This is a genomic window from Streptomyces sp. NPDC002138, from assembly GCF_040296485.1.
Lineage (GTDB): Bacteria > Actinomycetota > Actinomycetes > Streptomycetales > Streptomycetaceae > Streptomyces.
The window spans coordinates 1-55,296 of record NZ_JBEOXE010000005.1 but is presented as its reverse complement, the minus strand read 5'-3'; the positions used below and the strand labels follow the sequence as shown (position 1 = coordinate 55,296).

Sequence of the window (55,296 nt, the reverse complement as noted above, 5' to 3'; positions counted from 1 at the left end):
CAGCCCGCGCGGCTCGTTGCCGGTGAGCGCGCAGAACTCGATGTGCTTGCCGATCGAGCGCAGCAGGCTGTCGTTGCCCCGGGCCATCCGGTACCCGCGCAGGTGGTTCGAGCGGGCCTCGTCGAGCCGCCCGAGGCGCAGCAGCGGCAGCAGGGACTGGGCCAGCACCCGGTGCGGCTCCTCCGCGCAGGTCAGCTTGCCCGCCAGGACCGGCTGCCAGACCTCGACGGCCTTGGCGTCCTCGCCCTTGTGCGCCCAGAACCAGCCCTGGGTGTTGATTTCGCAGGCGTGACAGTCGCTCATGCTGTCCCGCCCGGCGGTCATCCAGCGGGAGACGGCCGACTCGGCGCGCGCGTCGTCGGCGAGGGCGTCCGCGAGGAACAGCTCGGCCTCCCGCACGGGCCGCTCGGTGTAACCCGCGAGCCGGTAGCGGCGTTCCATTTCGGCGAGCCAGCCGGTGGCCGACTCGATGGATATCTCCGGCGAGGCGGTGAGGGCCGAGGCGACCCACTTGAACTGCCAGAACAGGGCGCTGACCTCCCACTGCGCGAACGCGCCGGGATCGCGGTCGTACTCCTGGAGCAGCCGGGCGAAGGGCACCAGCATGCGCGGCCGCTCGGCGGAGTACTCGTACGCGTTGATCTGGTTGTCGAGGGCCGACCGGAAGAGCGCCGGGTCGCCGCTCGCCTCGGCGGCGGCGCTCAGCTCCTCCGCGAGCGCGTTGCGCGCGGCGCCGTTGGGCAGGTGCGGGTTGTCCTCGAGACCCTGGCGGATCTGCTCGGGGGTCATCGCGCTCACTTCTGGGTCCCTTCGGTTCCGGCGGAGTGGGTCGCCCATTCGAGCAGCCCGAGGAAGGCCCGGTTGAGCAGGCTGGAATCGGCCGGGCGCAGCGGGCGCTGTGCCATCAGCAGGGCCTGTCCGTACAGCGACTCGACCGCGGTACCGGCCAGTTCCCCGTCCGGGATCGAGGCGATCCGGCGGACCAGCGGGTTGTTGTGGTTGAGCACGAGGCGGGCCCGCGGGGCGGAGCCGCGCAGGGAGCCCAGGATCCCGCTCCACAGGGAATCGGCGCTCTCCTGCGCGCTCACCCGGTCGCGCTCCTGGCGGGCCTGGCGGTCGTCGAGGTGGAGGGCGGGCACGCCGACGGGCTGGAAGGCGCGCAGTACGACGTCACAGCTCTGCGCCTCCAGCCGGATCCGCGCGGTGGAGAGGAAACCGGTGAGGGCCAGCTCGGCTTCGGCGGGGACGGGATCGAGCCGGTCCGTGACGGCGCCGGCGTCCAGCTCGGTGACCTTGATGCCGGGGCGTACGGCGGGCAGCAGGGCCAGCAGGTCGGCGTCGTAGGTGTATCCGGCGTTGATCACGCCCAGCCCGTGGGCGGCCGCGATCGGGGCGATCTGGCGGAACTCCTCGACCGTGCGCGTGAAGTGGATGTCGGTGTGCGCGGCGGCGAACTCCTCCAGGCTCATGGAGCCGTCGCTCGTCTCGAACGGCAGCCACGGCAGCATCAGCCCGAGCAGCTCGGCGTCGTGCCGGGCGAGGGACTTCACGCCGAGGTGGTGGACGCGCAGGAAGGCCGCGAGCCGCTCGGGCTCACTGGCGGCGAGTTCGGCCAGCCAGGTGCGGATGCGGGCGCCGAGGGCTTCGCGCACGGCGGCGAGGGTCTCGTCGTCGTAGAGGTTCTCGCGGGAGGCGGTGGGCCGCAGGGTGTCCGTGTCGAGGACGGCGCGGACGAAGAAGGCCCAGTCCGGGAGCAGATTGTCGGCCTGGTCGGTGAGCAGCATGCCCTTGAGGTGGACGCGGTGTCCGGACCGGTGGGCGGGGCTGGTGGGTTCGGGGAGCACGTACGCCACGCCGCGCACGCCCGCGACCGGCAGGTCGAGGTCGATGCTGTCGAGGGGGCTGAAGCCGAAGAGGCGCGCGCAGTGTCCGGCGAGGGCGGTCCGGCGGGCGGCGGGGGTGGGGTACGGGCGGTCCCAGACGGCGGGCCGGTCGGTGATCGGGCGCGGGGCGGCGGCCGCGTCGTCCGGGGCGCCGTCCGACGTGTCCCGGAAGGTGATGTCGTAGGGCAGCAGGGAGCCGTAGTCACGGGCCAGCTGCTCGACCTGCGCGGGCACGGTCCATTCCTCGGCGCCGGGCCGCGCCTCCAGGTGGACGGTGGTGCCGGGCTCGGGGCGGGCCTCGTGGGGGAGTTCGCGCACGGTGTACGAGCCGTCGTCGGTGGCGAGCCACTCGACGGGCGCGGCCTGCGGGTCGCGGGCGGACCGGGTGACGACGCGGATCCGGCGGGCGATGACGAAGCAGGCGAGCAGGCCTATGCCGAACTGGCCCAGGAACTCCTGGCGGGTGGTCTCCAGCCCGTGCTCGCCGCCGCGCTTGGAGCTGCGGCCGATGGTGGCGAGCAGCGAATGCGCCTCGGCGGCGGTCAGGCCGATGCCGGTGTCCTCGATGGAGACCCGTCCGGCTCCGGCGGACAGCCGGATACGGACCACCGCGCCCGGGTCGTGGGCCTGGCGGGCGGTGATGGCGTCCACCGCGTTCTGGAGCAGCTCGCGGACGTACACGCGCGGGCTGGAGTAGAGGTGGTGGGAGAGCAGGTCGACGAGTCCGCGCAGGTCGACCTGGAAGGAGCTGGCCACCGGCTCGGGCAGACCTGCGCCGCCGGGGCTCTCCGGCGTCTCGGCTGCCTCGGCCGGCGGGATGGTGGAGGACATGGAAGGTCACCTCGCGTGTGCAGGGGTTGTCCGGCGATCGCGAGGTACCCCCCCTCACCGACCGTGCGCACCAGGTTAGGGGGCGGCTCTGACAATCACTCAGGGAATTCCGGGCCGTTCTCGCGGGTGTTTCCGGCGGGGGGCATTCCGCCCCGGGTGCGCCGGGCGGGCTACGGCAGGCGCAGGAATTCCGGAGGGACGGATTCCACCAGCCACACCCCGTTCGCGCTGACCCGGAACACGTGCCCGGCCGTCCGCATCGCGCCCGCGTCCACGCTGAGCACCACCGGCCGGCCGCGCCGCGCGCCCACGCGGGTGGCGGTTTCGCGGTCGGAGGAGAGGTGGACGTGGTGGCGCCGCATCGGGCGCAGGCCCTCGGCGCGGATCGGGCCGAGGGCGGCGGCGACGGTGCCGTGGTAGAGGTACGCGGGCGGTTCGGCCTCGGGGAGGCCGAGGTCGACGTCGACGGTGTGGCCCTGGCTGGCCCGGATGCGGGTGCCCGCCACGGCGAAGCGCTGTTTGTCATTGGTGGCGACGACGTGGTCGAGCTCGGCCCGGGTGAAGGGGAAGCGGTGGTCCGCGGCCGCGCGCAGGAGGTCGTCGATCTCCACCCAGCCCTGGGCGTCGAGCACCAGTCCGATCCGTTCCGGCTGATGCCGCAGGTGTTTCGAGACGTATTTGGACACCTTCACGGTGCGTTTCTCGTCCATGGAGGCCAGGGTGCCCGGTGGAGGGCGGCAGGCCAAAGGGTTTGTGTCCCCTCGGCTGCGGGCGGATTCCGCCGACGCGGTCCCCTGTTCGGTCCCCTGTGCCCGCTAGGCCCCCCTATCGCGCTTTCGGTATACGGAATATGTTTTCCGTTGCACCTGACCCCGGGGGAGGAACCATGACCACACCGGCTTCGACCACACCGGCCCTGGCCGCACCGGCTTCGACCACACCGGCCCTGACCACACCGGCGGCCCTGGCCGCACCGGCCGCGGCCGTCGCCACGGCCTCTCTGCCGCGCCGCGCCGCCGCCGAACTCGTCGGCACCTGCGGGCTCCTCGTCGTCGTGATCGGATCCGGCATCCAGGCCGCCGCCCTGAGCCGGGACACCGGCGTGGCCCTGGTCGCCAACTCGCTGGCCTCGGCGATCGGACTCGGTCTGATCATCACTCTGCTGGGCCCCCTGTCCGGGGCGCACCTGAACCCCGTGGTCAGCCTCACCTCCTGGTGGGCCGGGCGCGGCGGCGGCGAGGGTCTGGGCGGGCGCGAGGCCCTCGTCTACACCGCGGCCCAGACCGCGGGGGCCATCGGCGGCGCGGTGCTCGCCGAGACCATGTTCGGGCGGGTACCGGGCACCTTCGCCACCCAGGTCCGGGGCGGCGGGCACCTGCTGATCGGCGAGGTCGTCGCCACCGCAGGGCTGGTCCTCGTCATCCAGGGGCTCGGGCGGATCGGGCGGGCGAGGCTCATCCCGGCCGCGGTGGCCGGGTACATCGCCGCCGCGATCTGGTTCACCTCGTCGGGGTCCTTCGCCAACCCGGCCGGCACCGTGGGGCGCGCCTTCAGTGACTCCTTCACCGGGATCGCGCCGCAGTCGCTGCCCGGGTTCGTCGCGGCGCAGCTGGTCGGCGGGATCCTGGGCCTCGCCCTCGCGGCCCTCCTCTACGGGAACCGCCCCGCGGGGGCTGCCGGTGGTGCGGGCGACGGCGCGGGCGTGGGTGCGGGCGACGGTGCGGGCGCGGGCGTCGGCCCGGGTGACGCCTCCGGTTACGTACGCGCCGGATGACCTGTCCACAGGCCGGACCCACTTGTCCACAGCTGTTTCGGTGGGTTTTGTCGGCAAACGGGTGACCGCCCTGTGGAAACTAACCGCCGCGCCGCGCCAGCGCGTTCATCGTCCGGGCCTGCAACTCCCGCTCCGTCGCGGCCCGGACGAAGTCCGCGACGTGGTCGGCCCCGACCAGCTCCTGCACCGCCCGTACGGTCTCGGTCGGCAGCGCCACCGGAGAGGGGCCCGGCGGCTGCGGCGGCCCGACCGCCCCCAGGTGCCGCTGGAGGTGCCGGGTCGCGAGCGTCTGCATGGCCCGGGCCAGCTCGGCGTCCACCGTCTGCTGGGCCAGCGGACGCAGTCTGCGCACCATGGCGGCCGCGGCGGTCGCCGCGGCGTCCGTCAGGGTCAGCTCCACCGCGCACGCGGGGTCGATGGCGGCGGTCGCGTCGGTGTGGTGGCCGAGGTAGCGGGCGAAGACGTGCTCGGTGGTGAACTCCAGGAAGCGCGAGGCGATGTGTTCCACCTGGCCGCGCAGTTCCCGCAGGTGGCCCGTGATGGCCGACAGCGGCACCCCGGCCGCATACAGCTCCGCGGCCACCGCCAGCTCCTGGGGCGAGGGGACCAGGAACTCGTCCTCCCGCCCCGGGATCCGCTCCAGGACGCCCAGTTCGCAGGCCTCGTCCACCGCCGTGTCGTCCGGCGTGCCGCCGAACCGCTCGTTCAGCTCGGCCCGGCTGATCCGGGCCGCCTCCTCGTCCGTCCACGGCCCGTGCACCTCGGCGACCAGCCCGAGTACGCCGCCCAGCCCGCGCCCGGCGTCCCAGGCCTCCAGCAGCTCCTTGATGGAGGCCAGGGTGTAGCCGCGGTCCAGCAGGTCGGCGATCTGGCGCAGCCGCGCCAGGTGCGTGTCCCGGTACACGTTGGACCGGCCGCGCCGCTCCGGCTTCGGCAGCAGGCCGCGGTCCTGGTACGCCCGGATCGTGCGCACCGTCGCTCCGCTGTGGTGCGCCAGATCCTCGATCCGGTACTCGGCTACCGCCTGATCGGACAATCCCACTCCCTACGACAGGCCCACGAGGGGCCCACGACAGGCCCTACGACATGGCGGCTCGGCCGACCGCTCCCGCCGCGGCGCGGGCGGCAGGCGAAGTCGTCAGGTACTCGACCGCCCTGCGCAGCGAGCCCTCCTGCGAGGGATGGTACGACCGCCGGAAGTAGCGGGGTATGGCCGCGCCCAGCTCTCTCCAGGTCGGCAGCAGTCCCTTGGCGACGGCCTGGTTGTGGGCGCGCAGCGAATACCGCAGCCGTCCGGCCAGTTCGGGGTCGTTGCGTATGAGGTACGCCGTCCCCCACACCCACAGCCAGGCCAGCACCGGGGCCACCACGGCCATTCCCTCGATCCGGCGCGCGTAGCGGGCCGCGCCGCTGCCCCCGCAGTGCTGGTACATGTCGAAGGCGACGGAGCGGTGCTCCACCTCCTCCGCGCCGTGCCAGCGCAGCAGGTCCAGCATGACCTCGTCCGCGCCGGCCCGGTCGAGCCCCTCGGCGCGCAGCACCCAGTCGCCGAGGACGGCCGTGAACTGCTCGATCGCGGCGACCAGCGAGAGCCGGAAGCGCAGCCACTCCCGCGCGGGCAGCAGCAGGTGCAGCACATTGATCACATGGGTGGCCGTGGGCTCGTCCGGTATCCAGTGCAGCGGGGTGGTCCGCCAGTCGAAGGCCACCCGGCGCGGGACGATCCGATAGGCCCCGCTCACAGCCGGGGCTCCAGCTTCGCGAAGGCCCGCAGCGCTCCGGGGGCGAAGCGGGACAACCAGAGGGCGCTCTTGGACTCGGGCGTCACGGGCACGACCGCCTGGTTCTTGACCACGGCCAGCAGGATCGCGTCGGCGACCTTCTCCGGCGGGAAGTTGCGCAGCCCGTACAGCCGCGAGGACCTCTGCTGGCGGCGCTTCTCCTCGGCGGCGTCCACCCCGGTGAACCGGGAGGTGGCGGTGATGTTGGTGTTGACGATGCCGGGGCAGATCGCCGAGACCCCGATCGACCGGTCCGCCAGTTCGGCGCGCAGACACTCCGAGAGCATCAGCACCGCCGCCTTCGAGGTGCTGTAGGCGGGCAGGCTCCTGGTGGGCAGGTAGGCCGCGGCGGACGCGGTGTTGACGATGTGGCCGCCCTGCCCGCGGTCGGCCATCTGCTTCCCGAAGATCCGGCAGCCGTGGATGACGCCCCACAGGTTGACGTCGAGGACCTTCTTCCAGTCCTCCGAGCTGGTCTCCAGGAACGGTCCGGAGAGCCCGATCCCGGCGTTGTTGACCAGGACGTCGACGATTCCGTACTCGGCGGCGACCTTCACCGCGAGCTTCTCCATCGCCTGCTCGTCGCTCACGTCGACGCATTCGCCCCAGGCCGCCGGTGCGCCCACGAGGCGGGCCATCTCGGCCGTCCGGGAGGCCCCTTCGCCGTCGCGGTCCACGGCCACCACCCGGGCGCCCGCCTCGGCGAACGCGAAGGCCGTGGCCCGCCCGATGCCGCTGGCGGCGCCGGTGACCAGGACGAGCTGTCCGCCGAACCGGTCGGCGTACCTCCCCGGGGCCTTGCGCTCCGGCGCCCGGGTCGCGGGCTCCTCCCGGGAGGTGACGAACTCACCGATCCACGCGGCCAGCTGGTCCGGCCGGGTCCGCGGCACCCAGTGCTTGGCCGCCAGGGTCCGGCGCAGCAGATCGGGCGCCCACAGCTCCAGGTCGTCGTAGAGCCGCTCCGACAGGAACGCGTCCCCGGTCGGGGTGATCAGCTGCACCGGTACGTGCGCGTACGCGTCGGCGCGCGGGCGGCGCAGCCGCGGCCGGATGTTGTCCCGGTAGAGCCAGGCGCCGTTCGCCGCGTCCGAGGGCAGCGACCCCGTCGGGTAGTCGCCGGCGGGGATGTTCTCCAGCCGCTCCAGCATCGCGGGCCACCGCTTGCCGAGCGGCCCGCGCCAGGCCAGCTCCGGGAGCACCGGGGTGTGCAGCATGTACACGTACCAGGACTTGGCACCCTGCCCCAGCAGCTGCGCGGCCCGGCGCGGGGTCGGCCTGGCCATCCGCTTCTTGATCCAGTGCCCGAAGTGGTCGAGCGAGGGACCGGACATCGAGGTGAAGGAGGCGATCCGCCCCTCCGTGCGCCGCACGGTTGCGAATTCCCAGCCCTGTACGGATCCCCAGTCGTGCCCGACCAGGTGCACCGGCCGGTCCGGGCTCACGGCGTCCGCCACCGCCAGGAAGTCGTCCGTCAGCTTCTCCAGGGTGAAACCGCCGCGCAGCGGCACGGGCGCCGTGGACCTGCCGTGCCCGCGCACGTCGTAGAGCACCACATGGAAGCGCTCCGCCAGGCGCTCGGCGACCTCCGACCAGACCTCCTTGCTGTCCGGGTACCCGTGCACCAGCACCACGGTCGGCCGCTCGGCGTCGCCCAGCTCCACCACGCACAGCTCGACCCCGCCGGTGCTCACCCGGCGCTCCCGCGCTCCCGCCAGTCGCATCTCGCTCACGCCGCCTTCTCCTCCGCCCAACGCCGCACGTGCGGCAGATCGTCATCAAGCCAGAACGCGCTCTCCTGGGGATCCCGGGAGTCGGTGACGACCAGGATCTCCTCGAACTTCGCGCCGGTGCCCCGGAACCCCAGGTGCGGCTCCACCGCCCACAGGCCGGGCTGCGGCGGGTGGTCGGAGAAGGAGTACGGGCTCCACAGCGGGGACCATCCTTCACGGTGCCCGTGCAGGACGTCACCGGCCAGCCCCTTCAGGGCCTGGGTGCCGAAGCCGAAGACGGTCGGCGACCAGCGCCGCTCGGCGACCCGGTCCACCTTGTGCGCGATCACCCCGAAGGGATAGGCGCGGTGCCGGTTGGCGTACCCCTGCCGGACCATCAGCCGCTCGACGTCCTCGTAGATGTCGCGCAGCGAACGCCGCTCGCGCACCTGCTCCAGGATCAGCTCGCGGTGCGCCCCGAGGTCGGAGAGCAGCCGGTCGTGCACGGGGTTGAGCCCGAGGCAGCCGGAGTAGCCGACGTCGGCCGTGTACCCCTTGTGGACGGGCGCCATGTCGAGGATGAACGGCATCCCCGGCTCCAGCTTCCGGTTCGTGGGGAAGAACTGGAGCGGGATCCGGAAACCCACGAAGGCGGTGCGGTCCCCGAACCAGGCGAAGGGCAGGTGGAACCAGTCCCGCACCCCGCGCTCGCGCAGCCAGTCGCGCTGCATCCGCGCCGCCTCGCGCTCGGTCACGCCGGGCCTGAGCTGCGCCGCGACCGCCTCGGCGCAGGCGTAGGCCAGGCGCTGGACTTCCCTGAATCCGTCGAGATCCGCGGCCCGCACCCCGGCCGCCCGCCCGGTGCCCCGTTGCTTGGTGTCCCCTGCCATGCCAGCCGTCCGTCCGTGTAGCCGTACGCGTCCGTAACTTGACACTGATGAATGTGACAATGGTTGGAGATCACGTCAAGGGCCGTGCACGGACCTGTGGAAAAGTCCCGCGGTGTGGACAACCGCATCAGTCTTCCGGCAGGCCCCGTACTCCTGAAGGGGGATACGGAATCCCGCTCCAGGTCTGACGATCCGCGCGGGCCCGCGCACTAACGTCGGTTCCGTGACTGTCATCGCGACCGAAAGCCTGAGCAAGCGGTACCCCCGAGTGACCGCCCTCGACCGGCTCTCCCTGGACATCGGGGCCGGCGTAACCGGCCTCGTGGGTGCCAACGGAGCCGGCAAGTCCACGCTGATCAAGATCCTGCTGGGACTGTCCCCCGCCACCGAGGGCCGCGCCGCCGTGCTCGGGCTCGATGTCGCCACGCATGGCAGTGCCATCCGTGAACGCGTCGGCTACATGCCCGAGCACGACTGCCTGCCACCCGACGTCTCGGCCACCGAGTTCGTCGTGCACATGGCCCGCATGTCGGGTCTGCCGCCGACCGCCGCCCGCGAGCGGACCGCCGACACCCTGCGCCACGTCGGCCTCTACGAAGAGCGCTACCGCCCCATCGGCGGCTACTCCACCGGCATGAAGCAGCGCGTCAAGCTGGCCCAGGCGCTCGTCCACGACCCGCAGCTGGTCCTCCTCGACGAGCCCACCAACGGCCTCGACCCGGTCGGCCGTGACGAGATGCTCGACCTGATCCGCCGCGTCCACACCGACTTCGGCATCTCGGTCCTGGTCACCTCCCACCTCCTCGGAGAGCTGGAGCGGACCTGCGACCACGTGGTCGTCGTCGACGGCGGCAAGCTGCTGCGCTCCAGCTCCACCAGCGACTTCACCCAGACCACCGCGACCCTCGCGGTCGAGGTCACCGACACCGACTCCCACCCCGACGGGACCGCCGCGCTGCGCAAGGCGCTCACCGAGGCGGGCCTCACCCTGCACGCGGCCGAGGAGCAGGGCCTGCCCGGCGCGGGCCACATCCTGCTCGTCGAGGCCACCGGCGAGGACACCAACGACACCATCCGCGACACCGTGGCCGGTCTCGGCCTCGGCCTGGTCCGCATGGAGCAGCGCCGCCACCACATCGCGGAGGTCTTCCGCGACCACGACCAGCAGAAGGGAGCCGGTTCCGATGGCGCCTGACACCTCGACCCAGATCCACAACATCGGCTACCGGTCCTACGAGGGCTCCCGGCTCGGCCGCGCGTACGCGCGCACCTCGCTGTACTCGCAGTCCCTGCGGGGCTCCTACGGGCTCGGCCGCTCCGCCAAGTCCAAGGTCCTCCCGATGATCCTCTTCGGGGTGATGTGCGTCCCCGCGCTGATCATGGTCGCGGTCGCGATCGCGGTCCCCGGCAATACCGACCTGCCGATCAAGTACACGACGTACGCCCTGACCACCCAGGTGATCATCGGGCTGTACCTCGCCTCCCAGGCACCGCAGTCGGTCTCCCGGGACCTGCGTTTCAAGACGGTCCCGCTGTACTTCTCGCGGCCCATCGAGCGCGTCGACTACGTCCTCGCCAAGTTCGCGGCGATGGCCTCCGCGCTCTTCATCCTCACCGCCGTACCGCTGCTGATCATGTTCATCGGCGCGCTACTGGCCAAGTTCGACTTCGCCCACCAGGCGAAGGGATTCGGGCAGGGACTGGTGTCGGTACTTCTGCTTTCGCTGCTCTTCGCCGGCCTCGGGCTGGTCATGGCCGCGCTCACCCCGCGCCGCGGCTTCGGCGTCGCCGCCGTCATCGGGATGCTGATCATCCCCTTCGGCGCCGTCACCACGGTGCAGGCCGTCGCCTACAACACCGGGTCCACCGACGCGATCCAGTGGATGGGCCTGTTCTCCCCGATCACCCTGATCGACGGCGTCCAGACCGCCTTCCTCGGCGGCGCCTCCGCCTTCCCCGGCGGCGAAGGACCCACGGCCGGCATCGGTTTCGTCTATCTGCTGGTCGTACTCGGCCTCATCGCCGGCTCCTACGCCGCGCTGATGGCCCGCTACCGGAAGGCCGGGCTGTGAGCATCATCGACATCGACCACACCTCCCGTTGGTTCGGGAACGTCGTCGCCGTGAACGACGTGACCATGCGGATCGGCCCCGGAGTGACCGGGCTGCTCGGCCCCAACGGCGCCGGGAAGTCCACCCTCATCAACATGATGGGCGGCTTCCTCGCCCCCTCCACCGGCACCGTCACCCTCGACGGCGCACCGATCTGGCAGAACGAGCAGATCTACAAGAGCGTGGGCGTCGTGCCCGAGCGCGAGGCCATGTACGACTTCCTGACCGGCCGCGAGTTCGTCGTCGCCAACGCCGAGCTGCACGGCCTGGACGACGCGGCCGCCCAGCGGGCGCTGGCCACCGTCGAGATGGAGTCCGCCCAGGACCGCAAGATCTCGACGTACTCCAAGGGCATGCGCCAGCGCGTGAAGATGGCCTCGGCCCTCGTCCACGACCCGTCGGTGCTGCTCCTCGACGAGCCCTTCAACGGCATGGACCCCCGCCAGCGCATGCAGCTCATGGAACTGCTGCGGCGGATGGGCGCGGAGGGCCGCACCGTCCTGTTCTCCTCCCACATCCTGGAGGAGGTCGAACAGCTCGCCTCGCACATCGAGGTGGTCGTCGCCGGTCGCCACGCGGCCTCCGGAGACTTCCGCAAGATCCGCCGCCTGATGACGGACCGCCCGCACCGCTACCTGGTCCGCTCCTCCGACGACCGGGCGCTCGCCGCGGCCCTGATCGCCGACCCGTCCACCGCCGGGATCGAGGTCGACCTCAAGGAGGGCGCCCTGCGGATCCAGGCCGTCGACTTCGGGCGGTTCACCGAGCTGCTCCCGCGGGTCGCCCGCGAGCACGGCATCCGACTGACGACGGTCTCGCCCTCCGACGAGTCCCTCGAATCGGTCTTCTCCTACCTCGTCGCGGCCTGAAAGGAGCTGGCACCCGATGTACAACCCCACCGTTGCCCGGCTCACCTACCGAGCCCTGCTCGGCCGCCGCCGCGCGCTGATCCTCTTCGCGCTGCCCGCCCTGCTGATCATCATCTCGATCGCCGTCCGTGCCTTCACCGGTGTGGACGACAAGGTCGCCGCCGATCTGCTCGGCGGTTTCGCCCTCGCCACGATGGTGCCGCTGATCGGTGTCATCGCCGGTACCGGTGCCATCGGCCCGGAGATCGACGACGGCTCGATCGTCTACCTGCTCGCCAAGCCGGTGAAGCGGCCCACGATCATCATGACCAAGCTGATCATCGCGATCGCCGTCACGATGGCCTTCTCCGCGATTCCCACCCTGATCGCCGGGTTCATCCTCAACGGCAACGGCCAGCAGATCGCCGTCGCCTACACGATCGCCGCGCTCGTCGCCTCGATCGCCTACAGCGCCCTGTTCCTGCTGCTGGGCACCGTCAGCCGGCACGCGGTCGTCTTCGGCCTCGTCTACGCCCTGATCTGGGAGTCGCTCTTCGGCAGCCTGGTCTCCGGTGCCAAGACCCTGAGCGTCCAGCAGTGGGCGCTCGCGCTGGCCGAGAAGGTGAGCGGCCCCGGGTACGTCGACTCCTCCGTCAGCCTGACCACCGCGGCCGTCCTGCTCGCCGCCGTCACCGTGGGCGCCACCGTCTACGCAGGTCAGAAGCTGCGCCGACTGACCCTGGCGGGCGAGGAGTAGGAGCCCGCCCCACCGCTCCACGCGACCTGTGCCCCGCCCGGCCCACATGCCGGGCGGGGCACAGCTTTGCGCGTCATGATCGGGGCATGCTGCCGCACACCGAGCCCGAGCCCTCCAGGCCCGTGTGGTCCTGGATCCGGGCCTCGCCCGGTACGCACACCTGGCTGCTGATCATCGCCATCACCAGCATCGTCGTGGCCGTCTCCCCGGACGGGGTCGACCACTTCCTGTTCCACCGCAACAGCAGCAACATCCAGCAGCTCGTCAAGCACCCCGTCCAGGCGCTGATCGGCAGTGCTTTCTGGATCGAGAATCCGGCCTCACTGGCCCTCTACGCCGTGCTCTTCGAGGTGTTCCACGCCTCGGTGGAACGCTGGCTCGGGACGCTGCGCTGGCTGGTGATCGTCGCCAGCGCCCATGTCGTCGCCACCCTGATCAGCCAGCAGCTCGTCCTCACCGCGATCCAGCACCACCGGGCTCCGCGCAGCATGGCCCATGTCGTCGACATCGGGGTGAGCTACGGCCTGGCCGCGGCCATCGGGGTCCTCACCTACCGGCTTCCGAACCCCTGGAGATGGTTCTACCTGGCCGGGGCCGTCGCCTTCTTCGGGATCCCCCTCGTCACCGGTGGGACCTTCACCGACGCCGGGCACGCCATCGCCCTCTCCATCGGCCTGCTCGCCTGGCCCCTCACCCGGCACCCCCACCCGCACTCCCTTTCCCACGCGCACGGACACGGGCGCGCGCACTCCGACCGGCAGCGTGTTTCACGTGAAACATGACGGGGCCGGACGGTGCCCGACCAGCGGTTAATTCGCTGGTAAGGGACACGGAGCGGGGGCAGAGTGAGGAGTGCGGGGAGCACCAAAAAGGTCCGGGGCAGCCACTTCGAGCGCGCCTCGCGGCGCGGGCCGTCCCGGACCTTCCCTGCGGTCGTCGCGCTCAGGCGGCGCCGAGCAGACGCTCCAGCACCACCGCGATACCGTCGGCCTGGTTCGACGTGGTCACCTCGTCGGCCACCGCCTTCAGCTCCGCGTGCGCGTTGGCCATCGCCACGCCGTGCGCGGCCCATCCGAACATGGGGATGTCGTTGGGCATGTCACCGAAGGCGATCGTCTGCGCCGCCTTCACCCCCAGCCGGCGCGCGGCCAGCGACAGACCGGTGGCCTTGCTCAGGCCCAGCGGGAGGATCTCCACTATCCCCGGTCCGGCCATCACCACATCCACGAGGCTGCCCACGGTCGCGCGTGCCACCTGGACCAGCTCGTCGTCGTCGAGCCCGGGGTGCTGGATGTACAGCTTGTTCAGCGGAGCCGTCCAGACCTCCGTGGTGTCCTTCAGGTAGACCGCGGGGAGGCCTTCCTGCACCTGGTAGCCGGGACCGAACAGCACCTCGCCGTCCACCCCGTCGCGGCTCGCCGCGAGGGCCAGCGGCCCCACCTCGGCCTCGAGCTTGGCGAGCGCCAGACCGGCGAGCTGCCGGTCCAGCGTCACCGAGGTGAGGAGCCTGTGCGCTCCGGCGTCGTACACCTGGGCACCCTGCCCGCACACCGCGATCCCCTGGTAGCCGAGATCGTCCAGCACGTGCCGGGTCCAGGGCACGGCCCGGCCGGTGACGATGATGTGCACCGCACCCGCCGCCGTGGCCGCGGCCAGCGCCTCGCGGGTGCGTTCCGAGACCGTGTCGTCGTCACGCAGCAGCGTGCCGTCGAGATCGGTCGCGACGAGCTTGTACGGGAAGGGTGCCGGGCTCGGGCTCACTTGGAGATCGGCTCCAGGACCTCGCGGCCGCCGAGGTACGGACGGAGCACCGGAGGCACCCGCACCGAACCGTCGGCCTGCTGGTGGTTCTCCAGGATCGCCACGATGGTGCGGGGCACGGCGCACAGGGTGCCGTTCAGCGTGGACAGCGGCCGCATGACCTTCTTGCCGTCCTTGTTCTCCCGCATGCGCACGGACAGGCGGCGGGCCTGGAAGCCGTCACAGTTCGAGGCGGAGGTCAGCTCGCGGTACTTGCCCTGCGTCGGGATCCACGCCTCGCAGTCGAACTTGCGGGAGGCGGAGGAGCCCAGGTCGCCCGTGGCGACGTCGATCACCTGGAAGGGCAGCTCGAGGGCGGTGAGCCACTGCTTCTCCCAGCCCAGGAGACGCTGGTGCTCGGCCTCGGCGTCCTCCGGCGCGACGTACGAGAACATCTCGACCTTGTCGAACTGGTGGACGCGGAAGATGCCCCGGGTGTCCTTGCCGTACGTACCGGCCTCGCGGCGGAAGCACGGCGAGAAGCCGGCGTATCGCAGCGGCAGCTGGTCCGCCTCGAGGATCTCGTCCATGTGGTACGCGGCGAGCGGGACCTCGGAGGTGCCGACGAGGTAGTAGTCGTCCTTCTCCAGGTGGTACACGTTCTCCGCGGCCTGGCCGAGGAAGCCGGTGCCCTCCATGGCGCGCGGGCGGACCAGCGCGGGGGTGAGCATCGGGATGAAGCCGGCCTCGCCCGCCTGTGCGATCGCCGCGTTCACCAGGGCGAGTTCCAGCAGGGCGCCGACGCCGGTGAGGTAGTAGAAGCGCGAGCCGGAGACCTTCGCGCCGCGCTCGACGTCGATGGCACCGAGGGACTCGCCGAGCTCCAAGTGGTCCTTGGGCTCGAAGCCCTCGGCACCGAAGTCGCGGATCGTGCCGTGGGTCTCCAGGACGGTGAAGTCCTCTTCCCCGCCGACGGGGACGTCCGGGTGCACGATGTTGCCGAGCTGGAGGAGCAGCCGCTTCGCGGTCTCGTCCGCCTCCTTCTGCTCGGCCTCGGCGGTCTTGACGTCGGTCTTGAGCTGTTCGGCCTTCTTCAGCAGCTCGGCCCGCTCCTCGGCGGAGGCCTTCGGGATGAGCTTGCCCAACGACCTCTGCTCGTTGCGCAGCTCGTCGAAGCGGGAGCCGGACGACCTGCGGCGCTCGTCGGCGGAGAGCAGTGCGTCGACGAGGTCGACGTCCTCTCCACGGGCGCGCTGCGAGGCGCGGACACGGTCAGGGTCTTCACGGAGCAGCCGGAGGTCAATCACCCCACCAGGCTACCGGGCTGACTTCGGGGCCCCGCACCGATATAACGCTGCGTGTCGCTATGTCCCAATTGCCGTGAATGCAAAACTCCTGCCGCGTGGCCGGAAGTGGACCTCCCCGCCGGGCTGATCCGCGGGCAATCCCAGGCCCATAAAACTGCCCGAATCCCTGAAAAGGGGCACTCCACCCGCGCTCGGGCGGGCGGCTGAGCAGCGGTGGAGCGCCCTCTTGTCCACAGGAATTGCGATCCCGACAGGCTTATCCACAGGCTGTGTGCCGCATCTGTGGACACGAAAGGAGATCATTCCCAAGCGGCGCGGAGGCGGGGTGAATCAGGGCCCAAACCCCCCTCACACACTCATTCGGGTGGGAATGACTCGCCCCAAAGAGTTGATCAGTGATGCGGAGGTGACGCCGTTCACCCTCCGCTCTCCAGCGCGAAACCTGAGGCCCCGACCGATTTGTCGACCTTGTCGCGCCGCCCTGTCGACTTGTCCCCAGGTCTCCACCGTCTCCTGTGGATAACTCTGTGGATAAGGTGCGCCGCCCTGTGCGTGGAGCTAGGCCCGGCCGTCGAGGCAACGAGTCAGCCAGTCGGAGGCGGCCGTGAAATCGCCATCCGAGGTGCCGGGCCGAGCCTGCCGCACCTCACTCAGAGCGACGCCCGCCCGCGGGTAGGAACCGAGGAAGCGGACCTGGGGGCAGGTGCGCTTGAGTCCCATGAGGGCCTCGCTGACCCGGCGGTCGGAGATGTGGCCCTCGGCGTCGACGGCGAAGCAGTAGTTGCCGATCCCCTCGCCGGTGGGCCGCGACTGGATCAGCATCAGGTTGACCCCGCGGACGGCGAACTCCTGGAGGAGTTCGAGGAGCGCACCGGGGTGGTCCTCGCCGAGCCACAGCACGACGGAGGTCTTGTCCGCTCCGGTCGGCGCCGCCGGCCGGGCCGGTCGGCCGACCAGGACGAAGCGGGTCTCCGCGTTCTCCGCGTCGTGGATCTCGGTGACGAGGGCTTCCAGCCCGTAGGTGGCGGCCGCGAACTCGCCCGCGAAGGCGGCGTCGAAGCGGCCCTCCTGGACGAGCCGGGCGCCGTCCGCGTTGGAGGCGGCGGATTCCCACAGGGCGTCCGGCAGGTTGGCGCGCAGCCAGTTGCGGACCTGCGGCTGGGCGACCGGGTGTCCGGTGACGGTCTTGACGTCCGAGAGCTTGGTCCCGGGACGCACCAGCAGCGCGAAGGCGATGGGCAGCAGCACCTCGCGGTAGATCATCAGGGGTTCGCCGGAGGACAGCTCGTCGAGGGTGGCGGTGACACCGCCCTCGACCGAGTTCTCGATCGGGACCAGTGCCGCTGCCGCCTCCCCGTTCCGTACGGCGTCGAGCGCCGCCGGGACCGACACCATGGGAACGAGTTCCCTGGTCGCGGCTTCCGGCAGTGTGCGCAGGGCGGCTTCGGTGAAAGTGCCCTCGGGACCGAGATACGTGAAGCGGGTGGCCGACATGTGATCAGCCTAATGCCGCGTCCCCGGGCCCCGAGGTGCGGTTCACCCTTCGAGCAGCGGCTGTCCCACGTACTCCTCGCTGCGGGGCCCGCGCGGGACGGCGTACAGCCCGCTCGCCTCGTGACGGATGAACGCGGACAGGGCGTCGCCCCGGTCGAGCTTGCGCTGGACGGGGACGAAGCCGCGCAGCGGGTCGGCCTGCCAGCAGATGAAGAGGAGACCGGCGTCCGGAGTGCCGTCGGCGCCGATGCCGTCGTGGAAGGAGAAGGGGCGCCGGAGCATGGCGGCCCCGCCGTTCTGCGCGGGGGCGGAGATCCGGGCGTGGGCGTTGGAGGGGATCACCGGCTTCCCGTCGCTCCCGAAGGCGTCCAGGTCCAGCTTCGTGGTCTCGGTGCCACCCGTCAGGGGAGCTCCATCGGCCTTCTTCCGGCCGATCACCTGCTCCTGCTGGGCGAGGGACTGCTTGTCCCAGTCGTCGAGGAGCATCCGGATGCGCCGGACGACGGCGTACGAACCCCCGGCCATCCACGCGTGCTCGGCGGGCCCGGGGCCGGCGCCGGGCACGAAGATCCGCTTGTCGAAGTCGGCCTCGGACGGCTTGGGGTTCCCTGTGCCGTCGATCTGGCCCATGAGGTTCCGGGCGGTCATGGGCTTGGCCGTGGCCCCCGGAGTGCGGTTGAAGCCGTTCATCTGCCAGCGGACGCGGGCCGCCTCCCCGGCGTCCTTCTGCAGGGTGCGCAGCGCGTGGAAGGCGACGAGCCCGTCATTGGCACCGATCTGGATCCACAGGTCGCCGTTGCCGCGCTGGGGGTCGAGCCGGTCCGCGGAGAACTCCGGAAGCGGGTCGAGCGCGGCGGGCCGCCGGGCGGTGAGACCGGTGCGCTCGAAGAAGGAGTGGCCGAAGCCGAAGGTGATGGTGAGCGAGCACGGTCCGGCGTCCAGGGCGATCCCGGAGTCGGCCGCCCCCGCCGCCTCACCGGCCATCAGCCGACGGGCGCTGTCCGACCAGCGGCGCATCAGGGCCACGGCCTCCTTGCGGCCCGCTCCGGGAGCGAGGTCGAAAGCCATGACATGGCCCTTGGCCTGGAGCGGGGTGGTGATGCCCGCCTGGTGCTCGCCGTTGAAGTCGACCTCGGTGGAGCCGAGGGCGGCCGACGAGCCGGGCGCGCCACTGCCGCCGCTCCCGTCGGAGCCGGCGATCGCGGAATGCGCGAGGGCGCCGCCGGCGGCGCCGAGTGCGAGCCCGGCGGCGCCCGCGGCGCCTACGGTGCCCAGCAGTCGGCGCCGGGAGATCTCGATGTCGGGGTTGCTGTCGGTCACGCTGTTCAGCCGATCTTCACGGTCTTCTGGACGGTCGTCTGGTCGATGTCGGAGGTACGGACGCTCACGTCGATGCGCCATTCACCTGCCAGCGGCAGCTGGACGCCGGAGGCGCTCCAGTGTCCCGGGGCGGCGTGATCGGGGGCGAGCGGCAGCGGGCCGATGTCCTTGGCGGGGAGGGTGAAGGCGACCTTCACCTCGGGGATGTCGTAGGGCTTGCCGTCCGGGGAGTCCACCCAGACGTGCAGGGTGTTGGCGCCGACCCGGCCCGGGTCCAGCTGGATGCGGACGCTGCCCTTGCCGTTCTCGCCGCCCGTGTCGAAGGGCAGGGTGATCTTGACGGCCCGGTTGGGCACGGCGGTCACGGCCCGGGCGCCCTCCAGCTCGGCGGCCCGGCCGGGTTCCGTACCGGTCAGCAGGGTGGCCACCGCCAGCAGGACGACGGCGACGCCCGCCTCGGCGAGGACGGAGCGGCGCAGCCCCGCGCGGTCGGGATCGGCGTCCCGCAGCTGCTTGTCCCGCGCGTTCTGCCGGGCGGCCCGCTGCCGGGCCAGCTGTGCGGCGCGCTTGGCGCTCGGCGGGACGGTGACCGTCGCCTCTGTTTCACGTGAAACATCGCGCGGTGCGACGACCGCCGGGGTCCGCCCGCCCGTGTCCTGCGCCAGTCGGCCGGTCCACTTGCGGGACACCGAGGCGATGGCGACCAGTACGGCGACCAGGCCCACCTTGATGAGGAGGTACCGGCCGTACTCGGTCCCGGTCAGCGCGGACCAGCTGCCGAGCTGACGCCAGGACTGGTAGATGCCGGTGGCGGTGAGGGCGAGGACGCTGATGAAGGCGACCCGGGAGAAGCGCCGGATGGCCGCTCGCTCGATCTGCGGCGTCTTGTGCAACGCGATCAGCAGGGCGGCCAGCCCGCCGAGCCAGGTGGCGACGGCCAGCAGGTGGACGATGTCGACCGGCATGGCGATGCCCGGCTGGATGCCGGTGGAGGCGTGTTCGGGCAGGGACCACGTGGCGGCGATGCCACCGGCCACCACGGTCCCGCCGATGGCGAGGCCGAAGGTGAGGTCGCTGGTGTCCTTGGCGTCCGCTTCGCTCTCGTCGCTGCTCTGCACCTTGCGGGCGAAGGTGCCGAAGAGCACGGCCATGAAGAGGGCCACGGCACCCAGCAGCAGCAGCCGGGAGACCAGGGACGCTCCGGTCTTGGTCTCCAGGACGGCCTTGAGCCCGTCGAGGTCGAAGACGTCGGAGAAGTTGCCCGAGCCGGTGTAGGAGTTGCGCAGCACCAGCATGACGAGCGTGGCGGCGGTCAGGGTGACCCACCCGCGCAGGACGAGTTTCTGCAGCGGCCGCTCGGCGGCACCCCGACGCCAGCACAGCAGGATGAAGGCCGCGCCGCCGACGAGCACGGCGAAACCGCCGTACGCGGCGTAGCGCGCGACGTTGTAGGCGATGCCCACGGGCCCGCCGCCCGCCACCTGCGAGGGCAGCGAGACGTTCGTGGCGGAGGGGGCACCGATGGAGAAGGTGAAGGCGCCGGAAACCGGGTGGCTGTCGGCGGAGACCGCCTGCCAGGCCACCGTGTACGTGCCGTCGGGCAGCCCGGTGTGCAGCGCGGTGCCGTAACGGATGGTGGAGCCGCTGCACATGTCGCGCAGCTCGCCCGTGTCGACCCGCTTGCCCTGGGGGTCCATGACGCGGATGGAGTCGCCGTTCATGGCGACGGCTTCGGAGAAGGAGAGGGTGACCTGGGCGGGCGCCGTGGCGACCACCGCCCCGTCCTTGGGGTCGCTCGCGGTGAGCGCGGCATGTGCCGAGGCCGGTCCGGCCGCGGTGAACAGGGCCGCGGCCAGGGCCACGAGGACCAGCAGAAGCCGCGGCAGGTGTGCCGCCGCGGCCGTGCGGGCCGTGGAGGGGGCGGGGGCGGTGGCCGTCATGGCGTGTCAGTCCCTCGGTCCGTCAGTTGGCGTTCTGCGGCTTGTACGTGCGTTCCTTCACGTCCAGCTCGACCTTGACCGGGTCGGCCTTCTCGAAGCGCAGTTCGACGGTGACCTTGTCGCCGACCTTGGGCTGGTTCTTCAGACCCATGAACATGACGTGGTCGCCGCCGCGGGCCAGCTTCAGCTCGCCCTTGGCCGGCACGTCCAGAGACTGGACCTGCTGCATCTTCTGGTCCTTGGTCTCATGGATCGTCACGTCGCCGGAGAGCGCGCTCGTGACGGCGGTGAGCTTGTCCGCCGTCGCGGAGTCGTTCTTGATGACCATGAACGCGCCGGCCATCTTGTCGTTGACCGGTTCGGGCATGTAGCCGCCGCTGACGGACAGGCTGGGCTTGCCGTCGCCCGAGCCGGAGTCGGAGCCGGAGTCGGAGGAGCAGCCGGATATGGCGAGCGCTGCCGACAGGGAGAGGGCGGCGGCGAGGGTGCGGGTGGTGCGGCGGTTCACGGGTTCTCTCCCTTGATGATCTTCGGCAGATCCTTGGTGTAGTCCTCGGCGGTGGCCGACTCCCCGTAGAGGACGTAGCCCTCGTCGGTCTTCGGGGAGAAGGCGATGACCTGCGCGCCGTGCATGGAGACGACGCTGCCGTCGGCCTCCTTCGTGGCGGCCTCGATGCCGATGCCGAGGCTGCGCGCGCCGGCCTGGATCGTGGCGAAGTCCCCGGTGAGCCCGATGAAGGCCGGGTCCTGGGCCTTGAGCCACTTGCCGAGGGACTCGGGAGTGTCCCGGTCGGGGTCGGTCGTGACGAAGACGACCCGGAGGTTGTCCTGGTCGGCCTGGGGCAGCGCCTTCTTGGCGACGGCGATGTTGCTCATCGTCAGCGGGCAGACGTCCGGGCAGTTGGTGTAACCGAAGTAGATGAGGGTCGGCCTGCCCTTGGTCTGCTCGCGCAGGCTCCACGGCTTGCCGTTGGTGTCGGTGAGCACCAGGTCCGGCTTGTCGAAGGGGCGGTCGAGGACCGTGCCGGGCTTGCTCTTGGCGGGGGCGTTGACCTCCGCGAGCGACTTGCTCTTGCCGGTGTCACTGCCACAGGCGGTGAGGGCGAGTGCGGTCGCCGCCACGAGGGCGGCGACCGTCACACGTGCGGTGCGCATGGGAATGTCCCTGGGATCGGGGGTGGTTCGGATGGCTGGGGACGTCGGTCAGGACGTGCGGCGGCGCGAGGCGACGCCGAAGGCGACCCCGCCGAGCCCGACGACGATGCCGGCGATGCCGAGGGCGCGCGCGGTCGTGTCGGAGCCGGACGCCGCGCTGTTCTCGGCGCCGTCCTCGTGCTCGGTGTTCTTGGCCTCGTCGGCCTTCTTGTCACCGTCGTCGTGGTGGTCGGCCCCGGCGGCCGCGGCCGTCAGCTTCAGTACGGGCGCCGGGTTCTGCGGCTCGGCGGCGCCGTCCTTGGCCTCTTCGATCCAGCGGACGACCTCGTTGTTGTCGTACGTCTGGACGGCCTTGAAGACCAGCTTGTCGACGTCCGAGGGGAGCTGGCCGATCGAGAGCGGGAACTGCTGGAACTTGCCGGCCTCGATCTTGCCGCCGGTCCAGGTCACCTTGGTGACGGCCTCGTTGATCTGCTTGCCGTGGACCGTGAGCGGCTTGTCGAGCTTGCTCTTCTCGACGCTGACCGTCCAGCCCGGGACGTCCTGCGGCATGACGGACGAGAGCGGGTGGTCGGTCGGGAAGCTGACCTCGAGCTTGGTGGTCGAGGCGTTGTCACGCTCGTTGGGGACCTTGAAGTTGATGGTCGCGTAGCCGCCCTTGGCGGCCTCGCCCGGCTGGATGCCGACGTGCGCGAAGGCGGTGCCGGACAGGACGAGGACGGTACCGGCGGCGAGGGCGGCGGCGAAGGAGACGCGAGAGGTCTTCATGGCGGGAACACTCCACGGGAAGCAGGGGTGACGGTGGCTCCGGGCGCAGGCGCGCGCGGAGTTCGCGGCACCGGTGCTCCCCCGGTGTCCCGGGGAGCGGAGGTGCCGCGTCAGGCTGCGAGGGCGAGGGCCACCGGCGGGCCGCGCCTGATCACCGAGTGCTGGAGTGCCGCCCGGCCGGGGGCCACGGCCCGGTCCGGGGTGCTGCGCGGCGCCCGCGGGGTACGTCCGGGCGTACCCGGAAGTCCGGCGACGAGGGCGCGTACGAGGGCCAGGGCCGAGCGCAGGGCGCGGACCGGGGCCGCCGGGGTGGAGAGCCGGGAGAGGGCGACGAGCCGGAACAGGGCCGCGTCCCCGCGGCTCAGCAGCCAGCCGGCGGCCAGTGCGGCCAGCAGGTGCCCCAGCAGCATCGACAGGCTGAACAGCCCGGCCGAGGGCTCCGCGGCCGCCTGCGCCATGTGCGCGTGGGCGTTGTGGGCCGGAGCGGTGAGCGAGTCCGGGTTCAGCCCCGCGCGCTCCAGGACCTGCCGGGCGTCGGCCGGGCTGAGCGGTACGGAGTTGCCCCCGCAGATCAGCCGGGCGGCCAGCGCCGCGAGCGAGGAGTCCGAGGCCGCTCGCGCCGAGGCTCCCGCGGCGCCGCCCCCCGACAGGGAGGAGGAAGCCGCGACGGCCGCTCCGTGCTGGCCCAGGCCGAACAGCGTGTGCAGCCCCAACTGGCCCACGGCGAGAGCGCCGGCGAGTCCCGGCAGGGTGCGCCGACGGCCCGCGAGCGGGGCCGCGACCGCGAAGACGGCCAGGAAGCCCGCGCAGAGCGACCACCAGGGAACGGTGGCGCAGGAGGCGAGGGCGTGCCCGACGGCGGACAGCACGACACAGACCGCGGTGAACACCGCGGCCCGCAGGATCCGGAGCCCGGCTCCTGCACGCATCGTGTGGGGGGCAGTCATGGCCGGGCCATCATCGCACTGCGCTTAGGTCTCCCATACGGCAGGTCCGGAAGGTCCCTTGAGTCCCCCTGGACGGAGCCGCTTTCCGGTGCGCCCGGAAAGCCCCGGAAGGCCCCGTACCACCGCATACACCGGGGCCCGGGCGGGTCACATCGGCCGAATGAGCGCTCTGACGGGTGCTCGGGGCTTACGCCGTGCTCCGGGCGGCAATAGGTAACGGTATGAGCATCTGGTGGTCTCTCCACTTGAGGCGCGAGGCCGCGAGCGTCCCGCTCGCCAGGCGGCTGCTGCTGGGGACGATGGAGACCGCGGGGGTGGACCCGGACATCTCCTTCGACCTGTCGGTGGCGCTGAGCGAGGCGTGCGCGAACGCGGTGGAGCACGGCGGGCCGGTGGCCGAGGGCGGAGCCGTCGGCGGCCCCGAGGGCGATGGCCCCGCTCCTCCTGTTCCGGCGGCCTGCGCGGCGTACCGCGTCACGGCCTATCTCGACGGCGACCGCTGCCGGATCGAGGTCACCGATTCGGGCCCGGGCTTCCCGCCCGCGACGGTCACCCGTCACAGACCCTCGCTCGCGGAGCACGGCCGCGGGCTCTCCCTCATCGCCGAACTGGCCGATCACGCCCGCTTCCGCAACCGCCCGGGCCGTGGCGCCGTCGTCAGCTTCGACAAGATCCTGAAGTGGCGCGAGGGAGCGCTGCTGAAGGCGTCCTGAACGGCCGATGGGCGGGGTCCCGGTACAGGGGACCCCGCCCATCGGCGGTGTACGGCGTGCGGCGGAAGGGTCAGCCCTTCAGCGCGGCCATCCAGCTCTCGACCTCGTCGGACCGGCGCGGCAGGGCCGCGGACAGGTTCCGGTTGCCGTCCTCGGTGACGAGGATGTCGTCCTCGATCCGCACGCCGATGCCGCGGTACTCCTCCGGCACGGTCAGGTCGTCGGCCTGGAAGTACAGACCGGGCTCGACCGTGAGGCACACGCCGGGCTCCAGGGTGCCGTCCACATACGCCTCGGTGCGGGCGGCCGCACAGTCGTGGACGTCCATGCCGAGCATGTGGCCGGTGCCGTGCAGGGTCCAGCGGCGCTGCAGGCCCAGCTCCAGGACGCGCTCGACCGGACCCTCCACCAGACCCCACTCGACGAGCTTCTCGGCGAGCACGCGCTGCGCGGCGTCGTGGAAGTCGCGGAACTTGCCGCCCGGCTGGACGGCGGCGATCCCGGCCTCCTGGGCCTCGTACACCGCGTCGTAGATCTTGCGCTGGATGTCGGTGAACCGGCCGTTGATCGGCAGGGTGCGCGTGACGTCCGCCGTGTACAGCGACTGGGTCTCCACACCGGCGTCCAGCAGCAGCAGCTCGCCCGAGCGGACGGGACCGTCGTTGCGGACCCAGTGCAGGGTGCAGGCGTGCGGGCCGGCGGCGCAGATCGAGCCGTAGCCGACGTCGTTGCCGTCGACGCGGGCGCGCAGGAAGAACGTGCCCTCGATGTAGCGCTCGCTGGTGGCCTCGGCCTTGTCGAGGACCTTCACGCAGTCCTCGAAACCGCGGACGGTGGAGTCGACGGCCTTCTGCAGCTCGCCGATCTCGAACGCGTCCTTGACCACGCGCGCCTCGGAGAGGTTCACGCGCAGCTCGCCGTCACGCTCGGCGGTGACCTTGTCGGTCAGGGCCGCCTCGATGACCGCGTCGTGGCCGCGGACGATCCGGACCGGGCCGGTGGCCTCGGTGAGGGCGTCGGCCAGCGTGCGGACGTCCTTCGCGGGGAGGCCCAGGAGCTGCTCGGCCTCGGTGAGGGAGTGGCGGCGGCCGACCCACAGCTCGCCCTGGCCGGACAGCCAGAACTCGCCGTTCTCGCGGTCGGAGCGGGGGAGCAGGTAGATGGTCGCGTCGTGGCCGGTGGCGCCGGTGGGCTCCAGGACCAGGACGCCGTTCTCGCTCTGGTCGCCGGTCAGGTAGGCGTACTCGGTCGAAGCACGGAAGGGGTACTCCGTGTCGTTCGAGCGCGTCTTGAGGCGGCCCGCGGGGATGACGAGGCGCTCGCCGGGGAAGCTCGCGGACAGCGCGGCGCGGCGCGCGGCGGTGTGCGCGGCCTGGGCGATGGGCTCCAGGCCGTGCAGCTCGGTGTCCGCCCAGCCGGTGCGCATGTTCTCGGCGAGTTCATCGCTGAGACCCGGGTACAGCCCGTTCTTGCGCTGCTTGTGCGTCTTCTTGGGCTGCTCTTCTTCCGGGGTCTCCGGGGTGAGCTCGTCAGCCACGTCATCTCCTCAGCTACGACAGGACCGGGTACGGACCCCATCCATCGTATGTGCGAGAGGAAGTGGCCCCGAAGGGCTGTGATATATCAGTCAAAACGGGCAGCCAGCAGGACGATGTCCTCGCCGAGGCCGGCCGTGTTCCCGAGGTCCTCCTCGGGCAGCACGGTCCGCAGTACGTGGTCCACGATCGCGGCCGGGTCCTCGCGGGCGGCCCGCGGCACACCGGCGGCGGCCGCGTGCAGCCGGGCGTACGCGCGGTCCATGGCGTCACCGGTACGGCGCAGCAGCCCGTCGGTGTACAGCAGCACCGTTTCTCCGGAAGCGGGCTCGATCTCCACGCTCGGCGCCTCCCAGCAGGCGAGCATGCCGAGCGGCGCGGACAGCGAGGTCTCCACGTACTCGGTGCGGTGCTCGCCGATGAGCAGCGGCGGGGCGTGCCCGGCGCCCGCCAGGATGATCTTCCGGGCGCCCGGTTCGCAGTAGGCGAAGAGCGCGGTGGCCGTCCGCGCGGGCTCGCTGAGCCGCAGCAGCAGCTCCAGGTCCGAGAGGACCGCGACCGGATCCTCGCCCTCCATCACCGCGTACGCGCGCAGGGAGGCCCGCAGCCGTCCCATCGCGGCGATCGCGCTGGGCCCGGAGCCGGTGACCGAGCCGACGGCCAGCCCGAGGGCGTTCTCCGGCAGCGGCAGTGCGTCGTACCAGTCGCCGCCGCCCAGCGGTCCGGTGTGGTGGCGGGCGGCGAGCCGCACGCCGGGCACCCGGGGCAGCCGGCTCGGCAGCAGCTCCTCGGCGACGGTGGCGAGCCGGGTCCGGTCGCGCTGGGCCTCCAGGACGCGGGCGAGGTGCTCGGCCCCGTGCCGTACGTAGAGGCCGACGAGGTCGCGCTGGCGGTCGCTCGGCTCGACCTGCTCGTCGTACAGCCAGACGATCGCGCCGAGCCGGCCGGTGGCCTCGGCGGTCAGCGGCAGGGCGTAGCTGGCGGAGTAGCCCAGACGCGCCGCGACCTCGCGGTGGCGGGGGTCGACCGGGGTCGCGTAGCCGCCGGAACCGGGCATCGCGCCGGCCTCGGGCAGGATCTCGGAGCCGCCGACCGCGCCGGGGGTCCCGTCGAGGATGCGGCCGTACGAGGTGGCGCTGCGCGGCACGGTCTCGATGTGACCGAGGTCGGCGCGGCCCAGGCCCAGCCCGATGGTGCTGGTGGGGCCGAGGCCGTCGGAGGGCTCCAGCACGATCAGCCCGCGCCGGGCGCCGACGAGCGCGGCTCCGGCGCGCAGGAATTCCTGAAGGCAGGAGTCGAGAGCGGCGGCCCGGGCGAGACGTTCGGTCAGCTCGTGGAGGGTGGTCAGGTCGGAGACCATGCCCGCCAGCCGGTCCTGGATCAGGGTGCTGGGGGCGGGTAGGGGGGCCGGTGCGGGAGCGGTGCGCGGGGGCACGGGAGCCGCAGTGTGAGGGGAAGCCGTAACCACTGAATCGATTCCAGCCACTTTCGGCGGATGCGGGGCGCTCATGGCGTCCGGCTTTCCACCTGGTGTGATTCGCCGAATAGCATCGCAAACCCCCAGATCGTTCTGCGCCGCCATCAATGGATCCACATCTACACGCACACGTGGATCGATGTCCAGCATTGCCCAGGTGGGAATCCTGGTGTCCGTGGGACGACAACTCACCGTCCGGTCAAGGGTAAAACTTGGCCGGAAAAGGTTGGATGGGATGCCTTTTTGCGGTCGACTGGGCAGGCGTCTCCCTCGGCACGGGTACGTAAACGGTGGTGCACGGGGTGAGTTGACGCCATCCCGGACCCGCCGGGAACCGCCCGGTGCGGGTCGCCGTCCTTAGCGGCGACGGCTGGGCGCGGCCCGTAGCAGGCCGCGCTCCGTGCTTGCCGGGCGTTTCATGGACCCGTACGAAAACTGCACGAACCGTGTGAACCTGCTTCTGGCGGACAGTGACGCGAAACGTGTACGTGTGGTGAAACACCGCATACATGGTGTGATGTGGCCCTCGGCGTTCAACGGAAAGGAACGAGCGCTCATGCGCGAGATCCTCAGTAGGCGTCTCCTGCGGCTCCGCAGTTCCCTCCAGTCCCTCCAGCCCCTCCAATCTCTTCAGTCCCTCCGCTCTCTCCGCTCTCTCCAGCCCTTTCAGTCCCTCCGGTTCCCCCGACGGGCCGGGTCGCGGCCCGCCGCCGCCCCCGTCCACCCGCGGCCCCTGGACGCGGCATTGCTGTGCGCCACCGCCTGGGAGTGGCCCGTGCTCCCGGGCGTGGGCCGGGCCGGCGCGGACGGCGCGCGCTGCGCCTGCCCGGATCCGGACTGCGTGGTTCCAGGGGCGCACCCCTTCGACCCGGGCCTGCTCGCGGCCACCACGGACCCCCGGATGGTGGGCTGGTGGTGGACCAACCGGCCCACCGCTCCCCTGCTCCTGGCCACCGGCGGGTCGGCGCCCTGCGCGGTGAGCCTGCCGGCCGGTGCGGCCGCGCGGGCGCTCGTCCGGCTCGATCAGCGCGGCATGCGGCTCGGCCCGGTGGTCGCGACACCCACGCGCTGGTCGCTGCTGGTGGCGCCCTACTCGTTGGAGCGGCTCGGCGAACTCCTGTACGCCAAGGACCACGTGCCGTCCTCGCTGCGGTTCCACGGTGAGGGCGGTTACCTGCTGCTCCCGCCGTCTGCCGCGTCCTGCGGCGGTCAGGTGCGCTGGGAGCGGGAACCTCCGGCGGAGGGCGGGCCCCCCTGGCTGCCCGAGATCGAGGCCGTCGTGGACGCGCTGGTCGAGGCGAGCAGTGGAGCGCCGGGTGGCGGCAGCCGGCTCGCGTACTGACGCACGTACCGGCTCGCGTACTGACGCACGTACCGGTTCGCGTGTTGACGCATGTACTGACGCGCGAACCGACACTCGTACCGACACTCATCACTCGAACGGGTGTCACCGATGCGGGTTTCCAAGGGAATTGGGCGCGGGGATCTCCGTGGCCCATTCCCGCATCGCTATCTTCGGCGAATGAATCTCCGCCTGATCGGTATCGGCGCCGGTGTGCTGATCATCTTGTCGCTCCCGCTCGCGGGTGCGATCGCCGGACCGGACTTCGCCGCTCGGGATGACGCGAAAGGCGGCGGACTGCTCTCCTCGCTGGGTCTTTCGGACCCTTCCGGCCGGCCGTCCGGGGCGAATCCGGCGCCGCCCGGTCCGCCCGAGCAGCCCCGTACGGACGCGCACTGCGGACCCGAACTCCGCTCGCCCCAGGGGGTCGAGGCGCAGACTTGCGTGCTGACCGGTGAAGGGCAGAGCTGGGGGCGGAGTTACTACCGCAATACGAGCGGGCGCGCCCTGGACTCCGTACTGACGGTGATGGGTCCGGCGGGCCGGACGGTGCAGATCCGCTGCGCGATCGGTGCGGGCGACGAACCGGGGCTGTGCGAGACGCCCCGGGAGGACTCCCTGGGAACCCCGGACCGGTACACGGCAGTAGCGGAGTTTGCAGTTCCGGATGCTGAAGGAGACCTGCTCCTGCGGTCCGGGAGCAACTCACCGGCACCGGGCGGCCGTTGAGTGCCACCGGAAAATCAAGGGCCCGGTCGCTGGCGACGGGGGATGCACCAGCGACCGGGCTACAAGAACGGTAACAAGAGATCGCCTGTACGCAAATTCGATCTCTGATATTCAGACAGCGATTTGCAGACGATTAGCGGGAGTTGTGACACCCGTCACCGCTCGTGGCGGGCTCCCGGAGCCGCCGCGGAGGCGGCCCGGAGGCCCGCTGCGGGAGGCTGTGGGGCCGGTCGGCCCCGGCCCGCGGATCAGCTGAGGGTGACCTGGCGGTTGGTCAGTCCCCCGCGCGCCCGGCGCTCTTCCGTGGTCAGCGGAGCGTCCGTGGTCAGAGCCTTGGCGAGGCGCTCGGCGAGCCGGGCCGCGGGCTCCTCCACCTGGTCGGCGGTGACGCCGACGGGCAGGTCCCAGACCGGGACCATCAGGCCGTGCGCGCGGAAGGAACCGACGAGCTTGGTGCCCTCGCCGAGGCTGGACTCGCCCGCGGCGGTCAGTCGCGCCAGGGCGTCGAGCAGCTGCTCCTCGGGGTGCGGCATGACCCAGCGCAGGTGGTTCTTCTCCGGGGTCTCGCACCAGTAGGCCGCGTCGACGCCGGTGAGCTTGACGGTAGGGATGGCGGCCGCGTTGGCGCGCTCCAGCGAGGCGGCGATCTCCGGGGAGGCGGCCTGGGCGCTCTCCGCGTCCGGAATCCAGAATTCGAAGCCGCTGTGGACAACCGGCTCGAAAACGCCGTCCGGGTCCAGGAGATCCTGAAGTCGGGGGCCCTCGGCGGGCACGCGGCGGGCCGGGACCGGATTGCCGGGCTCCGCGACGAGCGCGCGCTCCAGGGTGTCGGCCAGATCGCGGGCGAGGTTGCCGCTGGAGGACTCGTTCTGCAGGCCGAGCAGGACGGAACCGTCCTCGCGGCGCAGCGCGGGCCAGGCCATGGGCAGTACGGTCACCAGCGTGACGGAGGGCACGCCCTCGGGCAGGCCGCCCTTGAGGGTGAGCGGGATGGTGGCGGCGGGCACCAGCTCGCGCAGCGCCACCCAGTCGCACTCGGAGGGCAGGCCCTCGAACGGCCGCTGCACCAGCTCGGTGACGGCGTGCGAGGCGGCGGCGCCGTGGCAGGCCTTGTAGCGGCGCCCGGATCCGCAGGGGCAGGGCTCGCGGGCACCCACCACGGGGATCTCCCCGTCCTTGAGCTGCGGCTTTGCAGGCTTCGCTGCGGGGCGCTTCTTGGCCATCGTGGGTGTCTCCCGGTTGCGGCGGTACGTCGTTACGTGACGGCGCGAGCCTAGCCGTTCGTACCGCCGGAACCGGGTGGGTGCGGCCGGGAGCACGGTCGGCGTGCGCTCCCGGACGGCCGCGGGTCGTCGATGGCCGGTCGTCGGGTCGGGGATCCGGAACGGGGATCCGGGGCGGGGGATCCGAGCTCAGGGATCCAGGTCGTCGAAGGGGGCGGCGAAGTCGATCGCGGGCGCAGCGACGCGCGTAGCGAAATCGTCGTGCCGGGGCCCGCACGCGACCGTCACCCATACGGTGACCTCGCCGCCCGCGCCGTCCCGGACACCCCAGTCCTGGGCCAGGGCGCTGATGATGTTCAGCCCCCGGCCGCCGCGCGCGGTGACCGAGGGCGTGGCCGGAACGGGACGGGTGGGCCCGCCGCCGTCCGTGACCTCGACCGTCAGCCGCCCCGCCTTGTCGACGCGCCACGCGGCGCGTATGTCCCCGTCGCCGATCTCCCGCGCGCCCAGTGGCCTGCCGTGCCGGCAGGCGTTGCTGAGCAGTTCGGAAAGGATCAGGACGGCATCGTCCACGACCGATTCGGGCAGTCCGCCGATACGCAATTGCTCACGCATGCGATGCCTCGCCGTCCCCACGCCCGCAGGGCCATGCGGTACGGCCATGCACGACGACGTGGGCACCTCCTGTGCCACCACCAACGCCACCCCCGGAACCTCCTTAGCCCCACGCCAAGGTCTGGATGCCCCATTGGCCTGGACCGGAAACCGCCGTGGCGGAGCCCTCTGACGCATTCATGACGACTGAATGCGGAACGGATGCGCCGGAGCACACCCTGTGACGGGAGGTGTGGGGGTGACGAGTGGGCAAATGGGGGCGTCAGCGGCCAAGTTGTGACAGAACTTGGCGCGGACGGTTCGTAATGATGGCTTCCACACCTAGATCAGCGCAGAGCTGAACGTCCTCCGGCTCGTTCACGGTCCACACGTGGACGGAGTGCCCGGCGGCCTGAAGCTTGCGGATGAAGCCCGGGTGATTGCGGACGATCCGCATCCCGGGACCGGCGATCCGCACCCCGGCGGGCAGCCGGCCGTCCCGCATCCGGGGCGAGACGAACTGCATCAGGTACACGGTCGGGATCGTCGGCGCGGCCGCGCGGACCCGGTGCAGGGAGCGTGCGGAGAAGCTCATGATCCGGACCGGGTGCGGGCCCTCGGCCGCGGGGGAGTCCAGGCCGAAGCGCTTGAGGAGGAAGAGGAGCCGCTCTTCCACCTGTCCGGCCCAGCGGGTCGGGTGCTTCGTCTCGATCGCGAGCTGGACCGGCCGCCCGGCGTCCGCGACCAGCTCGAGCAGCCGCTCCAGGGTGAGTACGGAGGTGCGCTCGGGGTCGGGCTCCTTGCCGTACTCGCCGGAGGCGCCCGCTCCGGCGTCCCAGTCGGGCGACTCGTCACGGTCCTTCCAGGAGCCGAAGTCGAGGGCGGCGAGGTCGGCCAGCTCCAGGGCCGAGACCGCGCCGCGGCCGTTGGACGTGCGGTTCACCCGGCGGTCGTGCACCAGCACGAGATGGCCGTCGGCGGTGAGCCGGACATCGCATTCGAGGGCGTCGGCTCCGTCCTCGACGGCTTTGCGGTAGGCGGCCAGGGTGTGCTCGGGAGCGTCCTCCGACGCGCCGCGATGGGCGACGACCTGGATGGGGCGCGGCGTTGCGTGGGTCACCGGGTCATGGTGCCACCGCGTGAGCCCCCGGCGTGGGGCCGGGCCCTGGAGATGCGTCCGAAATGCCCGGGATAAAGGATGGGGTCAGACGCACAGGTCCGGCTTACAGTGCTCTGACGGTTGATGGGAAAGGCTTGCCCAGGAACTTGTATGACCGGTCGAACGTTCACCCGGACCGATATCCCGCCGGATGTCCGGATGTCCTGTCCGATGTCCAGCCCGCCGTGTGTGACGAGGAGAAGAGCGCTGTGAGCACCGAGAACGAGGGCACCGCGGCCCCGACGCCCCCCGCGGCCCCGTCCGCACCTCCCGTGCCGGTGGCCACGCCGACCCCCGAGCCGGTGGCTCCGGCGGACGCCGTCCCGCCCGCCGCAGCCCCCGTGGACATGGGCAAGGCTCCGGCCGCCGCCGACCAGGGGTACGCCGCCGGGCCGGTCCCGGCCGAGCCCGTGACCCAGCAGCTGCCGCCGACTCCCGCCGGTGACCCGTACGGCGCCCCCGCCGCGGAGCCGTACGGGGCGCCCGCCGCTCCCCCGGCCGCGCACGGCGCCGAGGCCTGGCCGCCGCCTCCGCCGGTCGTTCCGGCGTACGGAGCCGGGGGCCACGACGGTGCCAACGGCGCCGGTGCCTGGGGCGCTCCCCCGGTCGGCGCTCCGCAGCCCAAGCCGAAGGGCCGGGGCGGTCTGATCGCGGCCGTGCTGGCGGCGGCCCTGCTCGCGGGCGGCGTCGGCGGCGGCATCGGCTACAAGCTCGCCGACGGCGGCCTCGACGGCTCGGGCTCCACCACGGTCAGCTCCGGCGAGACCCCCAAGGACCTCAAGCGCGAGCCCGGCTCGATCGCGGGCCTCGCGGCCAAGGCGCTGCCCAGCGTCGTCACGATCGAGGCGCAGGGCGGCGACGGCGAGGGCGGCACGGGCACCGGCTTCGTCTACGACCAGGAGGGCCGGATCCTCACCAACAACCACGTGGTGGCCTCCGCGGCGAACGGCGGCAAGCTCTCCGCCACCTTCTCCAACGGCAAGAAGTACGACGCCGAGGTCGTGGGCCGGGCCCAGGGCTACGACGTGGCCGTGCTGAAGCTGAAGAACCCGCCCTCGGGGCTCAACCCGCTCCAGCTCGGCGACTCCGACAAGGTCGCGGTCGGTGACACGACCATCGCGATCGGCGCGCCCTTCGGCCTGTCGAACACGGTGACCACCGGCATCGTCAGTGCCAAGAACCGCCCCGTGGCCTCCGGGGACGGCGCGAGCAACAAGAACTCGTACATGAGCGCCCTCCAGACGGACGCCTCGATCAACCCGGGCAACTCCGGCGGTCCGCTGCTGGACGGCCGCGGCGCGGTCATCGGCATCAACTCCGCCATCCAGTCGGCGGGCAACGGCGGCTTCGGCGGCGGCCAGGCCGGTTCGATCGGCCTCGGCTTCGCCATCCCGATCAACCAGGCGAAGAACGTCGCCGAGCAGCTGATCAAGACGGGCAAGCCGACCTACCCGGTGATCGGTGTCTCCGTGGACCTCCAGTCCAAGACGGACGGCGCGAAGATCTCCGAGCAGGGCGCCGCGGCCAACGAGCTGGTCGACCCGGCCGGTCCGGCGGGCAAGGCGGGTCTCAAGCCCGGCGACGTGATCACCCAGCTCGGGGACAAGACGATCGACAGCGGTCCGACGCTCATCAGTGAGATCTGGACGTACAAGCCGGGCGAGACGGTGAAGCTGACGTACCTGCGGGGCGGCAAGCCGACCACGGTCGACATCACGCTCGGCTCCCGGGTGGGCGACAAGTAGGCGACGCGTAGGCGACGAGCAACCGCGGGGCCGGCCGTACGGGAGTACGGCCGGCCCCGCGGCGTCGGCGGGAGGTGCCGTAGGCGTGATTTCGGCTACGGCCCCTCCCAACCTCCGCTTATGCTTCGGACGTGTTCGATTCGCGGCACATACGGACTTTTCACGAGGTGGTCGCCTCCGGGTCGTACTCGGCGGCCGCTCGTGTCCTCGGCTATACCCAGCCCGCGATCACCCAGCAGATGAAGGCGCTCGAGAGAGCCGTCGGCACGCCCCTGTTCACCCGGGTCGGCCGTCGTATGCAGCTCACCGAGGCCGGCAACTCCCTCGTACGCCACGCGGAGTCCATCCTCGGATGCCTCTCCGCGGCCGAGGCGCAGATGAAGGCCTATGCCCGGCTCCGGGCCGGCCGGGTGCGGCTGTGCGGCTTTCCCAGCGCCAACGTCACCCTCGTTCCGGAGGCCTTGAGCGGGCTCGCCAAGGACCACCCCGGCGTCCAGGTGGAGCTGCTGGAGGGGGAACCCCCGGACTCGCTGCGCAGGCTGGAGCGGGGGGAGTGCGACATCACGCTGGCCTTCACCTACCCCGGGCTGCACGAGGAGATCCCGGACGAGGTGGCCGAGGTCAGGCTGATGGAGGACCAGCTGACGGTGCTGCTGCCGACCGGCCATCCCCTGGCCCGGCGCCGGGCCGTGCACCTGGCGGACCTGGCCGAGGAGCAGTGGATCGCGGGCTGTCCGCGCTGCCGGGCCAACCTCCTGCACGAATGCGCCGAGCTGGGCTTCGTCCCCGACATCCGGTTCTCCACCGATGACAACCTGGTCGTACAGAGCCTGGTGGCCCAGGGGCTCGGGGTGGCCATGATGCCCGCGCTGGTCCTGCCCTCGCTCTCCCTGAACCGCGTGTGCGGACGGCCTCTGGCACCGGTGGCCCGCCGCCACATCGCCGCCTACGTCTACCGGGACCACCTGCGGATACCGGCGACGGTGGCCGTCCTGGACGAACTGAAACGTGTGGCGGCCAACCGCGTCGGCTGCTGACCGGACCCCGGGGCGGCCCCGCCCCGATCCATAAGCGGCACTTGGGATTTTGGGTCGAAACTGTCGTTGGACGTGATGGATCCGCTGCCCGACGCTGCGGGTATGACCACCACCACGCCGGCCCGTACCACCGCGAGGATGGCCGCCCTCGTCGCTGAGATCCGTACGGTCGTGGACCGGGGCCTCGCCCCCGACCTCACCGCCTATCTGGTCGGCGAGCGCGTCGCGCCCCAGCTGGGTACGCCCGACCTGCTCACCGCCGAGCAGCGCGAGGGGAACCCGGACCGGTACCGGCAGCACATCCTGCACGCGGAGCCGGACGGTAGCTTCTCGGTGGTGGCTCTGGTGTGGATGCCGGGTCAGGAGACGGCCATCCACGACCACGTCTCGTGGTGCGTGGCCGGAGTGCACGAGGGCGCGGAGAGCGAACTGCGCTACCGGCTGGCCCCGGCGGCGGGCGCCGCGGGAGCCCGGCTGGTGGCCACCGAGGAGATCGTCAACGGCGTCGGAGACGTCTGCGGCTTCGCGCCGCCCGGCGACATCCACAAGGTCCGCAACTCCTGTCGGACGAAAGCGATCTCCCTGCACGTCTACGGCGCCGACGTGGCCCGTCTGGGCAGTAGTGTCCGCCGCGTCTACACGCTCCCCACCGACTGATGGCGCTGCTGCACCGGTCCCCTCCGCGTACCGGTGGGGCCCGGCCTGTTTCACGTGAAACATCCACGCCCTGGCCCGGGTTGGCCACCGCCGTGCTCGGTGCCGCGATCGCCTGGGCGGTGCACTGGGTCGTGCCCGCCGTGCCCTGGCTCACCGCCTCGGTGGTGCTGGGCATCGCCGCCGCCCATCTGCCCCGGCTCCGGACCTTCGTCCGCGGAGCCGCCCGGCCGGGCCTGTCGCTGGCCGGGCGACGGCTGATGCGGATCGGGATCGTCCTGCTGGGCCTGGGGCTCGGCCTGGACGACGTGCTGGGGCTGGGCTGGGCCACGGTGGCCATGGTGATCGCCGTGGTGGCCGCGACCTTCCTGGGCACCCTGTGGCTGGGCCGACGGCTCGGGCTGCGCGGTGACCAGCCGCTGCTGATCGCGACCGGGTACTCGATCTGCGGGGCCTCGGCGATCGGCGCGGTCAGCGAGGTCTCCGGCAGCGACGAGGAGGACGTGGCCGCCTCGGTGGCGCTGGTCACCCTGTGCGGAACTCTCGCGATCGCGGTACTTCCGCTGCTCCAGGGGTCGTTGGGGCTCACCGACCCCGAGTTCGGGCGGTGGGTGGGGGCCAGCGTGCACGACGTGGGGCAGGTCGTGGCCACCGCCCAGACCGTCGGCCCCGAGGCCCTCGGGGAGGCCGTGCTCGTCAAACTGATGCGGGTGGCCCTGCTGGCCCCGCTGGTGGCCGCCGTGGCCTTCTCGCTACGGGCCCGGCGGCGCGGGGTACGGACCGCCTCGGGGCGCCGGCCGACCCCGGTCCCGCTGTTCGTCGCCGGGTTCCTGGCGGCGGCCGCCCTGCGCGCCACCGGGGTCGTCCCCGAAGCCGTGCTGGGGTGGGCGCACACGGCGCAGGAGGCACTGCTGGCCGCCGCGCTGTTCGGCCTGGGCGCCGCGGTGCACCTGCCGACGCTGGCCCGCACCGGCGGGCGTGCCGCGGTACTGGGGCTGAGCTCCTGGGTGGTGGTGGCCGGGGTCTCGTACGCGGGCGTCCTGCTGACGATGTAGCCGCCGGGGAAAGCCGCGGAACCGCCCGGACATCCCCACACCGCCCTGATCTTCGCGCACCACAGCGCCGCACCGCCCGGTACTCTGTACCCCGCCAGGTGGGTTGCCCGAGCGGCCTAAGGGAACGGTCTTGAAAACCGTCGTGGCAGCGATGTCACCGTGGGTTCAAATCCCACACCCACCGCCAGGTCAGAAAAGCAGCAGGTCAGAGGGCGGGTACCCAAACCGGGTGCCCGCCCTCTCTGCTCACCCTGTCTCACCCTGGTGCACCCATATCCCGCTGTTGACCAGCGCGTATGGGCCATGTGTGGGCCAGGATCGGGGATCACCCGCCGGCCAGTCCCCTCTCGATCAGCTCGTTCGCCCGAGACTGCTGCCCCTTCAAGATCTTGGCGTAGAAGCGAAAGAGCACGGTGAGGCTGTGCCCTGCTCGTTGAGCCACCTCCATCGGGTCGACACCCGAGTTGATCCACAGGGACACCCCAGCGTGCCGGAGGGAGTACGGCACGTCCGCGAGGGGCGTCATGGCCTCTTCCTTCGGCAGCGCCTTCGCCCGTGCCGCGTCCCAGAGGTCGCAGTACTCCGTCGAGCGGACCCGCCCGCCCTGCGCAGCACGGAAGAGCCGTCCGTCGTCGGCGACGCCGTACTTCTCCTTGTGGTCGCGGAGCATCGCGGTCAGGACCGGTGGGATGGGCACGGATCTGGTCGCGGTTCGGGCCCTCCGCTTCAAGCCGCGCTGCTCGAACGACTGCCCGTCGTCGGTCCACCCCGAGCCGACCTCGGGGCGACTTCCCGCGAGGACCAGCTCTCCCCAGCCGCTTCGGGGCAGGGTGCAGTCCACCGCGCGGAGGGCAGCGATTTCCGAGGGGCGCATGGCCGCGTAGTAAAGGCATCCAAAGAAGGTGGACATGTGCTCCCCTCGGCCGCTGAGCTGCCTGACGGCGTCGATCAGAGCTGCCGCCTGATCGGGGTTGGGGACGTATCGGAAATCGACTTCGTCGTCCTTCTCGGGCGCGGTCCAGTCGAGACGTCCGAGCGGGTTGGCGGGGAGCGTGCCGCGCTCCACGGCGTACCGCAAGGTATTGCTCATGACCATGCGCTTCCGGTTCACCGTGTTGTCCGCAGCGGGCTTGCCGTTGAGCTTCTTGGACAGGGCATCAAGGGCCCCACGCAGGCGATCCGAGCGTGCGACCTCGGTCATCTTGACCGTGTTCGATGCGACCCAGGCAAGGGCGGCAGCGATGTCCTCCGGCGGTTCCTCGATCTCGTGACGCATCCGAAGAGTGCCGTCGTCTCCCCGTACAGCGCGGAACGCCCACCCGTACAACGCCTTTCGCAAGATGGCGGAGTCGGGAGCACCACGTGAGCTTGATACGAACGCCGGAGTCACGGTGGCGAACGTCTCGGCGATGCTCGCACGGTGCTTGGCCGCGGCCTTCGGCCACTTCATCAGCACGTAGGCCACAGCGTGCTCGTACCAGGTAGGCGTGCTCAGCGCTTCGAACTCCGACGCAGGCAGCCCAGTCTGCTCGTCGAACTGCTCGCGGTTGCGGAGCGCGGTGAGCAGCTCGGAGCGTCGGCCGTCGGCCTGCACCTTGAGCTTGAAGCTCCTGGAGTGGGGTCGCTCCCCTACTCGCCAGCGCAGCTCGAACGGCTTGGGGCGGCCCTTCCGCTCACGAATGGACCAGATATCAACGTCGTACGTCAGCATGTCTCTCCAATTGGAGAGAGGGCCCACCGCAGGGTGGGCCCTCTCTCTGAGCGGGGCGGATCAGGCGGCGACTTCCTCGCACCCGGACAGCCAGGTGTCCAGATCGACACGGCGGACACGGAGCTGGCCGTTGGGGAGCTTGATGAGGCGCGGGCCCTGGCCACGGGCACGCATCCGGTAGAACGCGGCTCGGCTCATGCCGATCTCTGTGAGGACTTCCGCGAGCTTGAGCATCTGGGGGCGGGCCATCTCAGCTCCTCTTTGGAGTTGGAGTCACAATGCTCTGAGTCGCGACTCATCGCGGCTCAGGAGGGGAAAGCCCAGGTCAGAGGGATAGTTCGTGAGTCGCGCAATGCGGCTCATCGCGACTCACCGTCGGGACGGGCCGTGCCGCTGAGTCGCGCTGAGCACGAGAACGCGACTCACGGGGGTTCGCTCTGACCTGCGGGTTTGTTGGTTGAGTCGCGATGAGTCGTGACTCAGGGCATTGCGGTTCTACTTCAGACCGACGCCGGTGTAGGTGCGGACCTGACCGCCGGTTTCGGCGCGTGGCCGGGTCAGTTTGATCTGGGGGACGATCGAGATCAGGTTCCGTCCGAAGAGCTGCTTCGTGCCGGGCTTGACGCCGGAGTCCTCGGCCCAGTTCCGCCAGGCGGTCCACAGGACGTCCACGGGAACGGAGGAGGTGGGGCCGGTAGCGCACTTCTCGCGGACGAAGGCGCCGGTGGGGGAGGCGGTGTCCTGCATGGTGGTGACGGCATCCCGTGCGGAGTCGGGGATGGTGATTCGGCCGTGGGCCTGAAGGCGGGTGAGTCCGTCGAGTGCCCAGTTGAGGATGCCGGGCATTTCGGCTGCCAGGCGGTCGTCCAGGCCAGTGTCTTCACAGCCGAGCCAGGAGACGGCCAGGCCGAGAACGATGAACCGGCGGGCGATAACTCCGCTGCTGTCGCCGAAGCTTGGCAGCTCGTTGGTGAGGATCATCAGCCGAGTCGGCAGCTTTCCGGTCCATGCATCCCGGAACTTCCGGTCGATGTCGATGGTGTCCTCGCCTGAGATGGTCAGCAGCCTCTCCACCACAGGTCCTTCGCCGGACCCAGCGAGACGCGCATCGGAGATGATCGCGAGCGGCTTACCGATGAGGGAGGCCAGGCCGAAGGTCGTACCTAGCCCTCCGAGGGTGGGCCCGGCGAGATTCTGTGGCCCGATGAGCTTCTTCAGGACCCGGGCGATGGTGCCCTTCCCGGAACGGGACGGCCCGTGGACCAGCAGGATCTTCTGCTGGTCGGTGCGTCCGGACAGGACGTATCCGAACCACTCCTGGAGCGCTTGCACGGCCTGAGGGTCATCGGGCCAGAGACCAGCTAGGAACTCCTCCCAGGCGGGGGCAGTGGCCGCGGGCTGGTAGTTGTAGGGGACGGAGACGATGTTGAACAGGTCGGGACTGTGCGGCAAAAGGGCCCGGTCGGAGACGCGCAGGACGCCGTTCTGGCACGCGACGATGGGGCCCTGGTCAACCGCCCCCTGGTGCAGCCAGGACGGGGCGTCGGTCGTGGTGGGCAGAAAGGTGATGGCGGCAAGGGCGTCGAGCACGTTGGAGATCTTTGTCTTGGTCGGGGCCCAGTCCCGAGTCTGGGGTCCTTTGACGGTCTCTTCCTGGTAGGTGACGTGCTCCAACCGCTCGTACATCCCGGCGCGCAGCTGTGCCTCGTCGAGTTCTTCCCAACAGGTGCCGGTCCAGCGCATCCAGGATCCGCGCCAGCGACGCAGGCGCAGCAACCCGTCAGGACCCTGCCAGTCCTGGACGAGGCGCCGAGCGACTGCGAGCGGGTTGGACGGGGACGGCATCTCCTCCGATTCCTCGTCCGTCCAAGCGTCGTGCTCCGGCGGGGTCATGCGGCTGCCCTCCCCTCGGTCTGGACAAAGCAAGCGGTCCTGTGGGCGTCGTGGTCGGCGATGAGAGCGAGGGCGCGAGACTGCCCGGCGGCGAACAGGTCACGTCCGCACGCGCACCAGGACCGGACGGTCGGGGTGGTGCCGCGGCCGGAGGCCATGATGTGGAGCCAGGCGACGGGCCGGCGCCCGTCGTCCGCGCGCGGGTCAGGGCGAACAGATGAAAGGACGCCTTCGGCGACGACCTTCGGCGCGCCACTGCCGTCCGGGGCGGGGGCCGGTTCGGCGGGGCTGATCTCGGAGGTAGTGGAGGAGGTGCCTTCCAAGGAGGGATGGGGTCGGGGGCTCACGCGACGCCCCTGGTGCGAACCGTGCGGGCGGAGCTGTCGAGGGCGCTGCGGATGGTGGAGCGGCACTCGGCAGCGGTGAGTCCCCGCTCCTCCCCCGCCGCTTGGAAGGCCTGCTCAGCTTCTTCGCGGGGGATGTCGCCCCAGGCGACGAAGCGCCCCACCTTGAAGGCGCTGCGGTTCAGCGTGTTGTTGGCCTGCTTAGCGGGCGCGCTGCGCACGACGTCGCACTCGGCGTCCAGCGCTGCGCGGGCCGCGCTGGTCCCACTGACTGCCGGGCTCAGGAGCTGTCCCCTGCGGACGGGGGCGGGAGGTTGGAGCAGGAGCAGGATCCAGGCGGGCAGTTCGGCGACCGGGGTGTCGAGGGTGACTTCGTAGGTTCCGGTGGGGGTGGTGCTGCCGGGGGCGACGACGTACCCGCCGTGGGCGCGGGTGTCGATGAGCGGGCCGAGCTTGCCCGCGGTGTTCCCGAGCCGGATCCCGGCCGGGGCGGTGAAGTACAGGTGGGCCCCGCCGGAGGGGGTCCGGGTGCGGTAGGTCGTGGGGACGGCCTGCCCGGCGCGCTCGCAGAGCGCCATGAAGGTTTCCGCGCCGTCAGGCGCGTCCCCGCTGCTGTTCGGCTTGGGCATGTCGAGGTCTACCACGAGCAGGTGGGCGGGGCCGGTGGCGATCCCGATGTTGTACGGCCTGTGCGTCCAGCAGCGAACGATCACCGACGGGTCAGTGGTCGCCCGCTGCTCCCACTTCACGTGCCCGCCAGCGCAGTTCGCCGTGCGGGGGCAGCGGTCCTGTCCGTGCAGGGCGGGGGCTTTGGAGCCCGGGTGCAGCGGGAACACCGGCCAGCCGCGGGCCGCGAGGCTCAGGGCTTCGGCCAGCATCTTCACCGTGCGGTGTCGCGGGTTGGGGGTGGGTTGGGTCATGCTGGTCTCTCCAGTTCTTAGCGTGCTGGACGAGAGCGGCCCCGATCATTGGCGTGAGTGGGGGCCGCTTTCGGCATGTCGGGTGGTGGTCAGAAGCCGTTGTGGGCGGCGATGCCGGGGCACGGGTGGTCGGGGCAGTCGCACCCCAGGCATTCCGGGCACTCTTCGGTGTCGCAGTCCTCGCACCACGTGGGGTCGGGGTCGTGGTAGCCGCCGCACTCGTCGCAGTAGATGTCTTCCACGGGTGCCCCTCTCATGGGTAGTTGCCGGATGGGCTGCTGTTCTAGGTGGGGGGCCAGGTGTGGGGCCGGTGCTGGTTGCCGAGTTCGGTGAGCCAGTCGGGCCACTGGGGCCACTCGGGGCCGAGGTAGTAGTGGGCCGACTGGTCACGGGATCGGAAGTCGTAGTAGCGGCGGCCGGGTACGCGGCTGGCGGGGCCGGTGACGATGGCGTTGATCGCGCCGGGCCGGTCGGAGCGGTAGCGGAAGGTCACGGTCTGCGGGGTGATGATGACCGTCTCGCCGTGGGCCAGGAGGTCGGGCCGCCCGGTCACGGTGATGGTCACGGTGGCCCGCTCGACGTCAATCTCGGGGTCGTCGCGGAAGTCGTCGGGCATACGGGGTTCCCTCTCAGCGGTGGTTGATGGTGCCGGTGGCGCGGCCGAACATCCCGGACGCGCTGATGTTCTGGGTGACGTGCTGGACGGGCGCGGCCCCGCGGCTCGCTCCCTGGGCGGCGCGCAGGAGGAGCGGGGTGATGGCTCCGGTGGCGATGAGGGCGATGGCGGCCCAGAGGGCGTGGGTCATGGCGATCAGTCCCGGGGCGGCGTAGGCGATTCCGTATCCGGCGCCGGTGATGCCCGCGCCGAGGGTGGGGGCGAGGAGCGCGGTGGTCTTGGCCCATGCCGGAATCGGCGCGACGGCCGGGACGGGCGCGGGTCCGGTGGGGTGGGTGTAGGCGAGGGTGCGGGTGCCGTCGGGGAGGGTGACGTACTGGACGCCGGGCGGTATCTCGGCGGGCAGCAGTCGCGGTTCGGGAACTGCGGGCGGGTAGAGGATCGCGTCGCCGTACCGAACCGGCGCGGGGGTGGTCGGGTGGGCGTAGTGGTGGGGCATGGGGATGCCTCCGGGTGTGGGTGGGGCCCGCGCCGTGTGGGTGGCGCGGGCCCGCGGGTGAGGTGTCAGGGGCAGGTGTCAGGTGGTGTCAGGGAGCGGGTGTCACGGGTTCTGACAGCGGGTTTGCCTAAGGGTTTGGGTGTCAGGGCCCCGTGACGGTGTCAGGTGTCAAGCCGCTGTCAGGGAGGGGACGATGCGCCACCGGCCGGTGGCGGACGTCGGCTCCAACCGGCCGTCCAGGGCGGCTTCCTTGAGGCGTTCGGAGACCCAGGGGCGGGAGAGCTGGTGGCGGTCGCACCAGTCCATGAAGTCCTTCGGGCCGACGACCATCTGCCGCGCGTCCTCGAACTCATCCAGGGCCCGCGCGAACAGCTCCCGCGCCTCGGCGGGTGAGGGCTTGTGCCCCGGGGACTCCCACAGCGGGGTGTCGTCCCCGCCCTCCTCGTCGGGGAGTTCGGCCTCCGGGTCAATGCCCGCGTCCTCCGGATCACACAGGAGGCCGTACGGTTCCGCTTCCGCGACGGGCCCCTCGTCGCCGATGGCCGTTTGCGGCGCCGGGGTGCTGCCGGGGGTGGGGCGGCCGGTGTAGTTCTGTCCGGCGACCGCGCCTACGGCTGCGGCGGTGATGGGGTCGGCGGTGGCTCCGTGGCGTTGGGCCCAGGCGGCGAGGGCTTCCATGGTGGGGATGGCGGTGTGAGGGACGGCGAAGGTGCGGCCCGGGGAGGGGTAGCGGTCTTCGGGGATGCCGGGCGAGACGACGTAGCAGTAGCCGGGGCGCCGGTTGCCCCAGGCGCCGGGGTGGGCGCCCGCGTCGATGACCGCGTCGGGGAGCGAGAACCCCTCGTCGCGCGGGTCACAGCCCAGCGCGATCACGGACGGCAGCGATGCCCGCGTGCTGGTGGACATCTGGTCATAGGACGGGCGCTGCAGCGACACGATCAGCGAGACGCCCGCGGAGCGGGCCTCCTGAGCGATGCCGGTGAAGACGTCGTCGCCGAGGGCGCGGAGGGTGTTCGCGGCCTCTTCCTGCCAGGCGACGAGGAACGGCATGCCAGGGCAGCCACAGGGGCGACCGTCGGGGCGGCAGGTGTGGTCGGGGCTGGTCTGCTGCTGCGCGGCTTCGGGGACCCACTGGCGGTAGCCGTGGGCGCCGAGCCAGCGGGTGCGGGCGGGGATGGCGGCCTTGATGGCTTCGACCATGACTTCGGTGTCCGGGCCGCCCTCGGCAGCCCAGTCCATGCCAGGCAGCAGCGGGCGGAAGTCCTGGAACATCTTCGGGTCGGAGACGAACAGCAGCACGTCACGGCGGGAGAGGATCTCCATCATCAGGTTCAGGGCGGTCTCCCCCTTCCCCGACCCGGTGCCGCCCGCGATCAACACGTGTGTCGCGTTGCGCTTGGCGTCCGGGTCGCCCGGCAGCCACAGAACGAGGGGTGATCCGTCGTCGTAGCGGCCGATGACCAGCGGCTCCGCGATGCTCGCGCCCAGCGCGGACGGGCCAGGCCAGTCCGCGACCTGCGCCAGCATGTCCTCCGGGACGATGACCAACTCGCCGCGGCGGGCAGAGGCGGGATCGCCAAGGTAACGGACCGCGGACGTCGGCAAGTCCAGGGCCGACGCGAGCCGCGGCAGAACCTTCGCCACGTCCTCGTTGGTCTGCTCCCCAGCCTCCAGGACCATCTTCGCCGTGACCCGGTTCGGCTCCACGCTGGTGGCGCCGATCTGGGCCCGGGCCAGGCCGACCTTCTCCAGCAGCCCCTTGTCCGCCCCGCCGGCGGTGGTGCCGTCGACGTTGCGCCGCAGAACCATGCGGATGTTCCAGGACAGGGCGAGCGCGGGCCCGCCCATCAGGTACAGGTCCGGGAGCGGGCCGGTCAGGGGTCCGGCGAGGCAGGCGCCGGTCAGCCACGCGGAGCCCGCGGCGACCGTGATCGCCGAGTGCATGCGCCGCTGCTGCCCGGTCGCCTTACCCGCCCACCAGGTCACCCCGGTCAACGCGACCGACGCGAGAGTCAGGCCGACGCCCGCGGCGGCGCTGCCCTGCCACTCCAAGCTGCCCAACGCCCCGGCGACGCCCAGGCCACCGACGGCGAGCCAGGGCGGCAGGTGCGGTTTGGCGCGGTGCAGGATGTAGGCGGTGATCCCGGATCCGTCCGAGGCCCCGCGGAGCTGGTCCTCGTACTGCTGCTCAACGTGCTTGTGCTCGGCCATCAGGTGGTTCTCCTTTCTAGAGCTGGCCCCAGTCCATGCGCGGCTGTTGGGGGCGGCGGGCGCGGTGGCGGACGCGGTTGATCTCTTCCTCGTACTCCTGCTGGAACAGCGCGTACGTGGCGGCGGCGTTCTTCGCCGCGTCGCGCAGGGCGTCCGCGGCGCGCTGCATCTTGCGGGCGACCTTCGCCGCCCGGACCCGCGAACCACCCAGGCGCCCGTTCGGGTCGGGGACCTGGACGAGGGTGGCCTTGAGGATCTCGGCGGCCATGGCGACCTCGATCGAGAGGGCGACCCCGGCGGCCCGGACGCTGTTGCAGTACTGGCGGACCTGCGCCGGGGAGGTGAACTCCGGTGCGGGCAGCAGGTTCTGAGCCTGCCGCCCGCCACCGGATCCGTTGCCGCCAGCGAACCCCGTGCCACCGCCACCGCTGCGGCCCCGGCCGCCGCCGTTGATGGTGAGGTTCAGGCCCGGGGAGAACGTCTTGTTGTTGACCTTGGTCTGCGAGCCGTTCGCGCCCGGCCGGGGCCTGGGCCGCGACGGACGGGGGGTGCCGGTGTTCCAGTCGGTGCCGCCACTGCCCCGGACCCAGGTGTTGTCAGACATCAGCGGCTCTCCTTCGTGTAGGTGGGGGCCAGGCGACCGGCGATGAGCCACGCGAGCTGGGCGGCGAGCGTGAGCAGGGCCCAGGACAGGGCCACGGCCGGGTGGGTCGGGCTGAACCAAATCGCCACCGGCACGAAGGCAACCACCCCGGTCGCCGCGGCGGCGGCCAGGGCCCGCCACGTCGTCGTGGTGCGTGAGGTGGCCGGACGGCGGCGGGTGATGGACACCCACACCGCGACCGGGGCCAGGGCGAGCGGGGCCAGGAACCAGGCGGTGCGGGGCTCGATCAGGTGCACCACCCCGCACGCCATCAGCACGATGACGGCGATACCGGTAGGGGCCCAGCTCCGGCGGTGCTTCCACACCCAACGGCCAGACGCGGCGGCGGCCCGGGCGGTCAGGGTCGGCTCCTCGGAGACGACCACGATCACCTGCGGGACCTGCTTCCCGCGCTGACGCGGGATGTGAACCGTTTGGGGCGCGGCCGACTGCGCGGCCGTCGTACGAATGCGGCGGGACACGGCGAACTCCTTCGGACGGGGAGGTTCAGGCGGCGCGCTGGTCATCGGGGTAGGCGCACGGGACGCACATGCCGAGCTGGGCCGGGATCACGTACCCGGCATCGTGGCGGCAGGCGGGGCAGGTTCGGCGGGCGGAGTTCGCCTTCGCCAGGGCCGCGGCCTTGGCCGCGGTCATCGGCCGCACCGGCAGTGCGAGGTCGATCCGGTAGAGGTAGGCGACGAGCGGGCGGCGCCGAAGGCGGCCCCGCTTCACCTGAGCGATCACCTCCTGACCGCCGGGGCGGAGCCCGGCGGCGCGGAGCTGGCGGCGGGTGGCCAGGCCATCGGGGGCCAGGCGCCAGGGGTAGATGGGGAGGGTGGCCATCAGCCGAGGTACTGGTGGGAGGCTCGGCAGTGGGTGGCGTGGTCGTTGGCGGCCTGTCGGGTGATCGTGACGCCTTCGATCATGGTGGAGCGGTAGGCGCAGCCGTGGCAGTACCAGGAGGAGCGGCTACGTGTGCCAGTGATGTCCACGGCCGCGCCCATCTGGTTGTGGAAGCGGATCAGGAGACCCTGCGGCTCGGCCGGGCTGGCGTACGGGGAGAGCTTCACGAAGCGGCTCCTTCCAGGGCCGGAGCGCTGTCACGGTGTTCCTGGTAGCGGGCAGAGGCCCAACCCACGGACCAACCGGACAGCTCAGCGGCGACGCGGACAGCGAGCCCGGCCGCGAACGCTGCTTGCACGACGGCACGGGCGCGGTCCTCGGAGAGCTTCTCGGGCGGCGGCCCCGCGGCCAGGAGTTCAGCGCGTTCACGCTCGATGCGTTCCTGTTCACGCTCGCGTTCACGGCGTTCACGCTCGCCCCGCTCACGGGCCTCCAGCTCCCGCTTTTGCGCGGCCTGCCGCTCAAGGCGTTCACGCTCCAGCTGCTGCTGTTCACGCTCGTGTTCACGGCGTTCACGAGCCTCCCGCTCCGCCCGCCCCGCAGCATCAACCCGCTCTCGTTCCTCACGGCGAACACGCTCCTGCCGCTCGGCCTCCTCGCGCAGGAGCCGGGTCTCGTGTTCACGCTGTTCACGGGCAAGCTGGGCTTCGTGGTCACGGCGTTCACGGACCCGTTGCTGCCGGACTTCCTCCCGCCGCTCGGCAGCCTGCTGCCGAGCGTCCCGGTCAGCCCGTTCCTGCTCCTCCAGCCCGCGTACAGCCGCGGTCAGGGCCCGCCGGTAGGCGAGCCCCGCCTCTGCCGTCACGATCAGGAGGAGGGGAGCAACGGAGTGCACGGCGACCCCGACCAGGTCCCCGACCAGCGCGGACGCGCCCACGTTGAGGGCGAGCGTCATGGCCCCGGTCATCCAACGCAACGCCACCGGCCACGGACCGCCCTGCCCGCCCAGACGGGCGAGCACGGAATCGAGGCGGACCACGATGACCACCGCCGCGTCGACAACGAGCGGCAGAATCGGCGCCGTCCACCGCCACTCCGGAGCGGTGTGCGCGGCCATCAGCGGCGTGACGGTGAGGACGGAGTAGAGCATCGCTCCGCTCACGATCAGCCACATCCCGGCGGACAATGCGCGCTCTGCTGAACGGACGTGAACATCGTTCATTCCGCACCGCCTTCCAGCGGCCGGACCTTGACCGCGCCCAGCAGAAGGACCCGGGCCGGGTGCGGGTGGTAGTCGGGACCGGTGCTCTCCATCCAGTCCCACGCGGCGTCCTCGGCGAGCGTGAACCCGAGGTACGCCAGCGCCGCCTGCCGCGCTTCGACGGTCGGCACCTCGGTCGAGGTGGCCCAGGTGAAGGTGGGCCACTCGCAGACCAGACCGGTCTGCGCCACGTACAGCTGCCAGCACGGCCCGGTCGTCCGCAACGGTGCGGTAGTGCCGCAGCAGCGCAGCGACAGCTGCGCACGGAAGATCTGCTTGTTCATGCCGCGTCCCCCGACAGCATCGCGTCGGCAGTGCGGTTGGCCAGGTCCCGGCGGGCCGCCAGGACCCGGTTGCGGGCCCGGCGGATCCGCCGCTCATCAACCACGGTCGGGATCCGGTCCAGGGTGATGATCTGCGCGTCGAGGAGGTCGCGCTCCGCCAGGATCAGCGGCAGCTCGACCTCGATCGCGTCCAGCTCCGCGTCCGACGGCTCCAAGCCGTCCGACCACGGGGTAACGATGCTCTGAAGTGCAGCGATGGACTTCATGGGTCTTGCTCCTTCGAGAGAGGAACGGGACTCAGCAGCCCCGGGTCTAGCCACCCGGGGCTGCACTGCGTTGGGGGTGAAGCGGAAGAACTCCGGCTCCCCTCGACCCCGCCCGTGCAGCGCGAAGGCGCCGGACGGGCGGAGGAGGCAACCGGCCGCTGATCTCCAGCGGCGGAAGGGTCGCGTTGTGGGATTGGGCTTCACCCGGCACCGCTCGATCCAGAGGCAATCCCTGTCTCTGGAGGTCGTCGCGGCCCAATGTTGGCCGGGTGGTTCTTTTTAGCCGATGGCGTGCCCGCCCCTGTGGGGGTGTAAGGCCCGTTGTGACGCGGGCCCGTTCTCGATCGGCTGGTCTCCACTCGCCTCGGCCGGTGCGATCACGGCCGTAGTGCTGCGGTGGATCACTCTGTGGAGTTCTCAAACAACGACGGCTCTCCGACGGGCGCGGTAGGCCGCAAGACCTCCCGCCAAAGCGGGACACGCCGGACGCCAAAAAGTGATGCGGGTGCTCCGAGCAGCCCAAAGAAGGCCCCTCGAAGTGACTTCGGCTCGCCTTCCGGCGAGTCGTTGCCATGCACCAAGAGTGGGCCGGTGGACCGGTCCAGTCAACTGCCTTCGCTCCGACGCATGCTGATTGGCCGTCAAAAATGCCTGGTCAAGGCGCGGTTTTGGGCAATAAAAAAAGCTGAACCGGTGGACCGGTCCAGCTCTGACGGGGGAGCGGTGAGCTACATCGGGTAGCTCTCGGTGCGTTCGTATACCCCCTCAGGCGTCACGCCCTCCTCGCAGACCAGAGCGCCACCCTCGTGGTCAAAGGCCACGTGGAGTACCACCGCGACGGCGGTGGGCCGGTCCAACCGCAAATGCTCCGCCTCGAGCGGCGACGCAAGGCGGACGGTCGTCGTGTCCGAGCCCTCGACGGGGAACCGACCGGTCTGCCGTCGGATGTACCGCGTCGTGCCCTCAGTGATGGGAGCCGTCTGGGCAAGTCGGGGTGCGTTCCGCGCGATCGACGGCGGAAACCAAGCAGTGACGTAGCTGTGTGGCGTGCCGTCCGGGTGGTGCATGAGCCGGGCTCGGAGGAGAGCCTCATCGCCCTCTTCCATCCCGAGCGCCCCAGCGATGTGGCCCGGGGGGACGGCCCACTCCGGGTTGCCGATCCGCTGGAATGGCATGCCGCCCGAGACGCGGGCTGCGCCAGCGTGCCGCGCGCCGGCCGGGCGGCCCACGGCCATTTCGACCACGATGAAGCCGGTCCCTTGGCGGGCCTCCACGATGCCATCTGCGCGCAAGACGTCCACGGCTTTGATGGCGGTGGCACGCGAGACCGACCACTGTTCGGCCAAGTCGCGGCCGGATGGAATCGCCGTGCCGGGCGGAAACTCCCCGTTTGCGATACGTGCCCGCAGAGACTCGGCGATCTCCTCATATTTGAGTACAGCCATGATTCCCCTTAGGCCATGGTGGACTGGTCCACCGGTACAAGATACTGCGGCTATGGCAACGTACGAGCTAGCACCTGAGGTCCGCACTTTCTACGAGAGCGCGATTGATGAGGGCGCGCGTCTCAGAACGTCGGCAGACGGGCGCCTTGAGCTGCTGCGCACCCAGGAGATCCTCCGTCGGTATCTGCCGGACGCTCCGGCCCGCGTCCTCGACGTGGGGGGCGGCACGGGGGTACATGCCGAGTGGCTGGTCGAGGACGGGTTCGACGTCGACCTGGTCGACCCAGTTCTGCGGCACGTGGAGCAGGCCGCGAGGATCTGCCAAGCGGAAGTCGGAGACGCACGGAACCTTGCGGCGGCGTCGGGCTCCTACGACGTGGTTCAGCTTCTTGGCCCGCTGTACCACCTTCCAGACCCAGCAGACCGGCAGGCGGCGCTCGCTGAGGCCGTACGGGTTGCGCGGCCAGGAGGGGTGGTCGCCGCCGCGGCCATCAACCGGTATGCCTCGCTGTTCGAGCACGTCACATACGCCCACCTGCACACGGAGAGGCTGCATGCGTCCGTTTCGTCCATCCTTCGGACAGCCGTGTACGACGGGAAGCGGGGGTTCACGCTCGCCTACTTCCACCGAGCTGAAGAACTGGCCGCAGAGCTGACTGCGGCAGGGCTGGAGGACGTCGTCGTCCTCGGAGTAGAAGGCCCCGCCTGGTCGGCACTGAAGGCGGTGGAGCAGCAGTCGGGCGAGGCTCCTACCGAGGCCCTATTCGAGTCGGTCCTGGCTGCTGCCCGGATGGCAGAGCCCTACCCGGAACTCCTCGCAGCCAGCTCACACCTGCTGGCCGTGGGCACGGTTCCGGCGGTGCGCTGAGGCCGTCTGTCGCGGCCTGACGGCGACGGATGACATGCCGAATGATCAGGGCGGTGGCCCACCTCTTGTTTGCCTGATTTCTGAGGTGAGTGCCTGCGACGATGGGGGGCATGCCGATGCTCGGAACGCCTCTCCCAGCTGCACTCATCCCCGACTGCACCGATCTGGAAGCTCACCACACGGCCTATCGAAGCGCCAAGACCAAGAACGCGATCTTTGTATGCGTCGCTCGTCAGGGGCGGCGCTGGAAGGTGAAGCTTGATGTCATGACTTGTAGCGGGCCCCGGATTCCGGACGAAGCAATGACAGTCCTCCGGCCCGCGGTCGAAGCATTGGTACTCGCTGACACTGTGACGCAGGCCGACATCGCGCCTGATTTCATCTCCATCAGCCCGATCGAGACTGAAGAGAGAGCCCGCGAGATCGCGGCTGCCTTCCATGCCGCTCTGCACGGTCTCCAGCAGCTGTACATCGCCGTTCCGGTCCAGCGCGGAAGTGCCTAGTGCCCGTCGTCTCGGGTGCCCGGTGGGCCATACGTGGGCCAGAACCGCCAGATTGCGAGCCTGAGCGCGGGAACGTGCAGGTCAGATAGGCGTTCGCCCTGCGTGCGGAGCGCTCTTGAAAACCGTCGTGGCAGCGATGTCACCGTGGGTTCAAATCCCACACCCACCGCAGGTGAACGGCCTCTGACCAGCAGTTCCGGTCAGGGGCCGTTCTGTGTCCGGGGACGTTCCGCAAGCGGGGATGGGCCGACCGAGTGGTGTTTGTCGGAAGATCGGCGCGCGTGTGGGGCTCGGTGCGGTTGCGGTCACATGATGACGAATGTATTCAGATCCGCCCGTCGGAACATCCTGGAATGAGGGGTTCGTCATGGCCAGCAGCAGCACCTTCACCTCGCTTTGGACCACCGTCCTCGCCGCACTCGTGGCGCTCTTCGCGGCCCTCGGCCTCGGCGGCAGCGCGGCTGCCCCGGCCGCCGCTTCCGTCTCCGCTCCCGCCGTCCCGGCCGGCTCCGTGGCCAGGACGATGGCCGCGCAGGCCCGGCGGAGCTGGAGGGCGATGATGCGCGGCGGATCGCTGCCGCCGACCATCGCCCAGCGGATCCGCGCCGAGGCCCACGGTTCGACCCCCTCCGTACGCCGCCGCTCCACGACCGCCGCCTCACACGCCCCGTCCGGCCGAGCCCTGGACGAGCTGGAACTCGCCGCCTGACGTGAGCCGGTAGCGCGAGTGCAGCAGGCAGCAGGCAGCAGGCAGCAGGCAGCAGGCAGTAGTCCGTGAGTGCTTGGCAGTTGGCAGTGGGTCGCAGGTAGTGGGTCGCAGGTAGTGGGCCCGGCTGGGTGGTGCGCTCGTTGTCGCGCACGGTCGGGCAGAGGTTCGTAGGTTCAACGGTTCGTGGGTTCAAGGGTTCAGGGCTTCACAGGTTCAGGTGGACATCAGGTCGGCGAGAGCGCCCATGGGGGCGTACCGCGCGGCCGCCCCGGCGAGCGCCGGGGGCGTGCAGGGGGCGCGCAAGTACGTGTGCAGGGCCGCAGACCCGGGAGACGATGGGGTTCCCGGACGGAGCGGCCCTCTTTGGCATGCCCGGGGCCAGTGGGATTGGCGGAACGGTTCGCCTCTTACGTGCCGGGAGTTTCGCCCGTTGCGCGGGCCGCGATGCGGGGCGCTGGGGGCGCGAATGGGGTTTATCCGATGTTGCTCATGCTTGCGGGGGAATCGTCGGCTCCGGGGTGGTTCGCCGGGGATTCGGTGGGCAACTCTGGTCCAGCGACGTCGTCAGCACGAACGATCGAGGCGGTCGGCCAACTGCCTTGAGAACAGCCCCATTTCTGGTTTCTCTGGAGGATAGAGACATGGCAAGCATCCGTACCGCCCGCGTCATCGCCACCGTCGCCGCGCTCCCCTTCGCCCTCGCCCTCTTCGGCGGGGTGGCGCAGGCCGACAACGGCGGCTTCGCGAACGACGGATCGAATGCGAGCGTCGCCAGCATCATCGGCAGCGGCGTCGGCGGGAACAACAACGGCAATTCCGCCACCACGCAGCAGGTGGCCACCGGTGCCGGCGCGTCGAACCAGAACAACTCCGCGCAGGTCAACGGCTCCGCCTTCACCGCGATCCATCAGGCGAACAGCACCGTCGCGGTCAACTTCTTCCCCTGGCGGTAGACGCCCCGAGTGAGTCCTGACTGCTGAGGGCGCCCGCGCGACCGGACCGGCTGGGGTCCGGTAGCGCGGGCGCCCCCGCGTGTTCCCGGAGCGTGTTCCTGGTGTGCGTTCCCGCTGTGCGTTCCCGACCTTGACATCGACAGTAAATCTGACGGACAGTCAGGTTCACTGATGACGCGTGATGACGCGTGATGACGCGTGATGCCATGTGATGCCGGGAGGCCTGCGACGTGCACCTCGCCCCGACCGAAAACCAGGTGCGGCTCCGTGCCGAACTGCGCGACTACTTCCAGGGCGTGATGCCGGGCGGCGTGCCCGAGGACCCGGCCGGTCAGCGCGCGCTGCTGCGCCGCATCGGCGCCGACGGCCTGCTCGGCCTCGGCTGGCCCGTCGAGTACGGCGGCCAGGGGCGCGGCCCCGACGAGCAGTTCGTGTTCTTCGACGAGGCCTACCGGGCCGGGGCGCCCGTATCCATGGTCACGCTCAACACCGTCGGCCCGACCCTGATGCGCTACGGCACCCAGGAGCAGAGGGACTTCTTCCTCCCCCGGATCCTCAAGGGGGAGATCGTCTTCGCGATCGGCTACTCCGAGCCCGAGGCCGGGACCGACCTCGCCTCCCTGCGCACCAGGGCCGTACGGGACGACAGCGTCGGCGAGTGGGTGATCGACGGGCAGAAGATCTTCACCTCGAACGCCCAGAACGCCGACTGGATCTGGCTCGCCTGCCGCACCGACCCCGAAGCGCCCAAGCACAAGGGCATCTCCATCATCCTCGTCCCCACCGACGCCCCGGGCTTCTCGTGGACGCCCATCGACACCGTCGGCGGTCTGACGACCACCTCGACCTACTACGACGGCATCCGCGTCCCCGCCGGGAACCTCGTCGGCCCCGAGCACGGGGGCTGGGGCCTCATCACCAACCAGCTCAACCACGAGCGCGTCGCCCTCGCCGCCATCGGCATGCAGGCCGAGGACTTCTACGACGCCGCCCTCGCCCACGCCCGCACCCCCGACCCCGCCACCGGTGAGCGCCCGGCCGACCGCCCCTGGGTGCGGTCCCGGCTCGCCGAGGCGCACGCGCGCCTGGCCGCCGTACGCCTCCTGAACTGGCGCCTCGTCCAGGACGTGGGCGCGGGCAGCCTGGCCCCCGGCGACGCGAGCGGTGTGAAGTTCCTCGGCACCGAGTCCGCCGTCGAGGTGTACCGCATGTGTCAGGAAGTGGTGGGCGAGGAGGCCCTCGTCCGCGGGCCGACGGCCTTCGCGGGCGGCGAGCTGGAGCGGATGAACCGAGCCGCCCAGATCAACACCTTCGGCGGCGGGGTCAGCGAGGTCCAGCGCGAGATCGTCGCCATGATGCGGCTCGGCATGAAGGGGAGGAAGCGGTGACAGCGACCACACGGAGCCCGGGACCGGACCGGGACCCGGCCCGGGGAGACGGTGAGGACGAGCTGTACGCCGTGCTCAAGGCCTTCGAGGGGCGGGCCGCGGCCACCTCGGGCCGGGGCAAGGACGCGGTCAACGAGCCGATGATCCGCCACTGGTGCGAGGCGATGGGCGACACCGACCCCGCGTACACCGGGCCCGACGCGATCGCTCCGCCCACGATGCTCCAGGCCTGGACCATGGGCGGGCTCTCCGGCCACACCGACCGCTCCTCCGCCTACGACGAGCTGTTCGTCCTGCTCGACGGCGCCGGATACACCTCCGTGGTCGCCACTGACTGCGAGCAGGAGTACCTCCGGCCCCTGCGTCCCGGGAACAGGATCACCTTCGACGCGGTGATCGAGTCCGTCTCCCCCCGCAAGACCACCAAGCTGGGCACCGGGCACTTCGTGACCACCCGGATGGACGTCCACGCCGATGGCGAACTCGCCGGGACCCACCGCTTCCGGATCCTGAAGTACGCCCCGGCCCCCCGCGCCTCGGCGACGACCAAGGCCACAGCCACAGCCACAGCCGCAGCCGCAGCCGAAGCCACAGCCAAGGCCAAGGCCCTGCGCCCCCGCCCCGTCGTCAACCGCGACAACCAGGGCTTCTGGGACGGAGTCCAGGACCACCGGCTGCTCATCCAGCGCTGCGCCTCCTGCGCGGCCCTGCGGTTCCCCTGGCTCCCGGGCTGCAACGACTGCTCCTCCCTGGAGTGGGACACGGTCGAAGCCTCCGGCGCCGGGACGGTGTTCAGCTACGTGGTCATGCACCACCCGCCCTTCCCCGCCTTCGATCCGCCGTACGCGGTCGCGGTCGTCGAACTCGCCGAAGGCGTCCGGATGGTCAGCAACATCACCGGCGTCCCCTACGACAAGGTGCGCATCGGCATGCCCGTCCAGCTGGAGTTCCTGCGCGTGGACGAGGAACTGGAACTGCCCGTCTTCCGGAGGAGTGAGGGCTGATGGACTTCCGGCCCACCGAGGACCAGGCCGCCGCCGCAGGCCTCGCCGCGGAGATCTTCCGCGACCTGGCCACCCACGAACGCCTCGCGGCCGCGGGCACCGGCACCGACGCGGAACTGTGGAAGGCCCTCACGGACTCCGGGCTCATCGCGGCGGCCGAGGACATCGGGCTGCTCGGCCTGGTGCTGCTGCTGGAGGAGCAGGGGCGTACCACCGCCCAGGTCCCCTTCGCCGCCACCTGCGTGTACGGGCTGCTCGCCGTCGCCGCCCACGGCAGCGCGGAGCAGCGCGCCCGGCTGCTGCCCGCCTTCGGCACGGGCGAGGCGGTGGCCACCGGAGCCTTCCCGGCGCGGGGGCGCGGGCCCCCGGGCGCGCGCGGCCCCCCCCCACCTCGGAGGAGGGCACGGGGGTAAA

56 protein-coding genes, 1 tRNA gene and 1 pseudogene (1 of these 58 only partly in view) are annotated in these 55,296 nt (G+C 71.1%); 21 read left to right on the top strand and 37 right to left on the bottom strand.

Annotated features, from left to right (window positions below; translation table 11 throughout):
- The 3 genes from ABT084_RS04505 to ABT084_RS04495 all read right to left on the bottom strand — a co-directional run.
- Positions 1 to 798, bottom strand: the start of a protein-coding gene (locus tag ABT084_RS04505; protein ID WP_351038183.1) for a hypothetical protein. 2,565 nt of this gene lie to the left of the window's left edge; the window shows 798 of its 3,363 coding nt (coding positions 1-798); the start codon lies at positions 796 to 798; the stop codon falls past the left edge of the window.
- Positions 795 to 2,714, bottom strand: coding sequence for an HSP90 family protein (locus ABT084_RS04500; RefSeq protein ID WP_351038182.1), 1,920 nt, complete (start codon positions 2,712 to 2,714; stop codon positions 795 to 797). The genes ABT084_RS04505 and ABT084_RS04500 overlap by 4 nt, the downstream gene beginning before the upstream one ends.
- A gap of 170 nt (positions 2,715 to 2,884) precedes the next feature.
- Entirely contained in the window at positions 2,885 to 3,424 is a 540-nt protein-coding gene (locus ABT084_RS04495) for an RNA 2'-phosphotransferase (RefSeq protein ID WP_351038181.1), read from the bottom strand.
- Between the two features lie 176 nt (positions 3,425 to 3,600).
- On the opposite strand from ABT084_RS04495, the gene ABT084_RS04490 reads away from it, so the two are divergent.
- On the top strand, positions 3,601 to 4,488 hold the full coding sequence (locus ABT084_RS04490; protein ID WP_351038180.1) for an aquaporin: 888 nt from the start codon (positions 3,601 to 3,603) through the stop codon (positions 4,486 to 4,488).
- A 79-nt stretch (positions 4,489 to 4,567) separates the two neighbouring features.
- Here ABT084_RS04490 and ABT084_RS04485 read toward each other — a convergent pair whose 3' ends face one another.
- From ABT084_RS04485 to ABT084_RS04470, 4 genes are read right to left on the bottom strand one after another with little or no spacing between them, the layout of a single operon-like run.
- The gene (locus tag ABT084_RS04485; RefSeq protein WP_351038179.1) at positions 4,568 to 5,524 is read right to left on the bottom strand and encodes a MerR family transcriptional regulator; all 957 of its coding nucleotides are present in this window, start codon (positions 5,522 to 5,524) and stop codon (positions 4,568 to 4,570) included.
- A gap of 43 nt (positions 5,525 to 5,567) precedes the next feature.
- Positions 5,568 to 6,230 (bottom strand): metal-dependent hydrolase, encoded by a 663-nt coding sequence (locus ABT084_RS04480; RefSeq protein ID WP_351038178.1) that lies wholly within the window; start codon positions 6,228 to 6,230, stop codon positions 5,568 to 5,570.
- Positions 6,227 to 7,990 (bottom strand): SDR family oxidoreductase, encoded by a 1,764-nt coding sequence (locus ABT084_RS04475; protein WP_351038308.1) that lies wholly within the window; start codon positions 7,988 to 7,990, stop codon positions 6,227 to 6,229. Before ABT084_RS04475 ends, ABT084_RS04480 begins: the two co-directional genes overlap by 4 nt.
- A gap of 5 nt (positions 7,991 to 7,995) precedes the next feature.
- Entirely contained in the window at positions 7,996 to 8,868 is an 873-nt protein-coding gene (locus ABT084_RS04470) for a M24 family metallopeptidase (protein ID WP_351038177.1), read from the bottom strand.
- 223 nt (positions 8,869 to 9,091) lie between these two features.
- On the opposite strand from ABT084_RS04470, the gene ABT084_RS04465 reads away from it, so the two are divergent.
- The 5 genes from ABT084_RS04465 to ABT084_RS04445 all read left to right on the top strand — a co-directional run bounded on the left by ABT084_RS04465 (position 9,092) and on the right by ABT084_RS04445 (position 13,366).
- Positions 9,092 to 10,063 (top strand): ABC transporter ATP-binding protein, encoded by a 972-nt coding sequence (locus ABT084_RS04465; RefSeq protein WP_351038176.1) that lies wholly within the window; start codon positions 9,092 to 9,094, stop codon positions 10,061 to 10,063.
- Positions 10,053 to 10,940 carry an ABC transporter permease subunit gene (locus ABT084_RS04460; RefSeq protein ID WP_351038175.1) on the top strand — a complete coding sequence of 296 codons (888 nt, stop codon included), beginning with the start codon at positions 10,053 to 10,055 and terminating at the stop codon, positions 10,938 to 10,940. Before ABT084_RS04465 ends, ABT084_RS04460 begins: the two co-directional genes overlap by 11 nt.
- Positions 10,937 to 11,848: an ABC transporter ATP-binding protein gene (locus ABT084_RS04455; RefSeq protein ID WP_351038174.1), complete on the top strand. Its 912-nt coding sequence runs from the start codon at positions 10,937 to 10,939 to the stop codon at positions 11,846 to 11,848. Before ABT084_RS04460 ends, ABT084_RS04455 begins: the two co-directional genes overlap by 4 nt.
- A 16-nt stretch (positions 11,849 to 11,864) precedes the next feature.
- The gene (locus ABT084_RS04450) at positions 11,865 to 12,584 is read left to right on the top strand and encodes an ABC transporter permease (RefSeq protein ID WP_351038173.1); all 720 of its coding nucleotides are present in this window, start codon (positions 11,865 to 11,867) and stop codon (positions 12,582 to 12,584) included.
- Positions 12,585 to 12,670: 86 nt separating this feature from the next.
- Entirely contained in the window at positions 12,671 to 13,366 is a 696-nt protein-coding gene (locus tag ABT084_RS04445; protein ID WP_351038172.1) for a rhomboid-like protein, read from the top strand.
- A gap of 160 nt (positions 13,367 to 13,526) precedes the next feature.
- On the opposite strand, the gene ABT084_RS04440 is transcribed toward ABT084_RS04445, so the two are convergent.
- The 9 genes from ABT084_RS04440 to ABT084_RS04400 all read right to left on the bottom strand — a co-directional run bounded on the left by ABT084_RS04440 (position 13,527) and on the right by ABT084_RS04400 (position 23,255).
- On the bottom strand, positions 13,527 to 14,345 hold the full coding sequence (locus ABT084_RS04440; protein ID WP_351038171.1) for an HAD family hydrolase: 819 nt from the start codon (positions 14,343 to 14,345) through the stop codon (positions 13,527 to 13,529).
- Entirely contained in the window at positions 14,342 to 15,631 is a 1,290-nt protein-coding gene (gene serS, locus ABT084_RS04435; RefSeq protein ID WP_351038170.1) for a serine--tRNA ligase, read from the bottom strand. Before serS ends, ABT084_RS04440 begins: the two co-directional genes overlap by 4 nt.
- Positions 15,632 to 16,189: 558 nt before the next feature.
- Positions 16,190 to 17,125: a prephenate dehydratase gene (gene pheA / locus ABT084_RS04430; RefSeq protein ID WP_351038169.1), complete on the bottom strand. Its 936-nt coding sequence runs from the start codon at positions 17,123 to 17,125 to the stop codon at positions 16,190 to 16,192.
- Between the two features lie 42 nt (positions 17,126 to 17,167).
- Positions 17,168 to 18,445 carry an iron uptake transporter deferrochelatase/peroxidase subunit gene (gene efeB / locus ABT084_RS04425; RefSeq protein WP_351038168.1) on the bottom strand — a complete coding sequence of 426 codons (1,278 nt, stop codon included), beginning with the start codon at positions 18,443 to 18,445 and terminating at the stop codon, positions 17,168 to 17,170.
- Positions 18,446 to 18,450: 5 nt separating this feature from the next.
- A complete protein-coding gene (locus ABT084_RS04420) occupies positions 18,451 to 20,385 on the bottom strand; it encodes a copper resistance protein CopC (protein WP_351038167.1) in 1,935 nt (644 codons plus the stop codon).
- 22 nt (positions 20,386 to 20,407) lie between these two features.
- Positions 20,408 to 20,893, bottom strand: coding sequence for a copper chaperone PCu(A)C (locus ABT084_RS04415; protein ID WP_351038166.1), 486 nt, complete (start codon positions 20,891 to 20,893; stop codon positions 20,408 to 20,410).
- On the bottom strand, positions 20,890 to 21,540 hold the full coding sequence (locus ABT084_RS04410; protein ID WP_351038165.1) for an SCO family protein: 651 nt from the start codon (positions 21,538 to 21,540) through the stop codon (positions 20,890 to 20,892). Before ABT084_RS04410 ends, ABT084_RS04415 begins: the two co-directional genes overlap by 4 nt.
- Before the next feature lie 48 nt (positions 21,541 to 21,588).
- On the bottom strand, positions 21,589 to 22,308 hold the full coding sequence (locus tag ABT084_RS04405; RefSeq protein ID WP_351038164.1) for a YcnI family copper-binding membrane protein: 720 nt from the start codon (positions 22,306 to 22,308) through the stop codon (positions 21,589 to 21,591).
- Between the two features lie 110 nt (positions 22,309 to 22,418).
- Positions 22,419 to 23,255 carry a hypothetical protein gene (locus ABT084_RS04400; RefSeq protein WP_351038163.1) on the bottom strand — a complete coding sequence of 279 codons (837 nt, stop codon included), beginning with the start codon at positions 23,253 to 23,255 and terminating at the stop codon, positions 22,419 to 22,421.
- Positions 23,256 to 23,476: 221 nt separating this feature from the next.
- On the opposite strand from ABT084_RS04400, the gene ABT084_RS04395 reads away from it, so the two are divergent.
- Positions 23,477 to 23,968 (top strand): ATP-binding protein, encoded by a 492-nt coding sequence (locus ABT084_RS04395; protein ID WP_351038162.1) that lies wholly within the window; start codon positions 23,477 to 23,479, stop codon positions 23,966 to 23,968.
- A 70-nt stretch (positions 23,969 to 24,038) separates the two neighbouring features.
- On the opposite strand, the gene ABT084_RS04390 is transcribed toward ABT084_RS04395, so the two are convergent.
- The gene (locus ABT084_RS04390; RefSeq protein ID WP_351038161.1) at positions 24,039 to 25,505 is read right to left on the bottom strand and encodes an aminopeptidase P family protein; all 1,467 of its coding nucleotides are present in this window, start codon (positions 25,503 to 25,505) and stop codon (positions 24,039 to 24,041) included.
- A gap of 86 nt (positions 25,506 to 25,591) precedes the next feature.
- A complete protein-coding gene (locus tag ABT084_RS04385) occupies positions 25,592 to 27,130 on the bottom strand; it encodes a PP2C family protein-serine/threonine phosphatase (protein ID WP_351038160.1) in 1,539 nt (512 codons plus the stop codon).
- A gap of 406 nt (positions 27,131 to 27,536) precedes the next feature.
- Between ABT084_RS04385 and ABT084_RS04380 the strand changes: the two genes are divergently transcribed.
- Positions 27,537 to 28,322: a bifunctional DNA primase/polymerase gene (locus ABT084_RS04380; RefSeq protein ID WP_351038159.1), complete on the top strand. Its 786-nt coding sequence runs from the start codon at positions 27,537 to 27,539 to the stop codon at positions 28,320 to 28,322.
- 180 nt (positions 28,323 to 28,502) lie between these two features.
- Positions 28,503 to 29,051, top strand: a complete 549-nt coding sequence (locus tag ABT084_RS04375; protein ID WP_351038158.1) for a hypothetical protein — start codon at positions 28,503 to 28,505, stop codon at positions 29,049 to 29,051.
- A 248-nt stretch (positions 29,052 to 29,299) separates the two neighbouring features.
- Here the strand turns inward: ABT084_RS04375 and ABT084_RS04370 are convergent, their stop codons facing one another.
- The 3 genes from ABT084_RS04370 to ABT084_RS04360 form a co-directional block, all read right to left on the bottom strand.
- Positions 29,300 to 30,274 carry a DUF5926 family protein gene (locus tag ABT084_RS04370; protein WP_351038157.1) on the bottom strand — a complete coding sequence of 325 codons (975 nt, stop codon included), beginning with the start codon at positions 30,272 to 30,274 and terminating at the stop codon, positions 29,300 to 29,302.
- A gap of 189 nt (positions 30,275 to 30,463) precedes the next feature.
- Positions 30,464 to 31,066 carry an ATP-binding protein gene (locus tag ABT084_RS04365; protein ID WP_351038156.1) on the bottom strand — a complete coding sequence of 201 codons (603 nt, stop codon included), beginning with the start codon at positions 31,064 to 31,066 and terminating at the stop codon, positions 30,464 to 30,466.
- An 85-nt stretch (positions 31,067 to 31,151) separates the two neighbouring features.
- Entirely contained in the window at positions 31,152 to 31,988 is an 837-nt protein-coding gene (locus ABT084_RS04360; protein ID WP_351038155.1) for a glycerophosphodiester phosphodiesterase, read from the bottom strand.
- Between the two features lie 248 nt (positions 31,989 to 32,236).
- Here ABT084_RS04360 and ABT084_RS04355 point away from each other — a divergent pair, with 248 nt between their 5' ends.
- From ABT084_RS04355 to ABT084_RS04335, 5 genes are all read left to right on the top strand, one after another.
- Positions 32,237 to 33,772 carry a S1C family serine protease gene (locus tag ABT084_RS04355; protein WP_351038154.1) on the top strand — a complete coding sequence of 512 codons (1,536 nt, stop codon included), beginning with the start codon at positions 32,237 to 32,239 and terminating at the stop codon, positions 33,770 to 33,772.
- A gap of 131 nt (positions 33,773 to 33,903) precedes the next feature.
- Positions 33,904 to 34,809, top strand: a complete 906-nt coding sequence (locus ABT084_RS04350; RefSeq protein WP_351038153.1) for a LysR family transcriptional regulator — start codon at positions 33,904 to 33,906, stop codon at positions 34,807 to 34,809.
- A 102-nt stretch (positions 34,810 to 34,911) separates the two neighbouring features.
- Positions 34,912 to 35,466 (top strand): cysteine dioxygenase family protein, encoded by a 555-nt coding sequence (locus ABT084_RS04345; protein ID WP_351038152.1) that lies wholly within the window; start codon positions 34,912 to 34,914, stop codon positions 35,464 to 35,466.
- Positions 35,466 to 36,518, top strand: coding sequence for a YeiH family protein (locus ABT084_RS04340; protein ID WP_351038151.1), 1,053 nt, complete (start codon positions 35,466 to 35,468; stop codon positions 36,516 to 36,518). The genes ABT084_RS04345 and ABT084_RS04340 overlap by 1 nt, the downstream gene beginning before the upstream one ends.
- A gap of 97 nt (positions 36,519 to 36,615) precedes the next feature.
- Positions 36,616 to 36,705: transfer RNA gene (locus ABT084_RS04335), tRNA-Ser, on the top strand.
- Positions 36,706 to 36,843: 138 nt separating this feature from the next.
- On the opposite strand, the gene ABT084_RS04330 is transcribed toward ABT084_RS04335, so the two are convergent.
- The 16 genes from ABT084_RS04330 to ABT084_RS04255 form a co-directional block, all read right to left on the bottom strand.
- Positions 36,844 to 38,229: a tyrosine-type recombinase/integrase gene (locus ABT084_RS04330; protein WP_351038150.1), complete on the bottom strand. Its 1,386-nt coding sequence runs from the start codon at positions 38,227 to 38,229 to the stop codon at positions 36,844 to 36,846.
- Between the two features lie 60 nt (positions 38,230 to 38,289).
- Positions 38,290 to 38,478 (bottom strand): helix-turn-helix transcriptional regulator, encoded by a 189-nt coding sequence (locus ABT084_RS04325; RefSeq protein WP_351038149.1) that lies wholly within the window; start codon positions 38,476 to 38,478, stop codon positions 38,290 to 38,292.
- 246 nt (positions 38,479 to 38,724) lie between these two features.
- The gene (locus tag ABT084_RS04320) at positions 38,725 to 40,122 is read right to left on the bottom strand and encodes a DNA primase family protein (RefSeq protein ID WP_351038148.1); all 1,398 of its coding nucleotides are present in this window, start codon (positions 40,120 to 40,122) and stop codon (positions 38,725 to 38,727) included.
- A 343-nt stretch (positions 40,123 to 40,465) separates the two neighbouring features.
- Positions 40,466 to 41,386 (bottom strand): bifunctional DNA primase/polymerase, encoded by a 921-nt coding sequence (locus ABT084_RS04315; RefSeq protein ID WP_351038147.1) that lies wholly within the window; start codon positions 41,384 to 41,386, stop codon positions 40,466 to 40,468.
- Positions 41,387 to 41,475: 89 nt separating this feature from the next.
- Positions 41,476 to 41,628, bottom strand: coding sequence for a hypothetical protein (locus ABT084_RS04310; protein ID WP_351038146.1), 153 nt, complete (start codon positions 41,626 to 41,628; stop codon positions 41,476 to 41,478).
- A gap of 41 nt (positions 41,629 to 41,669) precedes the next feature.
- Entirely contained in the window at positions 41,670 to 42,002 is a 333-nt protein-coding gene (locus tag ABT084_RS04305; protein ID WP_351038145.1) for a hypothetical protein, read from the bottom strand.
- 13 nt (positions 42,003 to 42,015) lie between these two features.
- Positions 42,016 to 42,501, bottom strand: a complete 486-nt coding sequence (locus ABT084_RS04300) for a hypothetical protein (protein WP_351038144.1) — start codon at positions 42,499 to 42,501, stop codon at positions 42,016 to 42,018.
- A 168-nt stretch (positions 42,502 to 42,669) separates the two neighbouring features.
- Complete coding sequence (traB, locus tag ABT084_RS04295; protein ID WP_351038143.1) at positions 42,670 to 44,712, bottom strand: plasmid transfer protein TraB; 2,043 nt, start codon at positions 44,710 to 44,712, stop codon at positions 42,670 to 42,672.
- Between the two features lie 16 nt (positions 44,713 to 44,728).
- The gene (gene traA, locus ABT084_RS04290) at positions 44,729 to 45,316 is read right to left on the bottom strand and encodes a plasmid transfer protein TraA (protein ID WP_351038142.1); all 588 of its coding nucleotides are present in this window, start codon (positions 45,314 to 45,316) and stop codon (positions 44,729 to 44,731) included.
- Positions 45,316 to 45,837 carry a hypothetical protein gene (locus ABT084_RS04285; protein WP_351038141.1) on the bottom strand — a complete coding sequence of 174 codons (522 nt, stop codon included), beginning with the start codon at positions 45,835 to 45,837 and terminating at the stop codon, positions 45,316 to 45,318. Before ABT084_RS04285 ends, traA begins: the two co-directional genes overlap by 1 nt.
- A gap of 25 nt (positions 45,838 to 45,862) precedes the next feature.
- A complete protein-coding gene (locus ABT084_RS04280) occupies positions 45,863 to 46,201 on the bottom strand; it encodes an RRQRL motif-containing zinc-binding protein (protein ID WP_351038140.1) in 339 nt (112 codons plus the stop codon).
- Positions 46,201 to 46,428, bottom strand: coding sequence for a hypothetical protein (locus ABT084_RS04275; protein WP_351038139.1), 228 nt, complete (start codon positions 46,426 to 46,428; stop codon positions 46,201 to 46,203). Before ABT084_RS04275 ends, ABT084_RS04280 begins: the two co-directional genes overlap by 1 nt.
- Complete coding sequence (locus ABT084_RS04270) at positions 46,425 to 47,423, bottom strand: DUF2637 domain-containing protein (protein WP_351038138.1); 999 nt, start codon at positions 47,421 to 47,423, stop codon at positions 46,425 to 46,427. Before ABT084_RS04270 ends, ABT084_RS04275 begins: the two co-directional genes overlap by 4 nt.
- Positions 47,420 to 47,746, bottom strand: a complete 327-nt coding sequence (locus ABT084_RS04265; protein ID WP_351038137.1) for a DUF6303 family protein — start codon at positions 47,744 to 47,746, stop codon at positions 47,420 to 47,422. Before ABT084_RS04265 ends, ABT084_RS04270 begins: the two co-directional genes overlap by 4 nt.
- Positions 47,743 to 48,012, bottom strand: a complete 270-nt coding sequence (locus ABT084_RS04260) for a DUF6284 family protein (protein ID WP_351038136.1) — start codon at positions 48,010 to 48,012, stop codon at positions 47,743 to 47,745. Before ABT084_RS04260 ends, ABT084_RS04265 begins: the two co-directional genes overlap by 4 nt.
- 728 nt (positions 48,013 to 48,740) lie before the next feature.
- The gene (locus tag ABT084_RS04255; RefSeq protein ID WP_351038135.1) at positions 48,741 to 49,457 is read right to left on the bottom strand and encodes a GntR family transcriptional regulator; all 717 of its coding nucleotides are present in this window, start codon (positions 49,455 to 49,457) and stop codon (positions 48,741 to 48,743) included.
- A gap of 52 nt (positions 49,458 to 49,509) precedes the next feature.
- On the opposite strand from ABT084_RS04255, the gene ABT084_RS04250 reads away from it, so the two are divergent.
- The 7 genes and pseudogenes from ABT084_RS04250 to ABT084_RS04220 all read left to right on the top strand — a co-directional run.
- A complete protein-coding gene (locus tag ABT084_RS04250; RefSeq protein ID WP_351038134.1) occupies positions 49,510 to 50,325 on the top strand; it encodes a class I SAM-dependent methyltransferase in 816 nt (271 codons plus the stop codon).
- Between the two features lie 110 nt (positions 50,326 to 50,435).
- Positions 50,436 to 50,828, top strand: a complete 393-nt coding sequence (locus tag ABT084_RS04245; protein WP_351038133.1) for a hypothetical protein — start codon at positions 50,436 to 50,438, stop codon at positions 50,826 to 50,828.
- 367 nt (positions 50,829 to 51,195) lie between these two features.
- On the top strand, positions 51,196 to 51,537 hold the full coding sequence (locus ABT084_RS04240) for a DUF6344 domain-containing protein (RefSeq protein WP_351038132.1): 342 nt from the start codon (positions 51,196 to 51,198) through the stop codon (positions 51,535 to 51,537).
- Between the two features lie 641 nt (positions 51,538 to 52,178).
- Positions 52,179 to 52,490: a hypothetical protein gene (locus ABT084_RS04235; RefSeq protein WP_351038131.1), complete on the top strand. Its 312-nt coding sequence runs from the start codon at positions 52,179 to 52,181 to the stop codon at positions 52,488 to 52,490.
- Positions 52,491 to 52,720: 230 nt separating this feature from the next.
- A complete protein-coding gene (locus tag ABT084_RS04230) occupies positions 52,721 to 53,878 on the top strand; it encodes an acyl-CoA dehydrogenase family protein (RefSeq protein WP_351038130.1) in 1,158 nt (385 codons plus the stop codon).
- Complete coding sequence (locus ABT084_RS04225; protein ID WP_502968834.1) at positions 53,875 to 54,882, top strand: bifunctional MaoC family dehydratase N-terminal/OB-fold nucleic acid binding domain-containing protein; 1,008 nt, start codon at positions 53,875 to 53,877, stop codon at positions 54,880 to 54,882. Before ABT084_RS04230 ends, ABT084_RS04225 begins: the two co-directional genes overlap by 4 nt.
- Positions 54,882 to 55,238, top strand: a pseudogene (locus tag ABT084_RS04220) (acyl-CoA dehydrogenase family protein); the annotation flags it as partial. The gene ABT084_RS04225 and the pseudogene ABT084_RS04220, both read left to right, overlap by 1 nt.
- Positions 55,239 to 55,296 lie beyond the last annotated feature (58 nt).

Bases quoted from the DNA above. Each gene is read 5' to 3' on its own strand.
- ABT084_RS04500 (WP_351038182.1), bottom strand. From the start codon at position 2,714: ATGTCCTCCACCATCCCGCCGGCCGAGGCAGCCGAGACGCCGGAGAGC.
- ABT084_RS04495 (WP_351038181.1), bottom strand. From the start codon at position 3,424: ATGGACGAGAAACGCACCGTGAAGGTGTCCAAATACGTCTCGAAACAC.
- ABT084_RS04490 (WP_351038180.1), top strand. From the start codon at position 3,601: ATGACCACACCGGCTTCGACCACACCGGCCCTGGCCGCACCGGCTTCG.
- ABT084_RS04475 (WP_351038308.1), bottom strand. From the start codon at position 7,990: ATGCGACTGGCGGGAGCGCGGGAGCGCCGGGTGAGCACCGGCGGGGTC.
- ABT084_RS04470 (WP_351038177.1), bottom strand. From the start codon at position 8,868: ATGGCAGGGGACACCAAGCAACGGGGCACCGGGCGGGCGGCCGGGGTG.
- ABT084_RS04460 (WP_351038175.1), top strand. From the start codon at position 10,053: ATGGCGCCTGACACCTCGACCCAGATCCACAACATCGGCTACCGGTCC.
- ABT084_RS04450 (WP_351038173.1), top strand. From the start codon at position 11,865: ATGTACAACCCCACCGTTGCCCGGCTCACCTACCGAGCCCTGCTCGGC.
- ABT084_RS04445 (WP_351038172.1), top strand. From the start codon at position 12,671: ATGCTGCCGCACACCGAGCCCGAGCCCTCCAGGCCCGTGTGGTCCTGG.
- pheA (WP_351038169.1), bottom strand. From the start codon at position 17,125: ATGTCGGCCACCCGCTTCACGTATCTCGGTCCCGAGGGCACTTTCACC.
- ABT084_RS04420 (WP_351038167.1), bottom strand. From the start codon at position 20,385: ATGACGGCCACCGCCCCCGCCCCCTCCACGGCCCGCACGGCCGCGGCG.
- ABT084_RS04410 (WP_351038165.1), bottom strand. From the start codon at position 21,540: ATGCGCACCGCACGTGTGACGGTCGCCGCCCTCGTGGCGGCGACCGCA.
- ABT084_RS04405 (WP_351038164.1), bottom strand. From the start codon at position 22,308: ATGAAGACCTCTCGCGTCTCCTTCGCCGCCGCCCTCGCCGCCGGTACC.
- ABT084_RS04400 (WP_351038163.1), bottom strand. From the start codon at position 23,255: ATGACTGCCCCCCACACGATGCGTGCAGGAGCCGGGCTCCGGATCCTG.
- ABT084_RS04395 (WP_351038162.1), top strand. From the start codon at position 23,477: ATGAGCATCTGGTGGTCTCTCCACTTGAGGCGCGAGGCCGCGAGCGTC.
- ABT084_RS04385 (WP_351038160.1), bottom strand. From the start codon at position 27,130: ATGCTGGACATCGATCCACGTGTGCGTGTAGATGTGGATCCATTGATG.
- ABT084_RS04380 (WP_351038159.1), top strand. From the start codon at position 27,537: ATGCGCGAGATCCTCAGTAGGCGTCTCCTGCGGCTCCGCAGTTCCCTC.
- ABT084_RS04375 (WP_351038158.1), top strand. From the start codon at position 28,503: ATGAATCTCCGCCTGATCGGTATCGGCGCCGGTGTGCTGATCATCTTG.
- ABT084_RS04370 (WP_351038157.1), bottom strand. From the start codon at position 30,274: ATGGCCAAGAAGCGCCCCGCAGCGAAGCCTGCAAAGCCGCAGCTCAAG.
- ABT084_RS04365 (WP_351038156.1), bottom strand. From the start codon at position 31,066: ATGCGTCAGAGGGCTCCGCCACGGCGGTTTCCGGTCCAGGCCAATGGG.
- ABT084_RS04345 (WP_351038152.1), top strand. From the start codon at position 34,912: ATGACCACCACCACGCCGGCCCGTACCACCGCGAGGATGGCCGCCCTC.
- ABT084_RS04340 (WP_351038151.1), top strand. From the start codon at position 35,466: ATGGCGCTGCTGCACCGGTCCCCTCCGCGTACCGGTGGGGCCCGGCCT.
- ABT084_RS04330 (WP_351038150.1), bottom strand. From the start codon at position 38,229: ATGCTGACGTACGACGTTGATATCTGGTCCATTCGTGAGCGGAAGGGC.
- ABT084_RS04325 (WP_351038149.1), bottom strand. From the start codon at position 38,478: ATGGCCCGCCCCCAGATGCTCAAGCTCGCGGAAGTCCTCACAGAGATC.
- ABT084_RS04320 (WP_351038148.1), bottom strand. From the start codon at position 40,122: ATGACCCCGCCGGAGCACGACGCTTGGACGGACGAGGAATCGGAGGAG.
- ABT084_RS04315 (WP_351038147.1), bottom strand. From the start codon at position 41,386: ATGACCCAACCCACCCCCAACCCGCGACACCGCACGGTGAAGATGCTG.
- ABT084_RS04305 (WP_351038145.1), bottom strand. From the start codon at position 42,002: ATGCCCGACGACTTCCGCGACGACCCCGAGATTGACGTCGAGCGGGCC.
- ABT084_RS04300 (WP_351038144.1), bottom strand. From the start codon at position 42,501: ATGCCCCACCACTACGCCCACCCGACCACCCCCGCGCCGGTTCGGTAC.
- traB (WP_351038143.1), bottom strand. From the start codon at position 44,712: ATGGCCGAGCACAAGCACGTTGAGCAGCAGTACGAGGACCAGCTCCGC.
- traA (WP_351038142.1), bottom strand. From the start codon at position 45,316: ATGTCTGACAACACCTGGGTCCGGGGCAGTGGCGGCACCGACTGGAAC.
- ABT084_RS04280 (WP_351038140.1), bottom strand. From the start codon at position 46,201: ATGGCCACCCTCCCCATCTACCCCTGGCGCCTGGCCCCCGATGGCCTG.
- ABT084_RS04270 (WP_351038138.1), bottom strand. From the start codon at position 47,423: ATGAACGATGTTCACGTCCGTTCAGCAGAGCGCGCATTGTCCGCCGGG.
- ABT084_RS04265 (WP_351038137.1), bottom strand. From the start codon at position 47,746: ATGAACAAGCAGATCTTCCGTGCGCAGCTGTCGCTGCGCTGCTGCGGC.
- ABT084_RS04260 (WP_351038136.1), bottom strand. From the start codon at position 48,012: ATGAAGTCCATCGCTGCACTTCAGAGCATCGTTACCCCGTGGTCGGAC.
- ABT084_RS04255 (WP_351038135.1), bottom strand. From the start codon at position 49,457: ATGGCTGTACTCAAATATGAGGAGATCGCCGAGTCTCTGCGGGCACGT.
- ABT084_RS04250 (WP_351038134.1), top strand. From the start codon at position 49,510: ATGGCAACGTACGAGCTAGCACCTGAGGTCCGCACTTTCTACGAGAGC.
- ABT084_RS04245 (WP_351038133.1), top strand. From the start codon at position 50,436: ATGCCGATGCTCGGAACGCCTCTCCCAGCTGCACTCATCCCCGACTGC.
- ABT084_RS04240 (WP_351038132.1), top strand. From the start codon at position 51,196: ATGGCCAGCAGCAGCACCTTCACCTCGCTTTGGACCACCGTCCTCGCC.
- ABT084_RS04235 (WP_351038131.1), top strand. From the start codon at position 52,179: ATGGCAAGCATCCGTACCGCCCGCGTCATCGCCACCGTCGCCGCGCTC.